The sequence below is a fragment of the Halotalea alkalilenta DSM 17697 genome (assembly GCF_000621205.1).
Classification (GTDB): Bacteria; Pseudomonadota; Gammaproteobacteria; order Pseudomonadales; family Halomonadaceae; genus Halotalea; species Halotalea alkalilenta.
The window spans coordinates 54,609-112,279 of sequence record NZ_KK211232.1; the positions used below are offsets into that span (position 1 = coordinate 54,609).

Below are 57,671 nucleotides of genomic sequence, written 5' to 3' on the forward strand. Positions count from 1 at the left end.
GCAGTGCGCTTCTTCGACCTGGCAGGAGCAGCGCTCTCGGTCTTGGCCGCTTCAGTCGTCTTGGCAGTCCGCGTCTTCGTCCGGGCTGGAGCTGCGCTCTCGGCCTTGGGCGCTTCCGCCTTGGCAGTGCGCTTCTTCGTCCGGGCGGGAGCGGCACTCTCGGTCTTGGCCGCTTCAGCCTTGGCAGTGCGCTTCTTCGGCCTGGCGGGAGCGGCACTCTCTGCGGATTTGGTCGCCGCGGCCTTGGTCGCCTCAGCCTTGGCCATGTGCGACCGCTGCGCGGCCTTGGCTTCGCTCTGTCCTTCGGACGACTGTCCACTGCGCTTGCGTCGCCGCGGCGTGCCCTGCTCGGTGACGGCGTCGCCGCGCGGGGCCTCGATCGCGGCGGGCTGCTCGTCATGCTGGCGCTTGCGACGCATCCGCTCACGCCGCCCCATCCGCCCTTTGCGTTTACGCTTGCCGCCCACCTCCTCGGCCGGAGCCGGCGGATTCTCGACTCGCGTCTGCCGCGCGCGGGTCGGCGCCGGAGCGACCTTCTCGGCGATCAAAAAGTCGATCTTGCGACTGTCGAGGTCGACCCGGGCGACCTGCACGGTCACGCTGTCACCCAGCCGATAGGTGGTGCCGCTGCGATCGCCGCGCAGCTGGTGGCGCTCGGGCTGGAACTGGTAGTAGTCCGAGGGCAACGCGCTGATGTGCACCAACCCTTCGATGAAATAGTCGTCCAGGCGTACGAAGATGCCGAACTGAGTCACCGAGGCGATCTTGCCACCGAGCACCTCGCCGACCTTGTCAGCCATGAACTCGCACTTCAGCCAGTCCTCGACGTCACGGGTCGCCTCATCGGCGCGGCGCTCGGTCATCGAACAGTGCTCGCCGAGCTCGACCATCTGTACGTCGGTGTAGGGGCACCAGCGCTGCGCCGGCTCGACCGGCGTATCTTCGACCCGCTCGACGTTGCCGCTCTTCTGCCCGCTGCGAATCACCGAGCGGATGGCGCGGTGCACGATCAGATCGGGGTAGCGACGGATCGGCGAGGTGAAGTGGGCATAGGCGGCATAGGCGAGGCCGAAGTGGCCTTCGTTGTGCGGCGAATAGACCGCCTGCATCATGCTGCGCAGCATCACCGTCTGGATGATGTCCGCATCGGGGCGCTGGCTGATCGCTTCACGCAGCACCTGGTAGTCGCTCGGGTTCGGCTCGTCGCCGCCGCCCAGGCTCAAACCGAGCTCGGCGAGGAACACGCGCAGATTGGCCAGCCGCTCCGCGGAGGGGCGCTGGTGGACGCGGTACAGCGCCGGCAGCTTGTGCTTGTCGAGGAAGCGCGCGGTGGCGACGTTGGCCGCCAGCATGCACTCCTCGATGATCTTGTGGGCGACGTTGCGCGAGCGCGGAACGATCTTCTCGATCTTGCGCTCGTCGTTGAAGATGATCTGGGTTTCGGTGGTCTCGAAGTCGATCGCACCCCGCTCGGTGCGCGCCGTGCGAAGCACCTGGTAGAGCCCGTGGAGATCCTCGACCGCCGGCAGCACCGCGGCGTATTCGCGGCGCAGGCGACGCCCCTCCTCGCTTTCGGGCGCCTCGAGCATCGCGCCGACCTTAGTGTAGGTCAGCCGGGCGTGGGAGCGCATCAGCCCCTCGTAGAACTTGTAGCGGCTGATCTCGCCTTTCTTCGAGATGTTCATCTCGCAGACCATGCAGAGGCGATCGACGTCGGGGTTGATCGAACAGAGGCCGTTGGAGAGCAGCTCCGGAAGCATCGGCAGCACCTGCCCCGGGAAATAGACCGAATTACCCCGGCTGCGCGCTTCGACGTCGAGCGGCGTATCGACGCCGACGTAATAGGAGACGTCGGCGATTGCGACGATCAGCTTCCAGCTGCCCGACTTGGTGCGATAGGCATGCACCGCGTCGTCGAAGTCCTTCGCATCCTCGCCATCGATGGTGACCAGCGGCAGGTCGCGCAGGTCGACACGTCCATGCTTGTCCTGCTCCAGCACTTCAGCGGAGATGCCTCGAATCTGCGCTTCGACCTCGTCGGGGAAATCCGAGGGCAGGTCGTGTTCGCGGATCGCGATCTCGATCTCCATCCCCGGGTCCATCCGCTCACCGAGGACTTCGATCACTTCACCCTGGGGCCGTGCCCGAAGCGCGGGCTGCTGGGTGATGCGAACCGCCACTACCTGGCCGTCCCGAGCACCGTTGGTGGCGGTCGGCGGTACCAGCACCTCATGAGCGATGCGGGAGTTTTCCGGTATCAGCGCCGCGAATCCCGTCTCGCTCGAGTGTTCGCGGAAAATACCGATCAGCGTCTGGGTGTTGGCGGCGGTGACCTCGACGATGGTCGCCTCGGGGCGGCCGCGGCGATCACGACCGCTGACCCGCGCCACCACGAGGTCACCGTCGAAGACGCGGCGCATCTGCCGCGGCGGCAGGATGAGGTCGGGTTTTTCTCCATCCTTGCGCGAGAGGAAGCCGATACCGTCGCGATGACCGATCACCCGCCCCTCGATCAGCTCAGAGGGATCGATGGTCTGGTAGGCGCCATCGCGGGTCTTGAGGATCTGCCCGTCGCGTTCCATGGCGATCATCCGCCGCCGCACCGCTTCTCGCTGTTCCTCGTCCTCGAGGCCCAAAAGCCGGCTCATGTTCTCGTGAGTCAAAGGCTTGCCATGGGCAGCGAGACGCTCGAGCAGAAATTCACGGCTGGGAATGGGCTTATCGTAATTATTGGCTTCGCGCTCGGCGTTGGGGTCTTCGCTCAACGTCCACTGCTTCATGAATACGTCCCTGACTGATTGGATACCGACCGGCTGGATGCGGCGAAAGAATGAGGGCGCGGCATGGGGGACTTCGCTGTGACAAAGACGAACGCGCGCTCGGAAGATGTGAGGGTAACGGAGGTATTGCCGTGGAACCCGATCACGGATTCATATGGAGTGGTTGACATGCGACGAGTATAGCCGCCACTTAGGTACGAACCCAAGCGACGTTTCCGTCTCGCGGTGCTTTTCATCCCGCCCCTCTTGCAACGAAGAAAAAAAAAGGTATTATCTGCGGCCACTTGCCCGAGGCATCCCAAGCATATGGGGTCAGCCGAACTGCAGGCCCAGGTGGCGGAATTGGTAGACGCGCTAGCTTCAGGTGCTAGTGTCCTTACGGACGTGAAGGTTCAAGTCCTTTCCTGGGCACCACTGTTCTTTTCGGCCAGCTTGATATAGGCAAGGGCAAGACTGCAAGGCCCGGATGGCGGAATTGGTAGACGCGCTAGCTTCAGGTGCTAGTGTCCTTATGGACGTGAAGGTTCAAGTCCTTTTCCGGGCACCATATTGTTGGATCCACTTGTCAGACCCACCATGTCGGACCCCGCGGAAGAGCGGTGGTTCGGACAAGCCCAGGTGGCGGAATTGGTAGACGCGCTAGCTTCAGGTGCTAGTGTCCTTACGGACGTGAAGGTTCAAGTCCTTTCCTGGGCACCAAGATCATTCGAGAACCGGCCCCTGGCCGGTTCTTTCGTTTCCGCACGCCCCAATGCCATCCCACGCCGCCATCCCATCCAGCTCCCCACGCCTACCGTTCGGCGCGCTTCGCGGTCATCGGGCGGGAGGTCTGGGCGGCTCCCGCCGCGGCAATGATGATCGAAAGAACCGCCAGCCACTGCAGCGGTGTGAGCCGCTCGCTCAGGAAGATCAACCCCGACATGGCGGCAACTGCAGGCTCGAGGCTCATCAGCATGCTGAAGGTGCGCGACGGCATCCGTCGCAGGGCGACCATCTCGAGCGAATAGGGCAAGGCCGTGGAAAGCACGGCCACCGCCAACGCGACCGGCAGAAAGGCCGGCACGAACAGTTCGCCGCCGAGCCGGGCGATGCCGATCGGCATCGCCATCAGCGCCGCTACTACGGTACCCAGCGCCACGGTACGGCTGCCATGGTCGGTGCCCGCCTTGCGCCCATAGATGATGTAGAGCGCCCAACAGCCTCCGGCCGCAAGCGCGAATGCAGCGCCCAGCGGGTCGATCGGCGCCTGGGTCGCGCCTACCGGCAGCAGCAGCCAAAGCCCCAGCGCGACAAGGGCCACCCAAACGACGTCGAGCACCCGGCGCGAGGAGCACAGCGCTACGGCAAGCGGGCCGGTGAACTCCAGCGCTACCGCGATACCCAGCGGCACACGCTCGAGCGCTTGGTAGAACAGCATGTTCATCCCACCGAGCGCGAGACCATAGACCAGCAGCGAACGGCAGGAGTGCAGTCCAGGCCATCCACCCCGCCAAGGACGCATGATCGCGCAGAGCAGTAGCGCGGCGAGTCCCAGGCGAAGGGCTGAGACGCCCACCGCTCCAAGCGCGGGGAACAGGGTCTTGGCAAGCGCCGCCCCGGTCTGGATCGAGACCATCGCCACCAGCAGCAGCACGACGGGAAACCAGATGGAGCGAGAGGCGGTCAGGAGCGGCATGAGCAGTCAGCGGTCAGGCGCCGTAGCGACGGCAAGTGAATAAGGGGGCGCAAGGCTATCACGGCTGCCCAATGAGCGCGCCATGCTGGTGCACCCTTTCGCCTAGCCTCAGCCCCTTCGCTCGCTCAGTAGCGCGAAGGCCTGCGGGCATAGCGTTCGAGCTGCCAGCCGCTGGTATCGATCTGAGATTCCAACTGCGACTGGCCGTTCGCCGGCAGCCCAGGGAAGAAATCGAGTCCGGTACGGGCTTCGATCTCATCGATGCTGACCAGGTAGCGGTCGAGCGGTTCGTCGCCGCGCACGCGCTGGGGCATGATGAAGGCCAGCGCCCGGGGCCTCTGCCCCGCTGCTCCAGGCGCGACGACGATCTTGTAGAAAGCCTCGGGGATCGAGACGCAGGTCGGAAGCTCCAGCTCGATCAAACGCGCCAGCGAACGTTGGCATGAGGGGAGCCATTCGAAGCTCTCGCCGTAGATCGGTCCGCTGACCACCCAGAGCGTGCCGAAGCGAGGCAGCATGTCGTCCATCACCGCGGCCTCGAGGCGCTGCCATAGCTTGCGGTTGAGATCAGGGCGCTGCGGGGCGATGTTGGTCATCAGGAAGGTCTGCCGCTGGGCTTCTCGCCCATAGACGCTGGCGATCGCGTAGTTCGGCGCCATATGGCCGCGATCGTAACCGCTGCCGGTGTAGGCATCCGACGACAGCGGCAGCCCCGACCGCCAGTCGCGCTCGAATCCGTCGGGGCGTGGCAGGCGATAGGCGGGATGATCGGCATCGAGCCGGTAGAGCACCCAGAGCGGAGTCATCCGCAGGTCAGACCAGCCGACCAGGAAGCCCTCGTTGCGCAGGATACGATGGAAAGTGCGCCAGTCCAACGAGCGCTGCACCGCGGGCGGTCCTTCCCAGCTCATCCGCTCGCGATGTTCCTGCTCGCTGTAGTACCAGAGCCCGCCGATCACCACGGCGAACACCAGCCCCAAGAGCCCACCGCGCGCCAGCTTGCGAATCCAGCCGAACGGCCAGGGCAGCGACGCCGAACGCGCCTTGCGACGTCGCGCCATCAGCCTTCACCCCGGCCGGACTTCATCCTCGGGCAGCACGCGATGCACAACCCCTCGATCAACGACTCAAAAAAGAATCCAGCCTTCACGTCTTGCTCTTGTCATGCGTAGAACGGCCCAGGGCTACGCCCGGGTGGAAGAACACGGTGCCTAGAGGCCAACGGAGAACATCGTCTCCAGGTCATGACGGGAATGCACCTTGAGCGCTGACAGCGTCTCGGTGTCATGAATGCCCTCGATCTCATTGAGCCGCACGGTCACCAGCTGCGACAGGGCTTCGAAGTCGGCGACCCGGGCGACCGCGACGAGATCGACGCGCCCGCAGGTCGAGTAGACCTCGCTGATGCCCGGCACCTCGGCGAGACGCTCGGCAAGCGGCTGGATCGCGCCTTTTTCGGCGTTGATCAGGATGATGGCATTGATCATAGCGACTCTCACTGAGGTGACTGATCTGACACGACCGCGGCAGTATACCTGGATGCACCGTTACCTGCCCGCCTCGGCCGCGAGGAAAGAAGAAGGCCCGCGCGAGGCGGGCCCGGTGATGACGGGAAGCGGAGTCAGTGCAGCTCGGTGTCGCTGCTCGGCCACTGATAGCGCTGGACCAGCTCATCCCCTTCACGCGACTCGAGCCGCACCGGGAATCCCCACAATTGATGCAGATAGCGCAGTACCGAATGCACCGACCGCTCCATCGGACGACGGTCGCTACGCTGGTGGCGCAGGGTCAGCGAGCGGTCGCCATAGACGTCGGCCTCCCAGACCTGGATGTCAGGCTCGCGGTGGCCGAGCGCGTACTGGGACGAAAGCGCCTCGCGGAGCTGGCGATAGCCATCGTCGTCATGGATGGCGCCTATCTCGAGGGTCTCCTCGCGATCATCGTCGAGCAGCGCGAAGAGGCGCAGGTCACGCATCACCTTGGGTGAGAGGAACTGCTGGATGAACGACTCGTCTTTGAAGTTCTGCATCGCGAAATGCAGCGTCGGCAGCCACTCCGAGCCGGCGAGCTCGGGGAACCAGCGGCGGTCCTCGTCCGTCGGCGCCTCGCAGATCCGCTTGATGTCGGTGAACATCGCAAAACCGAGCGCATAGGGGTTGATGCCGTTGTAGTAGGGGCTATCGAAACCCGGCTGGGCCACCACCGAGGTATGCGACTGGAGGAACTCGAGCATGATCCCCTCGTCGATCAGCCTCTCGTCGTAGAGCTGGTGCATGATGGTGTAATGCCAGAAGGTCGCCCATCCCTCGTTCATCACCTGGGTCTGGCGCTGGGGATAGAAGTACTGCGCCATCTTGCGTACGATGCGCACCACTTCGCGCTGCCACGGTGCGAGCAGCGGCGCGTTCTTTTCCAGGAAGTAGAGCAGGTTCTCCTGCGGCTCCGCCGGATAGCGCCCGCGCCGATGCAGCCGCAGCGGATCGTTGCTGTCGTCCTCCTGCTCGCCCCCGGCCTGGAGCGGATGCGGAATGGTGCTCCATAGCATGTTGACCTGCGACTGCAAATAGGCCTCGCGCTCGGACTGGCGCTTCGCCTCCTCGGCGGCGGAGATCGGTGACGGACGCTTGTAGCGGTCGACGCCGTAGTTCTGCAGCGCATGGCAGGCGTCGAGCAGCTGCTCCACCGCATCGACCCCATGGCGCTCCTCGCATTCGGCGATGTAGCGCCGGGCGAACACCAGGTAGTCGACGATCGCCGACGCATCGGTCCAGGTACGAAACAGGTAGTTGCCCTTGAAGAACGAATTGTGCCCATAGCAGGCATGCGCGATGACCAGGATCTGCATCATCAGCGTGTTCTCTTCCATCAGATAGGCGATGCAGGGGTCCGAATTGATCACCAGCTCGTAGGCCAGCCCCATCTGCCCGCGGCGATAAGCCTGCTCGACCGACAGGAACTGCTTGCCGAACGACCAGTGGTGGTACCCGACCGGCATGCCGACGCTGGCATAGGCATCCATCATCTGTTCGGAGGTGATCACCTCGATCTGGTTGGGGTAGGTATCGAGCCGGTACTGCGCGGCTACCCGTGCGATCTCCCGCTCGAAACGCTCGAGATCGGAGAAGCTCCAGTCCGACCCTTTGCTCGGCTGGCGCTCATCGAGCCCTTCGCGCACATGGACTTCAGCCATCTTCTGCCTCCTCGAATCGAGAGCTTGGGCGCCGTTCAGGCAGCCTGGCGGCGCTTGAACAGTTCGCGGAAGACCGGATAGATATCGCTTGCCTCGACGATCTGCTGCATCGCGAACCGCTTGCCGTGCCGCTCGGCGACCCGGGTGTACTCCTCCCACAGCGCCTGGTGGGCATGGGGCGTGATCTCGACGTAGGCGAAGTAGCGCAAGAGCGGCATCAGCTTGTCGTCGAGCAGTCGCCGGCAGCTGACCGAGTCGTCGTCCCAGTTGTCGCCGTCCGAGGCCTGGGCGACGTAGAGATTCCAGTCACCCGGCGGATAGCGCTCCTCGATCACCTCGTGGAGCAGCCCGAGGGCGCTCGAGACGATGGTCCCGCCGGTCTCACGAGAGTAGAAGAACTCCTCCTCGTCCACCTCCTTGGCCGCGGTGTGGTGGCGAATGAACACCAGCTCGACCCGTTCGTAGTTCCGCTCGAGGAACAGGTAGAGCAGCAGGAAGAAACGCTTGGCGATGTCCTTGTGCGCCTGGGTCATCGAGCCGGAAACGTCCATGATGCAGAACATCACCGCCCGATTGGATGGCTGGGGCTGGTCGGCGAGCTGGTTGTAGCGCAGGTCGTAGGTATCGATGAACGGCACCGCCTCGAGCCGCTTCTCGAGCGCCTCGATTTCCCCCTTGAGCTCACGGATCCGTGACGGGTTGCGCAGCACCGGGTCCTTGCGCTCCTCCTCGTCGAGCGCCTCCTGGGCCTCGCGCAGCGCGCGACGGATCGGCGCACGCATCGCGATGCGCCGGGCATAGGCCTCGCGCATCGAACGCACTACGTTCATCCGCGCGGGCACTCCGTCTCGCCCGACCCCTGCGCGTACCGGGCGCACCTCGCGCATGTCGACCAGCTGCTTGCGCTCTAGATGCGGCAGCTCCAGCCCGTCGAAGACGAAATCGAGAAACTCCTCGCGCGAAAGAGAGAAGGCGAACTCGTCCATCCCTTCGCCCTGATTCGACGCCCGGCCATCGCCGCTGCCGTTTCCCCCACCGCCGCCGCTGGGCCGGCGCAGGCGGTCACCGGTGACGAACTCCTTGTTGCCGGGGCTGACGATGGTGCGATTGCCGCCCTGCCCATGACGGAACACCGGCTCGGAGATATCGCGGGCGGGTATGCTGACCTTCTCGCCGCGCTCCATGTCGGTGATCGAGCGCCGGTTGATCGACTCCTCCACCGCCCGCTTGATGTGACTGCGATAGCGACGCAGGAACCGCTGCCGGTTGACTGCGCTCTTGTTGCGGGCATTAGCCCGCCGATCGATGAAGTAACTCATGCACATCCACCTCCCTTGCAGAGACCAGCGCGCCTTCGTTGACCTCGAGGCGCGGCGGCGAAGGGTGCCGGAGGGGCCGCCGGTCCCGCCATAGCTCGGGACCGGCGGCACGCAGGCCGGGGCCACCCCCGCGTCGGCGCCGCCGCTACTGCGACTTGCGCACTCGCAGGTACCATTCCGAAAGCAGGCGTACCTGCTTCTCGGTGTAGCCTCGCTCGACCATTCGCGCGACGAAGTCCTCATGCTTCTTGCGATCGGAGTTGGAAGCCTTGGCATTGAAGGAGATCACCGGGAGCAGCTCCTCGGTGTTGGCGAACATCTTGTGCTCGATCACCCCTTTGAGTTTCTCATACGACTGCCAGCTCGGATTGCGGCCGTTGTTCTGCGCCCGGGCACGAAGCACGAAATTGACCACTTCATGGCGGAAGTCCTTGGGATTCGAGATGCCTGCCGGCTTCTCGATCTTCTCGAGCTCCTCGTTGAGCGATTGCCGGTTGAACAGCTCGCCGGTCTCGGGCTCGCGAAACTCCTGATCCTGGATCCAGAAGTCGGCGTAGGTGACATAGCGGTCGAAGATGTTCTGCCCATACTCGCTGTAGGACTCGAGGTAGGCGGTCTGGATCTCCTTGCCGATGAAATCGACGTAGCGCGGCGCCAGGTACTCCTTGATGAAGCGCAGGTAGCGCTCGTGGGTCTCCTTGGGCAGCTGCTCCTGCTCGATGCGCTGCTCGAGCACGTAGAGCAGGTGCACCGGGTTGGCCGCCACTTCATGTGTGTCGAAGTTGAACACCCTGGAGAGGATCTTGAAGGCGAAGCGGGTCGAGAGCCCCTCCATCCCCTCATCGACCCCGGCGGCGTCGCGATACTCCTGTATCGACTTGGCGCGAGGATCGGTATCCTTCAGGTTCTCCCCGTCGTAGACCCGCATCTTCGAGTAGACGTTGGAGTTCTCCGGCTCCTTGAGCCGCGAGAGCACCGAGAACTGCGCCAGCATGCGCAGCGTGTCCGGCGCGCAAGGCGCCTTGGAGAGCGAGGAGTGCTCGAGCAGCTTCTCGTAGATCTTCATCTCCTCAGTGACACGCAGCGTATAGGGCACCTTGACGATGTAGACGCGGTCGAGAAACGCCTCGTTGTTGCGATTGTTGCGGAACTGCTGCCATTCCGACTCGTTGGAGTGCGCCAGCACCACCCCGTCGAACGGGATCGCCCCCATGCCTTCGGTCGGGTTGTAGTTACCCTCCTGAGTCGCGGTCAGCAGCGGATGGAGCACCTTGATCGGTGCCTTGAACATCTCGACGAACTCGAGCAGCCCCTGGTTGGCGCGGCACAGCCCGCCTGAGTAGCTGTAAGCATCGGGGTCGTCCTGGGAGAACATCTCGAGCTTCCTGATGTCGATCTTGCCGACCAGCGCCGAGATGTCCTGGTTGTTGTCATCGCCCGGCTCGGTCTTGGCGATCGCCACCTGGTTGAGCCGCGAGGGCATCAGCTTGACCACCCTGAAGCGGGTCAGGTCGCCGCCGTACTCCTTGAGCCGTTTGGCGGCCCAGGGCGACATCAGCGAGCGCAGGTAGCGCTTCGGAATGCCGTACTCCTTCTGCAGCAGCTCGGCATCCTCCGGGCCGAACAAACCGAGCGGGGATTCGTAGACGGGGGAATCCTTGATCGCATAGAAGGGCACTTTTTCCATCAGCGCCTTGAGACGCTCGGCGAGCGACGACTTGCCACCGCCGACGGGACCGAGCAGATAGAGGATCTGTTTGCGCTCCTCGAGCCCCTGAGCGGCGTGGCGGAAGTAGGAAACGATCTGTTCGATCGCCTCTTCCATACCGTAGAACTCTTCGAAGGCCGGATAACGGCGAATCAACTTGTTCGAGAAAATGCGCGAGAGGCGCGAATCCCTGGACGTATCGATCACCTCCGGCTCCCCGATCGACATCAGCATCCGTTCGGCCGCGCTGGCGTAGGCCCCGGGCTCCTGCCGGCAAAGCTCCAGGTACTCCTGAAGGCTCATCTCTTCCTGCTGAGCCCGCTGATAGCGATTCTGCACATGATCGAAGATGCTCATCGAAGCCTCCCGGGCTTACCGTCCCTTCCCAAAGGCGGCGAACCGCCCGGACGGTGATTACAGTGGTTTACCGCACAAGCCACACTCCTACCTACGTTTCATCGATGCCTCCCGGCAGAAACGATCGGGAGTCTAGGGGGCGATCCCTCCGCCCCAAGGAGCACGACCTTGGCCGTACTCACATAATCACTACAGCACAATGACGGCGAATGCCAAGGGCAGAAACGTCGGTCTCGACAAGCGCCTATCTAACCAGGTGCAAAAAGAGTGCCCAATGCACTGCGACGGGAAGCACTTTTCTTCCCTTTGCGCCATCGTCGTGCGTCAACCGGCGCTTTGCATCCCGACCCCGGCCAATCCCACGCGAACGTCCTCGAGCAGCGCATCTATCGCTTCCCTGCTGGTATCCCAAGCGCATACGAAGCGTGCCCCGCCGTCACCGATGAAGGTATAGAACGTCCAGCCTCGGTCCTTCAGGTAGCGCTGCGCTTTCGCTGGCAGATCAACGAATACCGCGTTGGCTTGAACTGGAAACATCGGCGCGAGGCCAAGTCGCTCCAGACCGGTTCCGAGATGGCGTGCCATAGCATTAGCATGCACCGCATTGGTGCGCCAAGCACCCGTTTCGATCAGTCCGAGCCAAGGTGCAGCGATGAAGCGCATCTTGGACGCCAGCTGCCCCGCCTGCTTGCAGCGGTATTCGAAGCCCCGGGCCAGCTCATGATCGAAGAAGATCACCGCTTCACCGACCGCAGTACCGTTCTTGGTACCCGAAAAGCACAGCACATCGACCCCGGCTTCCCAGCTCAGCGCCCGAGGCGGCAGATCGAGCGCGGCGCAGGCGTTGGCGAAACGCGCACCATCCATGTGCACCTTGAGTCCGTGCCGGTCCGCCATCTCACGCAGCGCTGCGAGCTCATCGGGGCGGTAGAGAGTGCCCACCTCGGTGGACTGGGTAATCGACAGCGCTCGCGGCTGTGGATAATGGATGTCCCGGCGACGCACCACCATGCGTTCGACGTCCAAAGGCGCCACCTTACCTTCGTCACCGGGCACGCTGAGCAGCTTGGCGCCATTGGAGAAGAACTCCGGCCCGCCACACTCATCGGTTTCGATGTGGGCGAGCTGATGGCAGATGACCGACTGGTAAGGCTGGCAGAGCGTCGCCAAGGCCAGCGAATTCGCCGCAGTGCCATTGAACACGAAGAAGACTTCGCAATCGGTCTCGAACAGCTCACGGAAGCGGTCCGAAGCGCGCGCGGTCCACCCGTCGTTACCATAGGCGGGCACATCGCCTCGATTGGCTGCGAGCAGGTATTCGAGCGCCTGGGGGCATATCCCCGATGTGTTGTCGCTGGCGAGAAAGCGAGGCGAGGCAGCCTGATCCGGCAATTCGTGCAGTGTCCGCCGACAGCCGGTTGGATCCTTCGTCATGACGGTTCGACCTCTCGACTATCCGTAAATTCCCCGCCCTGACGCCATCGCCGCCGATCGCGCCACGGCGTTTCGATGCAGGCGGCCAAGGCCACCATAGACCCAAGTTACGCCTGTCATGATTCGAATGACATCCCCCCGCAGCGCCTGAAACCCACCGACACAGGTCACCTTGATGCATGCCGTCGAGCAAGATGGGCCAAGCGCAGCCACTGCGGCATGGCGGAGGATGACGTAGCACGAGCGCGGGCAGGGCCGGCGCCTGGTTCTTCGCCACCGGATGGAATCGGTCCCTCGAGATCCACCTCGACATACGCGGATACTGGCGTGTCTTCGCCGATGGTCGAATTCCGCCGCTTCGAAGCGCTGGACTAGAGTGTCAGCCAACCTCGGGATTGGAACGCCCGCGATCTGAAATCGTTACCAGGAAGGCCTTCGCCATGGATAGAGCCAGAGGCGCGCTCGCGCAGCGCAGCAAGCGCATCACCATCCACGAAGTCGCCGAGGACGCAGGAGTTTCCAAGACCAGCGTCTCGCGCTATCTCGGCGAGGAACGCAAGCTGCTCTCCGAGACGCTGCAGACACGCATCGAAGCCTCCATCGCGCGCCTCGGCTTCCGACCCGATCGCATCGCCAGCAGCCTGCGCGGCAGGCGTACCCGGCTGATCGGCATGGTCGTGGCCGACATCACCAACCCTTACACGGTGATGATGATGCACGGCGTCGAAACCGCCTGCCGCCGACTCGGCTATACGCTGGTGGTATGCAATACCGACCGGGACACCGAGCTCGAACGCAAGCATCTGGAAGTGCTGCGCGCCTACAGCGTCGAAGGGCTGGTGATCAATACCCTCGGCCAGGAGCGCGAGACCCTGCAGCAGTTGGTCGAAGAAGGCCTGCCGATCGTGCTGGTCGACCGCCAGGTGGAAGGCATCGATGTGCTCACGGTCGGCCTGGACAATCGCCAAGCGATCCGGCTCGGCCTCGACCACTTGGCCGAGTGCGGTTTCGAGGAGGTGCTCTACGTTACCGAACCCCTGGCGGGAATCAGTTCACGCCGCGAGCGGGTCGAAGCCTTCGAAACGCAGATCCAGGCACGCTCGGGCCAGCTCACCGGCGCGCTGCTGACGCTGGATGGGGATCATCAGGATCAGGCGCTGATCTCGAGACTCGAGCGGCTGCTGCGCGAGTCGACGGCGCCGGCGGTGTTCTGCGCCAACGCCCCGGTGACGCTACGGGTCTGCCAGGCGCTCGATCGTCTCGGCGCATTGAAAGACATCGGGCTGATCGCGATCGACGAGCAGGACTGGTCTGCGCTGGTCGCAGGCGGGATCACCACGCTCGCCCAGCCCACCGACGCGATCGGTGAAGCGGCGATGACAGCCCTGGTCCAAGGCGGACACGATGGTGGTGGCGAGCCATCCCATCGCGTGTTTCCAGCCACGCTCAAGCCTCGCGGTTCGACCACCGCCCGCGCCAAACCGATGCACTCCAACGCTTGATCCATGCGGCTGGCGGGCGCCGGAAGCGCCCGCCAGCCCCCTAAATGACCGACCAGGATAGATATCGATGAGTACACCCGTCTTCGTCTGCACTTCTTCTTTCGGCGCCCGCTACGTGCGCCAGCATGGGCAGGCCCATGCGGCCCGACTGATGCGCGACGCCGGCGCAAGTGGCGTGGAGATCCGCCAGGAGCTGATCGATCTGCGCGACCAGCCCTTGTCCCGACTCGGTGCCGATATCGCCGAACTGGGGCTGGATTGCCACTACTCGAGCACCGATCTGCTCTGGCTCGGCGAGCATCTCAACGATCGCATCGAAGAGTCGATCGAGGTCGCGCAGACGCTGGGCGCCAAGCTGTTGAAGGTGGCGATAGGCAATCTGCCGGAGCGCGAGGAGATACGCGACGAGACGCTGGCCAGGCTCGGCCGGATGCTCGAAGGCCGCTCGCTCGAGCTTGCGCTCGAAAACGACCAGACCCCGCGCGGTGGTACGCCTGAGGCGCTGCTCGGGGCGCTCGACGCATTCGATCGCGCAGGCATTCATGACGTCGGCATCACCTTCGATATCGGCAACTGGCGCTGGCTCGGCATCAATGCCAACGATGCGGCGCAGATGCTCGGCGAGCGCGTGATCTATGTGCACTGCAAGGGCGTGGTCCAGCGCCAGCAGACGCTTCATGCTGCGCCCCCAAGCGCACTGGAACTCTCCGAATGGTCGGCCTACTGGCATCAATTCCCGGCGCGCGTGGCGCGCAGCATCGAGTTTCCGCTGGTCAGCAGCGATGACATCGATCATCCCGATGAGACCCTGGTCGCCGCCGCGCGCCCGTGGATCGAGCGCCTCGCGCACTTCTGAAACGAAGCCGATCCACGGCGGAGGGACGAGCGCCAGCGCCTCTCCCTCGCCTTCCCGGGTCACCTTGAACTGGCACAGGAACCGTTACCATGACTCCATCGCATCGCCACTCCCCCAGCGCAGCCGAGGGCGACTTCGACTACGATGTCGCCGGCTTCGGCGAAAGCATGGCGCTGTTCACCGCCCAGCAAATGGGCGATCTGGCCCAGGCGACGCAGTTCGAGAAAAGCGTCTCCGGCGCCGACAGCAACGTCGCCACGGGCCTGGCCCGACTCGGGTTCAAGGTGCTCTGGCACTCTCGCGTCGGCGCCGACAGCTTCGGGCGTTTCATCATCGACGCCCTGCAGCGGGAAGGCATCGATTGCTCACCGGTGAGCACCGACGACGGCGCCCCCACCGGTTTCCAGATCAAGTCTCGGCGCGAGGACGGTGGGGACCCCGAGGTCGAGTCGTTTCGTCGGGACACCGCGGCGAGTCGGATGTCGATCGACGATATCGACCACCGCCTGCTCCGCGCTCGTCACCTGCACTGTACCGGGATTCCTCCCGCGCTGGGCCCGCACGCCCGTGAGCTGAGCCGGGAAGCGATGCGCCGCATGCGCGCGGCGGGGCGGAGCATCTCCTTCGATACCAACCTGCGCCCGGGGCTCTGGCCCGATCGCGCGACCATGGTGGCAGAAGTCAATGCCCTCGCCTGCCTCGCCGACTGGGTGCTGCCCGGCATCGAGGAAGGGCAGCTCTTGACCGGCCACCACGCCCCCGACGCGATCGCCGACTTCTATCTCTCGCGCGGCGTGAAGCAGGTGGTCATCAAGCTCGGCGCCGATGGTGCCTTCTACAAGGATGCCGGCGGCGAGCGCTTCCACCAGCCACCGATTCCAGTCGCCCAGGTGGTCGACACCGTGGGCGCCGGGGACGGCTTTGCCGTCGGCTTCATCAGCGCCCGCCTCGACGGGTTGGATGCCGCCGCCGCGGTGCTGCGCGGGGCGCTGATCGGTGCGCGCCAGGTGCAGGTACTCGGCGACAGCGCCGGCCTGCCGGATCGCACAGCACTTGAGCGGCTGCTAGCCAGCCGTCCGGTAACCACCCCGGCCTGAATCGCCTCTAACCCACTCGGTGTCGCCCGGATGGCGATGCCGGCACTCAGCGACCATAGCGGTCGCCCCAGCAGGACCGGCGACGGCGCCCGAAGATACCGCATAGCAGCGTAGCGAGCGCCTTCTCGACTCTCATCCGCGTGATGGCACGGAGACTATTTCCATGGCCACGATGTCCACTACCAGCCACGGTGCCCAACAGGCCCAGGCAAAGATAGACAACAAGGATCTCAGACGCGCCGCCTGGGCCTGCTCCCTCGGCAGCGCCCTGGAGTACTACGACTTCGCCCTCTACAGCCTCGCCTCGGCGCTGATCTTCGGGCCGCTGTTCTTCCCCGAGCAGACCGTGGCGATGCAGCTGATCCTGAGCTTCGGTACCTACTTTCTCGGCTTCGCCGTACGTCCGATCGGCGGCATCGTATTCGGTGCCCTGGGTGATCGGCTCGGGCGCAAGTTCGTGCTGACCACCACGGTCATGCTGATGGGGGTCTCGAGCACCCTGATCGGCCTGCTGCCGACCTTCCATTCGGCCGGCTACCTGGCGCCCGCGCTGCTGGTGCTGCTGCGTATCTGCCAGGGGCTCGGCGCCGGCGCCGAGCAGGCGGGCGCCGCGGTGCTGATGACCGAGTATGCGCCGAAGGGCAAACGGGGCTTCTATGCCGCGCTGCCGTTCACAGGCGTGCAGGCCGGCACGGTACTTGCCGCCGGGGTCTATTTCCTGATGCTCTACGGCGTCGAGGACATTGCCGCGAGCTGGCTCTGGCGCGTGCCGTTCCTCTGCAGCGCGGTGATCGTCGGCGTCGCGCTCTACATGCGACTGCATATGAAGGAGTCACCGACCTTCACCAAGCTCGCCGCCCGCGAACAGGTCGCCGAGAATCCCCTGCGCCAAGTGATTCGCCACTCCAAGCGCAACGTGCTGACCGGCATCGGCCTGCGCATGGCGGAAAACGGCGGCTCGTCGATCTACCAGGCGCTGGCGGTCAGCTACATCGCAGGCGTGGTCGGCGTGCAGGGGCCGATCGGTGCGCTCTCGCTGGTGAGCGCTGCCACCATCGGCGCATTCACCGTGCTGTTCGCCGGCATCGCCAGCGATCACTTCGGCCGGCGGGCGGTCTACCGCTTCTTCGCCATCTTCCAGCTGGTGATCGCCTTCCCGGTCTGGTGGGTGCTGAGCCAGGGCGAGATCTTCTCGACCATCGCCGCGATCACCGTCGCACTGGGCATCGGCACCTGGGGGATGTTCGGCACCCAAGGCTCACTGATGCCGGAGCTGTTCGGCGCCCGCTATCGCTACATGGGCGTGTCGATCTCACGCGAGATATCCTCAGTGCTCGCCGGCGGTATCGCACCACTGATCGGCGCCGCGCTGATCGCCGCCACCGCGGCCTGGATGGGCGGTGACCCGGCGATGCGCATCCATGCATGGATACCGATCGCCACCTACCTGTCGCTGCTCACCTTGATTACCGTGGTGGTCTCCTTCCGCATGCCGGAGACGCTCAATCGCGATCTCGACGCCCACGAGGACGCCAAGTGAGCCTGAACCCGGGCTTAGGTGGACCACCAGCAAACGTGGCATGCTGTGACGACCTCCCGGCCAAGACGCCGCAGCCACTCCAACGTCCAACTCCGCGAGGGCCTTCCGCCCTCGCGCTTCGACAAGGAAACGATCGATGAGCAAAACCGTGGTGGTATTCAATCGCCCTCTCGAAGAAGCGCTCAAGGCCAAGCTCGAGCAGCACTTCGAAGTCGCCGACTACTCCCATCTCAAGGATCCTAGCGAGGACCCCGGCTTTCTCGAAGTGCTAGGGCGCGCCGAGGGCGCGATCGGCTCGAGCCTCAAGTTCGGCCAGGAGCTGATCGACCGCGCGCCCAATCTCAAGGTGGTCTCGAGCATCTCGGTAGGCGTCGACAACTTCGATGTCGAAGCGCTGAGCCGACGCGGCATCCTGCTCTGCCATACGCCCGACGTACTGACCGAAACCACCGCCGACACCGGCTTCGCCCTGATCATGGCCACCGCCCGCCGCGTCGTCGAGCTGGCCGACTGGGTACGCGATGGCCAGTGGAAGGAGAGCCTCACCCCGGCGTACTTCGGCGTCGACGTCCAGGGTGCGACCCTTGGGGTGGTCGGCATGGGCCGGATCGGCGCGGCAATCGCCCGGCGCGGCAAGTTCGGCTTCAACATGCGGGTGCTCTACCACAACCGTTCGCGCAACCAGGAGTACGAGCGCGAGATCGGCGTCGAGTACCGTGAGCTAGATGCGCTGCTCGAACAGTCCGACTTCGTCTGCGTCACCGTGCCGTTCTCGAAGCAGACCGAAAAGATGTTCGGCAAGCGCGAGTTCGAGCTGATGGGACCGAAGACGATCTTCGTCAACATCGCCCGCGGCGGCGTGGTGGACGAACCAGCGCTGATCGAGGCACTGGAGCAGGGTACAATCCGCGCAGCCGGCCTCGACGTGTTCGTCAAGGAGCCAATCCCCGCGGACAACCCGCTGCCGCGAATGCGCAACGTCGTCGCCCTCCCCCATATCGGCTCGGCGACCGATGCGACTCGCTACGCGATGGCGGAACTGGCGGTCGACAACCTGGTTCGCGGCCTCGCCGGAGAGCGCCCGAAGGCCCCTTACAACTGGAAGGATCTGGATCGGGATTGAGCGTTGCCGCACTGGGACCAACCCGAGCTGCAAGTGTTGTAATATGACGAACACGAACGACGCAGGCGCGCCCGAACGCCTGCGTCGGCGCTCATTCCCCCGTTGCGAAGAAGCTTCCGGTTCATCCCCCCATCAACGGAGCATGTGTAATGTCCAAGCAGCAGATCGGCGTCATCGGCATGGCAGTCATGGGGCGCAACCTAGCGCTCAACATCGAAAGCCGTGGCTATAGCGTCTCGATCTTCAACCGCTCGCGCGAGAAGACCGATGAAGTGATGGCAGAGCATCCCGACAAACGCCTGGTGCCCAGCTACAGCATCGAGGAGTTCGTCGACTCGCTCGAAAAGCCGCGCCGCATCCTGCTGATGGTCCAGGCAGGTGAAGCTACCGACAAGACCATCGAAGCGTTGAAACCGCATCTCGACACGGGCGACATCCTGATCGACGGCGGCAACACGCTCTATACCGATACGATCCGCCGCAACAAGGAGCTTTCCGACGAAGGCTTCAACTTCATCGGCACCGGCGTCTCCGGCGGCGAGGAAGGCGCACTGAAGGGTCCGTCGATCATGCCCGGCGGACAGCGCGAAGCCTACGAGCTGGTCGCGCCGATTCTCGAGAAGATCGCCGCCCGCGCGCCGGACGGTGAACCCTGCGTGACCTACATCGGCCCAGACGGCGCCGGCCACTACGTGAAGATGGTGCACAACGGCATCGAGTACGGCGACATGCAGCTGATCGCCGAAGCCTACGCGCTGCTCAAGCACAGCCTGGGGCTCTCCAACGCGGAACTCGCCGAGATCTTCACCGAGTGGAACAAAGGCGAACTCGACAGCTACCTGATCGAGATCACCGCGCAGATCTTCACCAAGCGCGACGCCGACACCGACGCAGACGTACTCGATGTGATCCTCGACTCCGCCGGGCAGAAAGGCACCGGCAAGTGGACCAGCAAGAGCGCGCTGGACTTCGGCGTACCGCTGCCGCTGATCACCGAGTCGGTGTTCGCTCGTTTCATCTCCTCGCTGAAGGAAGAGCGGGTCAAGGCCTCCAAGCTGCTCAGCGGTCCCAAGCCGAAGCCTTTCACCGGCGACCGCGAAGCGTTCATCGAGAACGTGCGCCGGGCCCTGTACCTGAGCAAGATCACTTCCTACGCCCAGGGCTTCGCCCAGTTCAAATCGGCTTCCGAGAGCTTCGGCTGGGATCTCAAGTACGGCGAGATCGCCAAGATCTTCCGCGCCGGCTGCATCATCCGCGCGGGCTTCCTGCAGAAGATCACCGACGCCTACGAGCAACAGCCAGACATCGCCAACCTGCTGCTCGCCCCCTACTTCAAGGGCATCGCCGACGAGTACCAGGCGGCGCTGCGCGACGTGGTGGCCTATGCGGTCCAGCAGGGCATTCCGGCGCCGACCTTCTCCTCGGCGATCGCCTACTACGACAGCTATCGCTCCGAAACGCTGCCGGCCAACCTGATCCAGGCCCAGCGCGACTTCTTCGGTGCCCACACCTACAAGCGGCTCGACCGCGAAGGTGTGTTCCACACCGAATGGCTGGAAAAGTGATCCATCGCTGAGCGGCGTACCTCGCCGCCGAGAGCAAAGGGCTCGCCGCCAGGCGGGCCCTTTCGCTTTTTGGTGAATCGCCGCGAGCTCGTCCAGCTGCGTCGAGAACAATCGGTCGAATTTCGCAGGCAACTCCGAATATGGGTCGCCGATGCAACGTGCTTTCTCCAGCGCAGTGAATTTCCAATCTGGAAAATTCCGCTTACGAAGCCCTAGCCGCGGCCCAGATTTTCCCGCGCCCATTGCTCTGCACCGATGACATCCATTCCGTGCTGGGTGTTGTAAGCCTTGGCCACATCCCACGCCACTCCTCGGCCCATGGCGAAAACCGCCCGATACTTGCATAGGGTGTCATCCGGCTTTGCCGTCAGTTCGGCCTGCAGCTGCTGCACGCTCCACTCTCGCCGTTCAATCGATCGCCCGGTGACGCGCTCGACCACATCGGCTAACTCGGCATACGTTAGCGTGTCGCCGGCGGTGTATATCACCTGGTTCGCGATACGCGGTGCTTGCAATACGATGGCGGCGGTCAAGTTACCGATATCCTCGGGCGTGGTGACCGTCACAGCCGTATCCAGGCTGCCAAGCGCATTGACCCGCCCGGCCTGGAGGTCGACGACGCCGAACGACGGTTCGAACAAGAAGCTTGTGAACATCCCGGTCGACACGATCACCCATTCGGTCTGGTGTTGGGAACGCAGCATATCCCGCACATCCAGCTGTTCATCGAATAAATCCTGCGGGCTGCCTCGGCCGATGAGATCGTAATCGACGCCGAACTGCCACGGGAAATAGCGCTTCACTCCCGCTACCAGCGCCGCTTCGGTCAACTTGCGCTGAGTGCCTCGACCGGCGGCAAAGCCCACGCAGCTTATCACTGTGTCATAGCGCGCCATGACAGCGGCGAGTTCCGCCACTGTGGCACCGACCAAATCGGCAAGTTCGATCGCGATACCCAATGCGCGAATCTCTTCGATTTTCCCTCCCTTGCGCGATTCCCGGCCATTCAGGGATTCATGACGCAAAAGCACGCTGATACTCACGTCTTGCGACATGCGCCGAGCAGCCAGCCCCCGCAGCAAAGATAATCCCAGTTCTCCAGCACCCAGTACCAGAATACGTTGTTTGACGTTTGCAATATCGACTTGCATGGTTAGCTCCCGTGCAAAGCATTTCGACTTCGGACTGGAGATCTTGTCATGGTCATCGATACGCAAAAAGTAGGTACATCGGTGATACCTAGCGGTCTCGACGCGCAGGAAATAGTACGACGCTCTCAAGCGGCCTGCGCTGCGCTGAGCGACGATGAAGATGGTCTCAAGCGGGATATCCTGAGCCATTCGGGCAATCGGTGGTCGCTAGGAGTGGTCCACGCGCTTGGAGTGAGCAGCCCCCTGCGTCATGCCGAGTTACGAAGGCGGCTAGATGGAGTAACCCAACGCATGCTCACCCATACGCTGCGCCAGCTCGAGCGGGATGGGTTAATCACGCGCCACGACTTCCACGAGAAGCCCCTTCGCGTAGAGTACGCTTTGACTGACCTAGGGATGGGGCTGCTGGTGCAGATGATTCCGCTGTGGACTTGGGTAATGGAGAACGCCGATGGTTTTACCGCAGCGCGCCAACGCTATCACCGGCAGGCCAACGCTGTGCCATCGTCCAGATAGCGCCTCGGCGCTATCCAGCCGTGAGGCTGCATCATAGGCGATGATCGGCCCGGCGTAGGCGGATCAGACAGATAGAGGCTGAAAGAGCGCGAACCGCCGGCTCTTCAGCCGCGTGGAGCGTCCGAGCCGTTCGGCCGTGGCGATGAGCCCAATATCGTGATCACCGCCACGGACAGGCGGACCTCAGGGCTGGCTCGAAAGCCAGCCATCGCCCAAAGCGTCAGCTCATCACGCGATCGTCGATGTAGCGACGCTCTTCGGGGGGCGGCGGGAAGTACTGGTAGAGCCAGGTCTCGCTCAGGGTATCGTCACCGGAACGCAGGAACAGTCGCATATCGATCGGGTCCACCGCGTCGCTGGTCGGATACCAGTCGAACAGGATGCGATAACCGTCGAACGGTTCGACGTAGAGCACATGGACGTCCCGAACCTCCCCACCGGAGATGGTGATCACCGGCTCGATGCCGCCACCAGAGGGATTCTTCAGGCTGTCGCCGACGAAGTCGACCGCGAAGCGACGCGCCCATACCTCGGGGAAATGCTCGCCCGGCGCCCATCCTTCGATGAACCCCCCCATCCCGGTGCGGGTCGCGTAGACGTTCGCCAGCGGGCTGCTGACCGGCGGCCTGGCGCTCCAGTACAGTCGATAGCGGTAGCTGTACTCCTGCCCCGCCTCGATCGACTTCTCGGGCTGCCAGAAGCAGACGATGTTGTCGAGCGTCTCGCCGGTGGTCGGGATCTCGAGCAGGTTGAGCGAACCTTTGCCCCAGTCGCCGAGGGGCTCGACCCAAAGGCTCGGACGCTTGTTGTACCAGCCGACGATATCCTGGTAATTGTCGAAGTCGTGGTCGAGCTGGAGCAGCCCGAAGCCCTTCGGGCTGTCATCGGCGAAAGCGTTGAACTGCAGCTTCTGCGGATTGTTGAGCGGGCGGCAGACCCACTCGCCATTGCCGCGCCACATCGCCAGGCGGTCGGAATCATGGATCTGCGGGTGGATGGTGTCGCACATCCGCCGTTCGTTGTTGCCGCAGCTGAACATGCTGGTCATCGGGGTGATCCCCAGCTGCTCGATCGCTGCCCGGGCATGGATGTGCTTGTCGATCTCCATCACCACCCGCTCCGCTTCGCAGTGGATGACGAAGCGATAGGCGCCGGTGGCGCTGGGTCCATCGAGCAGCGCATAGACGGTGAACGTGGTGTCGCTGGCCGATTTCGGCGTCTCGAACCAGAAGGCAACGAAGTCGGGAAACTCCTCGGTCTGGTCGGTGAAGGTGTTGATCGCCAGGCCCCGGGCGGAAAGGCCGTACTGGTAGGTGTCGTCCACCGCGCGGAAATAGCTCGCGCCGAGGAAGGAGACCACGTCGCGGCTGGTCAGCTCCGGGGCCTTGAACGCCTTGAAGCCGGCGAAGCCGAGATCGTCCTGGCCTTCCAGCTGGGAAGTATCGACACCAGCGTCGTTGTAGTTGAAAAGCTCGGGACGGAAGTGCACCTCTCGCGCCTGACGCTGCTCGGGATCCACCGAGAACATCCTCACCCGACGCTTGAAGCCCATGCCGACGTGGAAGAACTGCACGTCGAGCTGGCGCCCTTCGATGTCGTACCACAGCGAGTGCTCGGCATCGTACTGAATCGCGTTGTAGGCTTGTGGAGCGAGAGTGGCCAGCGTGCTCGGCAGCTCGCCGGGCGGGCCGCTGAAGGGCTGGCGGGAAAGGTCCAGCGCCATCTGTCGCAGCGTGTCGAAATCGAACGTGGTCGCGCTACCATCGGCGATATCCACATCGGCGGCGATCGCCGAACGCGAAATCGCCGCCATCGAGGGGACGCCAAAGTAGGCGGCGAAGGCCAACGAGGCCTTGAGAACAGCTCTACGATCCATACCGAAAATCGTCCTGTGTGGGCGATGGGTTGTTCGCTGGGAGCAAAGCTTAGGCCGCGGGCCAAGCTCCAGAGGGTTCGACGGTATACGACAAACGTAAAGCCGTATAGTGCCCTACGACTTGTCTGAAAAGTGACTGAACACGACGATCGCTTGTTGAAAAGCGCCTCGAGGCAGTCCTGCCGCAGTAAGCCTACGCCGCTTGCTCGCTGCGCTCGTCGACTTTTCGGGCGAACCTGGCCCGACCTTCAACGTATCGGCAATTCGACACCGTCGAATACCGATTCCTCGTGATTGACTCCTGCGGCCATCGCCGCCTCGACCCGGTCGCGGTCCAGGTGCGGCGCAAGCCGCTCGAGGAAATCGAACATGTAGCGGCGCAGGAAGGTACCTCGCCGGATGCCGACATTGGTGGTCGAGAACTCGAACAGATGAGAAGCATCGACCGCCACCAGCCCCTGCTCGTCGGCCTCGACCGCCATGTGCGCGACGATGCCGATGCCCATTCCCAGGCGCACGTAGGTCTTGATCACATCCGCATCGGCGGCGGTGAGCACCACGTTGGGGGTCAGGCCGCGCGCACGAAAAGCCTCGTCGAGCTGCGAGCGCCCGGTGAAGCCGACGGTGTAGGTGATCAGCGGCAGTTCGGCGAGCTGCTCGAGCGTCAGCTCGCCAGGTTTGATGCCGGCGAGCGGGTGCCCTTCAGGCACCAGCACGCAGCGATTCCAGCGGTAACAGGGCAGCACCACCAGGTCGTTGTAGAGCGCGAGCGCCTCGGTGCAGATGGCGAAGTCCGCCTTGCCATCGCAGACCAGCTGGGCGATCTGACGAGGATCGCTCTGGTGCATGTGCAGTGCGATACCGGGATAGCGCTCACCGAAAGCCTGGATCACCGAGGGCAACGCATAGCGCGCCTGGGTATGAGTAGTCGCGATGGTCAGCGCCCCGCGCTTCTCGTCGCTGTGCTCCTGCGCCACCTGCTTGATGTTCTCGACCGTACGCAGCACTTGGCCGGCGAGCTCTATCACCGCCCTGCCGGCCGGCGTCACCCGGGTCAGATGCTTGCCGCTGCGGGCGAAGATCTCGACACCGAGCTCGCCCTCGAGCAGGCGAATCTGCTTGGAGATCCCGGGCTGGGACGTATAGAGGCTCTGCGCGGTGGCGGAGACGTTGAGATTGTGGCGGGAAACCTCCCAAACGTAGCGTAGCTGCTGCAGTTTCAACGCTAGTGCCCTCTAGAGGATCGCGGATTTGCTAATGCTATCAAGGAATAAAATCATGAACAAATGTTCCTTTTGGCTATAAATCATAGGCATTAGGTTGCACGCACTGCGCCGCGCGGCCACCCAGGAATCCACGAGGGTTTCGCTGTTCGCGTCCCGCCGGCGACTTCACCTCGACCCGAGTCACTCGCATGGAACTGAGTCAATTTCTCTTTTACGTCGTCGCTGGCGCCGGCGTCGGCCTCGCCATGGGCTGCACCGGCATCGGCGGAGGCTCGCTGATGACGCCGATCCTGCTCGCCGTCGGCATCCCGCCCCAGGTCGCGATCGGCACCGACCTGCTCTACGCCTCGGTCACCAAGGTCAGCGGGCTGATCAGTCACCAGCGACGCGGCAACATCGACTGGCGGGTCATGGGACTGATGAGCCTCGGCAGCGTGCCCGCCGCCTTCCTTACCGTGATCGCCCTCGACCGCTTCTTCACCGACTCCCAGGACTACGCGGCACTGCTCACCGATGTGCTCGGCGTGATGCTGATCGTCACCGCAGTGATCCTGATCCTGCGTGGACCGCTGGTTCGCCTGGCGCTGCGCCACGACGCCTGGGTCAGCCGGCGCGCGCCCGCCCTGACGGTGATCTCGGGCATCCTCCTCGGCATCTGCGTGACGCTCTCCTCAGTGGGTGCCGGGGTATTCGGCACTGCGGTACTGATGCTGCTGTACGCGCGCTTCGCACCGCGCAAGATCGTCGGTACCGACATCGCCCACGCGGTGCCGCTCACCTTCGTCGCCGGCACCGGGCATCTGTTCCTGGGCAACATCGATTTCGCCCTGCTCGCGGCGCTTCTGGTCGGTTCGATCCCGGCGATCCACTTCGGCGCGGTGCTGGCCCAGCGGATGCCAGAGGCGCTGCTGCGCTGGATCCTCACCCTGCTGCTGCTGGGACTCGGCCTGCGCTACGCGCTGCTATGATCCTTCTCCCGCGGATGAACGAGCGGCGAAGCCACGGGCGCGGGCAGGGATAGCAAGCCTGTATGGGGGCGATCGTCGGTGGGTATTTGCCCCCCGCACGCGCAGCCGCTACCATCTGCTCATTCGATCGTACCCACCTCGATGGGAGCGGTCCCCCAACTGACTGGAGATTCAGGATGGCCAACAACGTGGACGTCACCGGCAGCAACTTCGATCAGGAAGTGCTGCAGTCCGACAAACCCGTACTGCTCAAGTTCTGGGCCCCGTGGTGCGGCCCTTGCAAGATGATGGCACCGGTGGTCGAAGAGGTCGCCGAAGAGCGGGCCGAGGGCCTCAAGGTCGTCAGCATCAACGTCGATGACGCGGCCGAGATCGCCGCTGAACAAGGCGTGCGCGGTGTACCCACCGTGATCATGTTCAAGAATGGGCAGAAGATCGCGTCGCTGGTCGGCGCCCAGTCGAAGTCCCAGCTGACCCAGTTCATCGATCAGAACGGCTGAGTCGATGACGCTGCGGGCCCGATGCAGCGAGCATGATGAAATGGGCATGAAAAGGAAAAGTCCCGTCTGACAGCAGGCGGGACTTTTCTTTGGCTGCTCGGGGCGAGCGCCCTGCCCTAACGGCGGCTGCGCCGCCGTCGCTCCTCGGTGGGGCCGATCAGAACCGACAGCCAGCGCGTGTCGGGGTGGCTGTCGAGCAGGATCTTCAGCGACATGGTCAAGGGCACCGAGAGCAAGAGCCCTACCGGACCGAGCACCCAGCCCCATACCACCAGCGACATGAACGCCATCAGCGTCGACATGCCCAAGGCATGCCCCATCAAACGCGGCTCGATGATGTTACCGGTGATGAAGTGGACCGAGCCAAGCACCCCGCCGAGCACGATCGCCAGCAGCACGCCGCCATCGGGCATCACCAGCGCCAGCAGCACCGGCGGGATGGCCGACAGGAAGGCGCCGATGTTGGGGATGAAGTTGAGCAGGAAGGCAAGCACGCCCCAGATCAGCGCGAACTCGACGCCCAGCGCCCAGCAGGTCAGGGTGGTGAGGACGCCACAGGCAACGCCGATCTCGCTCTTGACGATCAGATAGCGCTGCAGGCTCTCGGAAAACTGCTTGAACCGGGTCAGGCTCTTCTGCGGATTCTCGAAGGCGATCTTGAGCTTCTGCGGCAGATCGAGGATCTCGTAGATCATGAACACCACCATGATCACGATGATCACCGTCTGCGACAGCGTATCCCCCACCCCGCTGAGCAGCGTCGGCATGTACTGCACCAGCTGCGAGGGATCGAAACTGCCCGCGATCGCGCCGCGATCGATCGGCACGCCGAAGTCCTCGATCCAGTTCAGTCCCTGGCCGTAGAGCGCGCTGAGCCGGTCGGAGATCATCGGCATCTGATCGCTGAACTCGCCGAACTGGCTGCCGATCAGCAGGGTGAAAAGACCGATGATCAGGCTTACCAGCGCGAGCACGACGCATACCGCTAGAGTCACGTTCCAGCCACGCTCGACCAGCCATTTCACCGGCCGGGCACAGAGGATCGCGATGAACAGGCTCATCAGGATCGGAATCACCAGCGTGCTGCCGAGCCGGAGCCCACCGATGACGATGAAAAGCGCCGCAGCGACGATCACCAGGGTGAAGGGAATCGTACTGACGTTTTCCGTGCCCTTCTGCTCGTTGTCGTCCAACGGACGCTCGGGATCCACCATGGCAGCTATCGCTCCGAATCAGGAATCTTTCGACGGCGCGTCCAGCGCCGCCCTGGCGAGCATGCGCCGCTCAGAGAGCCAGCGCAGCAGCAGGTTGGCCCCAAGCGTACTGAGCAGCATCATCAGTACCATCGGCCATACCCCTGGAATTCCGATCGCACTGATCAATCCCCCCGAGAGCGCGCCCGCAGTGAACTGCACGCAGCCGAGCACGGCGTTGGCGGTCGCGCTCATCTGCGGAAAGTAGTCGAGCATCGAGGAGACCGCATTGGGGTTGATCAGTCCGCTCATACCGACGAAACACATCACCAGCACGGCGATGAGCGGCACCGAATCGAGACCGAGCGCCACCGTCGCCGCCAGGGCGATGCCCGCGCATAGCTGGATGCCGAGACCGATCTTGAGCAGCCTGCGCGGCGAGTGGCGGGACAGCAGCCGGATGTTGACGCGATTGGACCCCGCCATCACCAGGATGTTGATCCCGAACAGCAGCGGATAGGCCGCCGGCGAAACGCCATAGTAGTCGAGATAGACATAGGGCGAGCTGGTGATGAACGCGAACATCCCAGCGAACGACAGCGCCACGGCGAAAATGTAGCCCATCGCCGCCCGATGGGTGACGATCTGGCGGTAATGGCCGAGCACTTGCCTTGCAGAGGCCGGGCGCTCGGGCCGCACCGACGTCTCCGGCAGCAGCCACAGCACCGACCCCAGCACGCCCAGGCCGTAGACCGCGAGGAAGGCGAAGATCAGCTGCCAGCCACCGATGTAGAGCAGCGCGCTGCCCAGCGCCGGCGCCAGCAGCGGCGCCAGCAGCAGGATCATCACCATGGTCGAGAGCACCTTGGCCGCCTCTCGACCGGAAAAGCAGTCGCGTACGATAGCCGGCGAGTTGACCACGCAGGCGCCGCCGCCGAGCGCCTGGATGAAGCGCCAGAACCATAGCGCATGGAGACTGTCGATCATCGTCAGCGCCAGGCTCGACACGATGAACGTCAGCACCCCACCGATCAGCACCGGGCGGCGGCCGAGGCGATCGGAGAGCGGACCGAACAGCAGCTGGCCGAATGCAAAGCCGAAGAGGAAGATGCTGATCGAAATCGAGGTGTGGTGGACGCTCGCGCCGACGTGCTCGGCGAGCATCGGCATCGCCGGCAGATAGGCATCGATAGCGAATGGCGCCAGCGCGGTGTTGGCCGCAACCAGCAGCGCCAGGCGCCTGGCACTGATCGGTTTCAAGGGTCGCTCCTACGTACCGCGGAAGGACATGGAGCGCCGGCCGGCGCTCCATGGGATGGCTCACTGCGATGGGGTATCGGGTGCCGGCTCGGGCTCCTGGTAGTCGAAATCGCCGCTGGCGAACGGATCCGCTCCCTGTCCACCATCGATCTCGAACTGCCGGCGCTGCATCCAGGCATCACGGATGAAGGTGTAGCGATCGCCGTGGATCAGCTGCTCCTGGTCGAGATAGCCTGCCCGGGTATTGACCACGTCGATGAAGCGCAGGCCCCAGCGCACGTAGTTGTCCTCGATGTGGCGGGTGACCGAAACGTACCAGTCGCCCGGCAGGCCGGCGGTGTCGCGCACAGTGCTCGGACCGAGCAGCGGCAGCATCACGAAGGGACCCGAGTTGGCACCCCAGGCGGCGAAGGTCTTGCCGAAGTCCTCGTCACGCTGCTCGATCCCAAGGCCCGTGGCCGGGTCGAGGAAGCCGCCGAGGCCGAGCGTGGTATTGATCAGGAAGCGACCGAGCGAAGCACCGAAGATCGCCGGATTGCCCTGGAGCACCCCGTTGGCCATGTTGCCGACTTCGGAAAGGTTGCTGAAGAAGTTACCGACGCCGTCCTGGACCGGCTGCGGCGTGACCGCGTCATAGCCCTGGGCGACAGGACGCAGCGCGTAGCGATCGAGCGTGTCGTTGAAACGGAACACACCCCGGTTGAACCCTTCCCAAGGATCGTTCGGGGTGCCGTCCTGCGTATACATCCCAGCGCAACCGCTCAGCGCCGCCGTTGCCGCCGCGGCGAGCGCGAGTCTGCTCCATCCATTCATACCGTTGGTTCCCTTGTATTCAGACGCCGCGGGTCTTTCCCCTCGCCATCGCCTCGTTCCGCGCGACCTCTGGCGAGAATCCTTGGAAAAAAACGTCCCGGCATCGTTGGTTAGCCACGCTCGGGCTCAATCGCACCATCATAGCAGGACCAAGCCCTCCGGCAATCGAGCATCTCGATCACCGATCGCTATCCGCCATCGCTCGCCTCGCGCCAGCGCTTCTCGAGCCGCTTCGCCGATACCGCCTCCAGCGTGCCGAGCTGCTGGGCGAAGAGCGAGACGCGAAACTCCTCGAGCCACCAGCCGAACTCCCTGAGCCAAGGCTCCACCAGGCCGCTTTTCTCGCCGCGCGCGACCCGCTCGTCCAGCCGGCGCTGGAACGTATTGACCTCTTCCATCGCCAACTGATCTCGGCGCACCTCGCGTGGCGCCTTTTCGAGCCGGATCAGCGCAGCCTGCATGTAACGTGGGTAGTGGGCGAGCCACTCTCCCGCCTGCTGGGCGAAACCTTTGTGTACCAAGCGCGCCATCTGCGCCTTGAGGTCGGCATAGGTCAAGGCGAGCTCGAAACCGATCCGTCCTTTCTTCAGCGCCCGCATCACCTCGAGATGCCCCTTGAGTGCAGCCTCGAGCTGATCGAGCAGACGCTCGGCGAGCTCGCCGAGTTCACCGCGCCGCTGGTCGAGCCGCTCGCGCATCTCGCCGGCGGACCGCGGCAGCGGGTCGAACGAGAAAGCACGCAGAAACAGCGTATCGATGAAATCATCGATCAGTTCACGCTTGGAGCCGACCTGGGCATAGAGCAGGGCGATGCGCTCGAGCCGGGAGAGCCTGGCGAAATAGCGCGCTTGGTCGGGCAGCGCTCGCATCGCCGCGCGCTTGACCCCATGGCGATGCCGCTCGTAGGCCTTCCCGGGATGATCGAACAGCTGGATCCCAAGGGTCTCGCCCTCGTCGACCAGCGCCGGGAACAGCTCGACCCGGATGCCAGCCTGCTGGCGCTGCTCGCGCTCGGGAATCGGCGTCTCGGGCCAGTGGGAAAGCCCGCTTCGCCCGGCCTCCCGGCCCGCACCGGCGAGCGCCGCGGCACCCTCGCTCGCAGCACCGCGAAAGCGCGCGATCAGCGCATCCAGCTCACGCCCCTCGCCAAGAGTGCGTCCATCGTGGTCGATCACCCGAACATTGAAGCGCAGGTGGTCGGGCAGCTCGATGTCCTCCCAAACGCCGGCTTCGAGTCGCGTGCCGGTCTTCCTGCGCAGGAACTCCCCGAGCGCCTCCCCCATCGGTTCCCTTCCCGGGGTGATCGCCTCGAGCGCCGCATCGACCCAATCCGGAATCGGCACCACCTGGCGACGATACTGTTTGGGCAGCCCCTTCATCAGCGCGATCGCCTTTTCCCGGCGCAGTCCCGGCACCAGCCAATCGAGCCGCTCGCCGGGCAGGGTGCTGAGCATCAGCGCCGGCACCGTCACGGTCACACCGTCATCCGCCGCGCCCGGAGCGAAGTGGTAAGAGAGCGGCAGCTGGACGCCGGCGAGCTCGAGGGTATCGGGGTACTGGACCTCGGTCACCTCTTCGGCCGCGCGCGCCATCAGCGCCTGTTTGTCGAGAAACAGCACCCGGGGATCGACGCGCTCGGCCTGCTTGCGCCAGTGCTCGAACGAACGGCCATCGTAGACCTCCGCGGGGAGGCGCCGGTGGTAGAAATCGTAGAGCGTCTCTTCATCGACCAGGATGTCGCGACGCCGCGCCCGGTCCTCGAGCGATTCGACCTCGTCGATCAGCGCGCGATTGTGGGCGAAGAAGGCTCCCTGGGTACGCAGCTGCCCCTCGACCAGCGCAGAGCGGATGAAAATCTCACGTGCCTCGACCGGCGCGATCGCACCGAACGCCACCTTGCGCTGGTTGACCACCGGCAGGCCGAACAGGGTCGCCTGCTCGAACGCGACCACCTGGGCACGCTTGGCCTCCCAGTGCGGCTCGCTGTAGCTGCGCTTGAGCAACCGCCCGGCCGCTGCCTCGACCCATTCGGGCCTGATCATCGCAAGCTCTCGGGCGAACAGGCGCGAAGTCTCGAGCAGCTCGAACGCCATCACCCACTTGGGCGGCTTCTTGCCCAGCGGCGAGGCCGGATGGATCATGAACTTGCGGTTGCGTGCGCCGAGATACTCCCGCCCCTCGAGCTTGAGCCCCAGGTTCGACAGCAGACCGCTGAGCAGCGCCCGGTGGAGGCGTTCGTAATCGATCTCCCGCTCGCCCTGGCCCGCTTCCGCCTCGCCGAGCTCCAGCTCACGGGCGAGCTGGCGCAGCTGACGAAAGGTGTCATGCCACTCGCGAAGGCGCATGTAGTTGAGATAGCGGCTGCGGCACCAGCGTCTGAGCGCCGCCGCGGACAGCTCCTCGCGGGCGGCCTCGAAGCCATGCCAGAGGTTGATCCAGGCGGCGAAATCGGAGGCCGGGTCGCTCCATTCACGGTGCGCCTGGTCGGCCGCCTCGCGCTTGTCGCCTGGCCGCTCGCGCGGGTCCTGCACCGCCAGTGCACTGACCACGATCAGCGTCTCGCGCAGGCAGCCCAGCTGGCCGCCCGCGAGCACCATCCGCGCAAGCCTCGGGTCGATCGGCAGTCGCGCCAGCTTGCGTCCGAGCGGGGTGATCCTGGCCTCCTCCACCGCGCCGAGCTCGTCGAGCAGGCGAAAGCCATCGCGGACGAAACGCGGGTCGGGCGGATCGATGAATGGAAAATCGGCCACGTCGCCGAGCTTCAGTGCCAGCATAGAGAGAATCACCGAGGCGAGGTTGGTTCGCTGGATCTCGGGCTCGGTGAAAGGCGCCCGGGAGAGGAAATCCTCCTCGCTGTAGAGGCGAATGCACAGCCCCTCGGCGACGCGCCCGCAGCGCCCCTTGCGCTGTTCGGCGCTGGCCTGGCTGACCGCCTCGATCGGCAGTCGCTGGATCTTCGAGCGATAGCTGTAGCGGCTGATCCTGACCAGCCCCGGGTCGATCACGTAGCGGATCCCAGGGACCGTCAGGGAGGTCTCGGCGACATTGGTGGCGAGCACGATGCGCCGGCCGGTGTGGGGCGCGAAGACGCGATTCTGCTCGGCATTGGAGAGCCGCGCGTAGAGCGGCAGCACCTCAGTGTCCCTGAGCCCCGCGCGGCGCAGAGTGTCGGCGGTCTCGCGGATCTCGCGCTCGCCGGGGAGGAACACCAGCACATCGCGGGGCCCGGTGCCCCAGCGCTGCTGCCGTTCGACCGCCTGAATCTCCTCGACTGCATGGAGTATTCCCTCCTGCAGGCTGAGGTCCTCTTCGTCGTCACCATCGCGTACCAGCGGCCGATAGCGGGTCTCCACCGCGAAGGTACGTCCCGAGACTTCGATGATCGGCGCGGGCACCAGCCGCCCTTCCCGTTCACGGCCGAAGTGCCGGGCGAAGCGCTCGAGGTCGATGGTCGCCGAGGTGATCACCAGTTTCAGATCATCCCTGCGCGCCAGCAGCCGCTTGAGATAGCCGAGCAGGAAGTCGATGTTGAGACTGCGCTCGTGGGCCTCGTCGATGATGATCGTGTCGTAGCGCAGGAGATCCGGGTCGTGCTGGGTCTCGGCGAGCAGGATCCCGTCGGTCATCAGCTTGACCCGGGTGTTGGGCCCGGTGTTGTCGGCGAAGCGCATCTGGTAGCCGACCGCCTCGCCGAGCGGCGTATCGAGCTCCTCGGCGAGCCGCGCCGCCACCGAACGCGCGGCCAGCCGCCTGGGCTGGGTGTGGCCGATCAAGCCACGCGCGCCGAGGCCGAGCTCGAGGCAGAGCTTCGGCAGCTGGGTGGTCTTGCCCGAGCCGGTCTCACCGGCGATCACCACCACCTGGTGATCGGCGAGCGCCTCGAGGATGGCCTCGCGCTTGCCGCTGACCGGCAGCGCCGCGGGGTAGTCGAGCTTGAGTGGCTGGGCCCGGCGCGCGGCCACCCTAGCGCAGCTCGCCTCGAGACGAACGGCAAGCTCGGCCGCGGCGCGATCGATGGGTTTGCCCTGCGCGGCGCGGCGCTCGAGCCCAGCGAGCCTTGCGGCGATCGCGCGGGCATCGGCGAGCGTGGCGCCGGCAAGGCTCGAACGCAGGGCGGCTAACGAAGGTGAAGCGGGATGGGATGGCGCGAAATCGCTCAAGGCGGCCTCTTGATCGAACCTGACTGACCTGACGGACATGGCGCCCGCGTCGGCGGCAATGGTAATCCTCCATTCTAGCGCCGAGGTCGCCGATCCCCAAACTTGCGCCAGCTTTGTCAAGCGAGGGTGAATCGGCCTAATCTGGACCCCACTCGGCGCATCTCGCGCCGCCTCTCCCGCCATTGAAAGGACAGGTCATCAGATGGGCAAGATCTTCTCCGACAACTCCGAGACCATCGGCAACACGCCGCTGGTGAAGCTCAACCACGTCACCTCCCACCCGCGTCTCTACGCCAAGATCGAGGCCCGCAACCCGGCGCTCTCGGTGAAATGCCGGATCGGCGCCAACATGATCTGGGATGCGGAGAAGCGCGGTGTGCTCAAGCCCGGGATGGAAATCATCGAGCCGACCTCGGGCAATACCGGCATCGCACTCGCCTACGTAGGCGCCGCGCGCGGCTACAAGGTGACCCTGACCATGCCCGCGTCGATGAGCTTGGAGCGCCGCAAGGTGCTCAAGGCGCTCGGCGCCGAGCTGGTGCTCACCGAACCAGCCAAGGGCATGAAGGGCGCGGTCGACAAGGCCACCGAAATGCGCGACCAGGCGCCCGAGCGCTACTTCATGCCGCAGCAGTTCGACAACCCGGCCAACCCCGAGATCCACGAGCGCACCACCGGACCGGAACTCTGGGACGCCACCGATGGCGAGCTCGACGTGCTGGTCGCCGGTGTCGGCACCGGCGGCACGCTGACCGGGATTTCGCGCTACTTCGAGCAGGTCAGGGGCAAGCCGCTCTATTCGGTGGCCGTCGAGCCGGCGGAGTCACCGATCATCTCGCAGCGGCTCAACGACCAGCCGCTGACGCCCGGACCGCACAAGATCCAGGGGATCGGCGCCAATTTCATCCCCTCGAACCTCGATCTTTCGCTGGTCGACCGGGTCGAGCCGGTCGCCGCCGAGGAGGCGATCGAGATGGCGCGCCGGCTGATGAGCGAGGAAGGCATTCTCTGCGGTATCTCCTGCGGTGCGGCGGTGGTCGCGGCGCTGCGACTCGCGGGCGAAGCTGAATTCGCCGATCGCTCCATCGCAGTGATTCTCCCCGACAGCGGCGAACGTTACCTCTCGAGCCCGCTGTTCGAGGGACTGTTCACCGAAAAAGAGCTCGGCTGAGCAGCGCTATTCGTCCAAGTAGCAGGCCCGGCATTCGCCGGGCCCGCTGTTCTTCCGCCTCGGATCCGATACCGGCTGCATCTAGAGCCTCGGTTCACGCCCGTCGGGACCGACGCTGGGCTCCGCGCGGCGGCGGCGTCTGATTCGCCTGCGCCGCTCGCGCCAGGCGAACAGCGCCCACAGCAGCACGATCAGCGCCGCCAATAGCCATGTCCAGGGCTCGAGCACCAGCCGTTGCGCCTGCGCGCTCCACTGCGGCGCACGACGCTCGAGCTCGCTCCAGATCGCCTGAGGAGTCCAGTCGAACGGCTCGGCGGCCTCGACTTCCGCTCGCGGCTGCTGCTCCATTCGCTCGGCCTCCACCGGCGCGTCGTCGAGCCGGGCACCTGCGAGCCCGATCGCCGAGTCTGGATTGATCACCACTGGCGGCAGGGTGATCTCGCGCGGCGTGCCATCGGCGTCGAAACGCGCGTGGATCTCCACCTCGACACGCTGGCTCGGCAGCGACTCCGGCGGCGGCAGCACCACCTGCCAGCGGCCGTTGTGCTCGCGCACCTCCAGCGGCTCGCCAAGCAGCGTCGCCTCGATCTGCGTCGAGCCGGGGTCGAGCCGTGGATCCATCGGCCGCAGCTCGATACTGCGCTGGTCCGGCGCCAGATTGGCCTCGATCGCCGGTGCGATCGCAACGCTCCACTCCCGCTCGCGAGAGAAACCATCGCCCTCGGCGCTGATCACCACCCTCGCGTCGCCACGCCGGCCGGCATCGAGCGCCGAACCAGGCAGCACCGCGCGATAGCGGCCGTCGCCTTCAGCATTCAGCGGCCGCTGGACGATCAGCCGATCATCACCGTCGATCAGCCTCGCCTGCAGCCGGGGCGCTTGCTCGCTGGAGGGTACGGCCCCCTCGAGCCAAGCCTCGATCGGTACATCGGCGTATTGATAGAGCGTCGCCGGCGGCGCGACCCCACTCAGCCGCAGTCCGCCATCGGCGAACACCCGGCTACCTGGGTCGAGATCGCCATCGATACGCCACTCTCCCGCGGCCGGCTGCTCGATGGTGACCAGATCGAAGAAGCGATCGACCACCCAGCGCGAGATCGGCGCCTCCTCGCCCACGTCACCGCTGCCGAAGCGGCGACCGTCAGGCGTCACCAGCACCGGGGAAACCGCGACGCCGCTGCGGCCGTGGAACACCAGCACGGTGATCCGCTCGATCCCGGGATCGACGTTGAAGCGATCCCCCTCGAACGGCAGCTGGTCACGATCGACCACCCGGCCGAGCACACCGAGGAACGAGCGCATCAGTTCGCGCGACCCTTCGGCCTCGGAGGCGAGCCCGCCGGTAGGCTGGGCAAGCTGGCGCAGTAGCGCGGTATCGGCCAGGTCGGTGAGACCTATGGTATCGATGGTCACGTCTTGCGCCGCGAGCGACGGCGCCTGCTCGACCAGCCGCTGGCGCGACTCGGCATCGCGCCGCACCTTGTCGCCGCCCGCCGGCAGGTCGACCCGGCCATCGGTGAACAGCACCACCCTGCGCGAAGGATCACCCTCGGGCGCGAGGGCCGCGTCGAGAGCGGATTCGAGATCGGTATGCTGCTGGTAGTCGAGCAGCCTCGGCAAAAGATCCAGCGCCCGCGAGCGCCAGGCCGGGTCGATCGGCGCCAGCGGCAGCGGATTGGCAACCTCGGTGCCGAAGGTCCAGATGCCGGCACGCTCGGACGCAGGGAGCAGTTCGATCAGCAGCTTGAGCGCGCTGGAGCGCACGTTGTCGGGGTCGCTCTGATGCATGCTGCCGGAAACGTCGACCACCATGCGCACGTCCGCCCCGGCCAGCGGAGTGGTCAGCGCCCCGAGTGCGGCGATCCCGGCCCCCAGTGCCCAGCGTCGCCAGCTCACCGCGCAGGCGAGGCTCACACCGAAGGCTCCTGGCGTGCACCACGACCGTCGTAAGCCTCGCGGGCGGTACGATGGCCTGGGCGTCGTCCGCCGGCACGCGGCGGTGTACGGCGGATGGAGATCAGCACCCCCACGGCCGCGCCCACCAGCGCGCCGATCGACAGCACCAGCAGCGCCGACCCAGGACCGCGGTTGAGCAGATCGAGCGCGGTGATCATCACCGCCGGCGCAAAACCCCCGAATCCAGGATCGTCGGTGGTCGCCGGGATGGCGTAGTACCAGGGCGTCCACAAAAGCCCCGCCACCAGCCCCACCAGTGGCCAGCGTATCCGACGGGGCAAAAATCCGATCGCGAAGTAGCCCGCGCCGAGCACCACCAGTGACAAGATCGCGTAGGCGAGCCACAGTAGCGGCAGAGAATCGGTCATCAACACGCGTTCATCTCCAAAATGATTCGCTTCATGTTACCCACGAGCCTATGAAAACACAGTCATCCCCGGGTTCCCTCCCCGCCGACCACGCACCACTTTCTCCGAGTCGCCGTTTCCATCGCGACGATGACCCACTGTGGCATTGGCTCGAGGATCGCGATAGACCCGAGGTGAAGGCCTTCCTCGAGGCGGCCAACGCAGAGAGCGAGGCCTGGATGGCACCGCTTCAACCGCTGGTGGAACGACTCTACCAGGGTCATCTGGCCCGCCGCGAGTTGGCGGTCGAGGGACTGCGCACCGCACTGGATCGCTACGTCTACTGGAGCGATACCGCAGTCGACGCCGACCATCCGGTATGGCGCCGACATCCGATCGGCGCGGAGGACCAGGTGGAGGTGATCCTCGACCTGCAGTCGCTGTCCCAGCGCCAGTCCTACGTCGAACTCGGCGACATCGCGCTCTCCCCCGACGAACAATGGCTGGCCTGGACCATCGATACGCAGGGCGACGAATACTTCGAACTCTATCTGCGCCACCTGCCGGCGGGAGAACCAGTATGCATCGCCCAAGGCATCGGTGCGGAGCTGGTCTGGGCGGAGGACGACCGCACCCTGCTGTTCACCCGCTTCGACGCCACCCAGCGACCGGCCACCGTATGGCGGCTCGACCGCGAGGCCGGCGAGGAGCAGCTGGTGTTCGAGGAGCCGGACGTCGAGTTCTGGGTCGGGCTCGGCAAGACCCGCTCGCGGCGCTGGCTGATCATCGAGACGGCGTCCAAGGATACTTCAGAGACCCATCTGCTGCCCGCCGACCGCGCTGGCGCATCGCTGCTTTGCCCACGGGAGCGCGAGCCAGGGGTCGAATACAGCCTCGAACACCGCCCTGGGACTTTCTACGTCCTACATAACCGCGTTTCGAGCCACTTCCAGCTCGACATCGCCGCCGAGCTGACGCCCGGCGACTGGCAGCCGTGGATCGCGCCGCGCGAGGAGACCACCCTGGAGGGCGTCGACGCCTTCTCCTGGGGCGTGGTGCTGACCGAGCGTGACCACCAGGAAGCCCAGATGCACCTCAGGGTGATCGACCTGGCGCCGAGCGATCCAGCGACCTCGCTGAGATCCGCGCTCGAGGGCCACGCCCCCGAGCAGATCAGGCTCGACGACTGGGTCACCCTGGCCGAAACGCCGTCGAGCCTGTCGCTCGAGGACGTACCGGACTTCGACGCCCGGGTGCTCAGGCTGCGCGAGGAGTCGTTCGTCACCCCGCCTCGCTGGGTAGCGCTCAATCTGGACAGCACCGAGCGCACCCTGCTCAAGCAGCAGCGGGTGCATGGCGACCTGCGCCCCGAGCAGCTGCTCTGCCGCCGGCTGTGGGCGACCTCCTTCGATGGCGAACGCGTCCCGGTGTCGGTGGTCATGCGCCGCGATCTCGCCGAGCGGGGCGAGCGACTTCCGACCCTGCTCTACGGCTATGGGGCCTACGGCACGGTACTGGATCCGTGGTTCTCGATCTCCCGGCTCGAGCTGCTCGACCGCGGAATCGCCTTCGCCGTCGCCCACGTGCGTGGCGGCGGGGATCGCGGCGAGCCCTGGTATCTCGCCGGCAAGCTCGAGCACAAGCAGAACAGCTTTCGCGACTTCCTCGCCGCCCGTAACGCGCTGGTCGAGGCCGGGATCAGCGACCCCGAGCGGATCGCCGCCTACGGCGCCAGCGCAGGCGGGCTGCTGGTCGGCGCAAGCCTGAACCTGGACCCGCAGGCGTTCTGCGCCGCGATCCTCGACGTGCCGTTCGTCGACGTGCTGCGCACCATGGAGAATCCCGACCTGCCGCTGACCACCGCCGAGTACCTCGAATGGGGCAACCCGTTCGATCCCGACGTACGCCGTCGCCTGCAAGCCTACTCACCGCTCGACAACCTCGATGCCCTGCCCTACCCGCCGATGTTGCTCCAGGGCAGCTGGCACGACTCGCGGGTGCCCTATTGGGAACCGGCCAAGCTCTACGCGCGCCTCTCGGAGTTCGGCACCGCACGGGGCCCTGTGCTGCTGCGCACCGACATGGCCGCCGGCCACGGCGGCGCTTCGGGGCGTTTCGACGCCTGGCGGGACAGCGCCCGCCAGGATGCCTTCCTGCTCTGGGCGTTCGGCCTCGCCGACGCCGAGCCGCTGCCCCCGCCCGCCGACGCCTGAAAGGCGCTCAGCTCTCGAGCGGCTCGACGTCGACGGCGACGGTGAGCCGCTGCTCTCCACCGCCGCTCATCACCCCCTTGAGCGGCGCCACGTCGGCATAGTCGCGGCCCCAGGCATTGATCAAGTGCTGCTCGGAGGGCAGGCTGCCGTTGGTCGGGTCGAGCTCGAGCCAGCCACTGCCGGGGAGATGCACCGCAAGCCAGGCGTGCGAGGCGTCGGCGCCGATCAGGCGCGGCTCCCCCGGAGGGGGCACGGTCTCGAGATAGCCGCTGACGTAGCGGGCGGCGAAGCCGAGCGAACGCAGACAGCCGATCATCAGATGGGCGAAGTCCTGGCAGACACCGCGGCGGCTGCGCAGCACTTCATCGAGCGGGGTGGCCACGGTAGTGAAGCCGGGATCATAAGTGAACTCCTCGAATACCCGGCGATTGAGATCGAGCACCCCCTCGAGCGCGCTCCCTCCCTCGCGAAAGCTCGGCCGCGCATAGTCGGCCAGCGCCCGCGAGCGGCGCACGAAGGCCGAGTCCAGCGTCATCATCCGCACCGCCAGCGCTTCCGGATCGCTGAGCGGCGGCAGGATCCGTGACTCCCGCCAGCCCAGGCGGTCCTCCACCGGTGCCGGGCGGGGGCCGCTCTCCAGCCGCGTCGCGACCGAGACTTCGAGCGCCACGTGGGGCTCTTCGAGTGAGAAGTAGAGCAGCTGGTTGCCGAAGGGGTCCTCTCGCTGCACCCGAGTGGCCGGAGTCGGCACGATCGATATCTCGGAGGGCTCGCAATGCTGCCAGGGCAGCGCGCGGGGCAGCATCCGGGCTTCGCTGTGGCACAGCGTGACGGTGGCGGCGTAGTCGTAGCGCGTGGTGTGGCGAAGCTGGTAGATCATGGCTGCACCTGCATCTCGAGCAGCTGCCGAGGGGTTTCGACATGGGCGAAGTGGCTGTTGCTGACCGCTTCGGAGAGCTCGCCGAGCGGATCGAGCAGCGCGTCCAGCAGCGCGCTGAGCGCCTCTCGCGCGCTCGGCGAATGCGGCAGCCCCGCCAGCGCTGCCACATCGGCGAGTTGCAGGGTGGTGGAGGCACGGATCACCAGGCGCTGTTCGCTGGATCTGTAGGGCGCACTCGACGGCTGCGGCAGATGGTCGATCTGGCGGCGCAGCCGTTTGAGCATGTAGCCCACCGAGCGCGGGTTGCCCTCGTCGAACAGCAGCAGGTCGAGGATCGCACTGGGGTGCAGCTCGCTGCGATAGCGTCGCCGGTAGGCGGTGAAATTGTCGGTGGTCGCGAGCACCATCTCCCAGGCCGCGGCCCCGTTGTGCTCGGTATCCACCAGCGCAAGGCGCAGCAGCGCCAGGGTGTTCTGGCAGCGTTCGATGAAGCGGCCGATGTCCATCAATCGCCAGCCATAGTGGTGCGGCATGGTCTCGTTGCACAGGCCGAAGAAAGCGGCAAGTTCCGGGACCGTGCGCTCGCAGGCGCGGCGGCCGACACTCGCGCTGGTGCAGCGCTCGAACTCCTCGCCGACGTTGTTGAGCACCCGCCAGGCGTCGTCGCCAAGGTGGTCGCGCACCGCCTGGGAGTTGCGATGCACCGCTCTGGCCAGCGTCGTCAGTCCGTCGGGCGCGTCGGGGGAGAAGAGGCTCAACAAGCGTGCGCGAATCAGGCCGAAACGCTGCTCGCCTTCGGCCTGGGCCTCGAGCGGCTCGAGCTCGAGCGCCTCCAGCAGGCCGTCGAGGCTGGGATCGGCGACGCTCGACTGATCCTGCTCGAGCAGCCTCACCAGCGCCTCGCGCAGGAGCCTCGCGCGATTGTCCAGGCGCTCGCCATAGCGGCCGAGCCAGAACAGGCTGTCGGCGACCCGGCTGGGCAGGTCGATGCCATCGCGGGTCACCAGCAGCGGCTCGCTGGCCTGGCGCAGCTGGCTGACGTGGGGCTGCGGCGAATCGGCCAGCACCCAGACGTCCTTGACCACCTCGCTGTTCACCGAGGGATGGCCGGGCTCGCCCACCCAGGCGAGACCGCCAGGCATCACTCGATAGGCGACCTCCTCGAGGCTGCCGTCGGCGGTGCTGGAGTCCAACGAACAGAACATCCGCAGCGACAGCGGTTTCGGCACCAGCCGTTGCCGTTCGGCGTCGAACACCGGTCCACTGGCGGCGGCCAGCGGACGCTGGGCGACGAATTCATCGGGGTGGGCGACGATTCGCTGGCGCAGCCGCGCAAGCCCCTGGGCGTCGAGCCGAGCGGCGTGCACCGGCGCAGCGCCAGGTTCGAAGCTGCGCAGGATCAGCCCGGGCAGCTCGTCCAGGGTGCGCTCGAGCGCATCCGGCGCACCGCACCACCAGCCCTCGGGCCCCTCCAGCAGCAGCGGCTCACCGAGCAGCCGCTCGCAAAGCGCCTGCCAGTAGGGTTCGAGCACCGGATGCTCGAGCACGCAGCTGCCGATCGGATTGGCGAGGCGCACGTTGCCCGCCCGCGCCGCCTGGGCAAGCCCAGCGACGCCGATCACCGAGTCGGCGCGAAGCTCCAGCGGATCGCACCAGACGTCGGACATCCGGCGCAGGATCACATCGACCGGCTTGAGCCCGCCGAGGGTGCGCATCCACACCCGCTGGTCGCGTACCACCAGATCGAGGCTCTCGACCAGCGGCAGGTTCAGATAGCTGGCGAGGTAGGCGTGCTCGAGATAGCCATCGCTGCCGGGCCCCGCGGTGAGCAGCACCACGTTGGGATGTTCGCGATGCTGGGGCGCGAGCGAGACCAGCGCACGGTGCTCGTCGGCGAGCGCCCCGGCGAGCCGGCGCAGCGGCGCATCGCGGTAGAGATTCGGCATCGAGCGGGCGAGCACGATACGGTTTTCCAGCGCATAGCCGCTACCGGCCTGCGATTGCACACGGTCGGCGATCACCCGCCAGCGGCCTTCGCTGTCGCGGACCAGGTCGACCCCGAGCGAGAACAGCGCGGCGCGCTCGGTATCGAAGGAGTGCTGGCAGGGCGGCAGCCACCAGCCCTGCTGGAACAGCGCCTCGGCGGGGATCAGCCCCTCGCGCAGCGTGCGCTGCTCGCCGTAGAGATCACGCAGCAGCGCATCGAGCAGCCGGGCACGCTGGGCAAGCCCCGCCTCGAGCAGCGGCCACTCGTGGCTGTCTATCACCAGCGGCAGCGGGTCTACGCGCCAGCTGCGCGCGGCGCTCCCGAGCGCGCGACCGTTGAAGGTCACGCCGTTCTCGTGCAGCAGCCGCTGCGCCTCGAGACCGCGCTGGGAGATGCCGTCGAGGCCGAGACGAGCGAAGTTCTCCAGCAGCGCGTGCCAGTGCGGGCGCAGCTCGCCGTCGTCGCCGAGCAGGCTGTCGAAGCCACCGACGCTGCGATAGCCGGCCAGCAGCGCTGAGAGCACACCGCTCGGCATGGGGGTCAAAGTGATCGTTTCCTGGTTCATGAAGGCATCGATCGCGCCCGGCCTGCCTGACGAACGAGGCAGACAGGGCGCTGGTGGGTAACGGGCACCGCAGGGGCACAGTGGAGGCGTCGCGACCGGCTCAGCCGCGGCGACGCAGATCCAGCGTCAGCGGCAGCTCGAGACTCGGCGTCTCGGCGGGCACGGTGATTTTGCCCTGAGTATGCCCTTGCCGCTCGAAACGTGCCAGCCTGCGGGCCTGTGCCTCATTGGCATTGATCGGGAACCGCTCGTAGTTGCGCCCCGCCGGATCGATGACGTGATAGGTGCAAGCACCCACCGAGCGCCCGTTCCAGGTATCGACCAGGTCGAACACCAGCGGCGCATGGACGGGAATACGCGGATGCAGCGCCGAGGGTGGCTGCCAGGCCCGATAGCGCACCCCTGCGACCGCTTCGCCGCTGCGCGAGGTCGGCGCCAGCGGTACCCGCCGGCCATTGCAGGTGAGCACGTAGCGGCCATCGACGAAGCCCTGGATCTTGACCTGCAGGCGCTCGACCGATGAGTCGACGTAGCGCGCCGTGCCGCCGGAGCTCGCCTCTTCGCCGAGCACGTGCCAGGGCTCCAGCGCCTGGCGCAGCTCGACGCTCAGAGTGTCGGTGCTGAATTCACCATGCAGCGGGAAGCGGAACTCGAGGAAGCTCTCGAACCAGCTCGGGTCGAAGTCGAAGCCGTGGCGGCGCAGGTCGCCGAGCACCTCGAGCAGATCGTTCCAGAGGAAATGCGGCAGCATCCAGCGATCGTTCAGCGCACTGCCCCAGCGTACCAGCGGTCCGCCATAGGGCTCGCGCCAGAAGCGCGCGACCAGCGCGCGTACCAGCAGCGCCTGCAGCAGCGACATCCGCGGATGCGGCGGCATCTCGAAGGCGCGCAGTTCGAGCAGTCCGAGTCGACCGGTATCGCTGTCGGGGGAGTAGAGCTTGTCGATGCAGAATTCGGCGCGGTGGGTATTGCCGGTCAGGTCGGTGAGCAGGTGGCGGAACAGCCGGTCGACCAGCCAGGGCTGGGCCACTTCGTCGTCCGGCACCTGGGAGAGCGCGACTTCGAGCTCGTAGAGCGAATCGTGGCGCGCCTCGTCCACCCTCGGCGCCTGGCTGGTCGGTCCGATGAACAGGCCGGAGAAGAGATACGAAAGGCACGGGTGATGCTGCCAGAAGGTGATCATGCTGGAGAGCAGCGAAGGACGGCGCAGGAACGGAGAGTCCGCGGGCGTCGCGCCGCCCAGGGTGATGTGATGGCCGCCACCGGTACCGGAGTGACGCCCATCGAGCATGAACTTCTCGGCACCGAGCCGGCACTGACGGGCTTCGTCGAACAGTGCGGTCGTGGTGTCGACGAGTTCGGGCCAGCTCGCCGACGGCATGATGTTGACCTCGATCACACCGGGGTCGGGGGTGATCATGAATTTCGCCAGCCGCGGGTCGGAGGGCGGCGGGTAGCCCTCGACGAATACCGGCATGCCGAGTTCGGCGCAGGTACGCTCGACCGCGGCGACCAGTCCGAGATAGGCCTCGAGCGACTCGAGCGGCGGCAGGAAGACGTAGAGATGGCCATCACGCGGCTCGATGCAGAGGCTGGTTGGTATCGACTCCGCCGCGGCGCGGTTGAGGTCCTGCACCGCGTCGAGCAGCGCGCCGGTGTCAGTGCCCTCGCCCTTCATCCCGGCGCGGGCGGTGACCGGCCTGCCGGCCCCGCCGCGCAGCGCATCGCTCGCCGGCTGCTGCTGGCCGCGCGCCAGCGCCGCCAGGCGTGCGACGATCTCTTGGTGCGGGTCCGGCAGCGGTCCGCGCGGGGCGAAACTGGCCACCGGCTGGCGCGGATCCTCCCAGCTCTTCAACGGCAGCGCATCGAGCGGCAAGCGCAGCCCCATCGGCGAGTCACCCGGCACCAGCAGCAGATGATCGCGGCGCAGCAGCCAGGCGCCGCTGCGCCATCCTCGGCCTTCGGCGCGCAGCGGCAAGGCATAGCCGACCACCTCGCCAAGGCCGCGCTCGAGCAGCCGGCCGAGGCGGCGACGCTCGGCGTCATCGTCGAGATCGACGTCGCGCGGATCGAAGTCCACCGGCAGGGTACGTTCACGCCACAGGTAGTAATAAACGTCTTCGTAGGCGGGAATCAGGTGCGCTGCCTCGATGTCGAGCTGCGCGCACAGGGTGTCGGCGAACTCGCGCGCTTGCTGCGGCCCATAGCCGCGCTCGACCGCATCGTCGTCGAGCAGCGCGGGGTCGCGCCACACCGGTACGCCATCGCGGCGCCAGTAGCAGGCCAAGGCCCAGCGCGGCAGCGGCTCGCTGGGATACCACTTGCCCTGCTGGTAATGGAACAATCCGCCCGGGGAGAAGCGCTCGCGCAGCCGCTTGAGCAGCGACACCGAGAACCTGCGCTTGGTCGGTCCCAGCGCCGCCGTGTTCCACTCATCGCCATCCATGTCGTCGATCGAGACGAAGGTCGGCTCGCCGCCCATGGTCAAGCGTACGTCGCCCGCCTTCAACGCCGCGTCGACCCGCCTGCCGAGCTGGTCGACCGCCTGCCACTGATCCTCATCGAACGGTTTGGTGACCCTGGGGCGCTCCTCGATCCGCTCGACGCGCATGGAGAAGTCGAATTCGACCTCGCACGGCTCGCTCAGCCCGGTTATCGGCGCCGCGCTGCTCGGCTCCGGCGTCGCCGCCAGCGGGATGTGTCCTTCGCCGGCGAGCAGCCCCGAGGTCGGGTCAAGCCCGATCCAGCCGGCACCGGGCACGAACACCTCGGTCCAGGCGTGAAGATCGGTGAAATCGTGGGTCGTACCGGAGGGCCCGTCGAGCGCCTCGAGATCGGCGACCAGCTGGACCAGGTAGCCCGAGACGAAGCGCGAAGCCAGCCCCAGCCGGCGAAAGATCTGCACCAGCAGCCAAGCGCTGTCGCGGCATGAGCCGCTGCCTTTCTCGAGGGTCTCCTCGGCGGCCTGGACCCCGGGCTCCATCCGTACCAGATAAGCGATGTCCTGGCTCAAGCGCTGGTTGAGCGCGACCAGGAAATTGACCGATGAATCGGCCTCCTTCGCCACCTCGGCGAGCCAGGCATCGAGCCTCGCCCCGCCTTCGTCGAGTTCGAGATAGGGCGCCAGCTCCTTGGCCAACCCCGCCGAATACTCGAACGGAAAACGCTCCGCGTAGGGTTCGACGAAGAAGTCGAATGGATTGATCACGGTCATCGGGGCGATCACTTCGACCGCCACTGCAAGCCGCGAGAGCGGTTCGGGGAACACCACCCGTGCCACCAGGTTGCCGAAGGGGTCCTGCTGCCAGTTGATGAAGTGCTCTCCACCTTCGATCTTGAGCGAGAACGCTTCTATCGGCGTGCGACAGTGCGGCGCCGGGCGCAGCCGGATCAGGTGGGGAGAGAGCGCGACCGGGCGATCGAAGCGATATTCGGTGGCGTGGTGCACAGCGACGCGTATGGACATCGGAGCCTCGGAGCCGGCGACTGAGATGTCGCAAATATCACCGTGATGCCTACAGGATTACAACGACTATCTTGCTCGCGAGGCGCTTCTCTTTGCTTCGCCACGATGCTATAGCTTAGCGGGACGGACCTTCTGCATGACCCGCGCGGGCCTCTAGCCCGCGACGACAAGATCAAGATAGAGATCGATCCGTGGCGATCGATGACAAGAGGGTTCGGACCATGACTCGGATAGACTGGAACGACTATCACTGCGACGCGCATTACGACGAACTACTGGCCCGGGCTGGCGTGCCCCGAAACGCATCCAAGGCGCTCTGCGACTACCTCGCGAGCCTGGATGCCAGCGAACTAGCCGAACGCAAGACCGCAGCCGAGGCGGCGATCCGGACGATGGGGATCACTTTCACTGTCTACTCGGAAGGCACCATGATCGACCGCGCCTGGCCGTTCGACATCGTGCCGAGGATCATCCCCGCCGCAGAGTGGCGACGCACCGAGGCAGGGCTCAAACAGCGCGTCGAAGCGCTCAACCTGTTCATCGACGATCTCTACCACGACCAGCGCATCATCAAAGACGGCGTGTTTCCCGCCGAAGTCCTCGCCCAGTCGGTCAACTTCCGTCCGCAGTGCATCGGCATCGACCCGCCCCACCGGGTGTGGGCCCACATCTGCGGCTCCGACCTGGTCCGCGACGGCGACGGTACGCTCTACGTACTGGAGGACAACCTCCGCGTGCCCTCGGGCGTCTCCTACATGCTCGAGAACCGCAACGTCACCAAGCGGGTATTGCCGGAGCTGTTCGCCACCGGCCGCATCCTGCCGGTCGACGACTACGCCGCCCAGCTCTACGACATGCTCGCCAGCATGTCTCCGCGCCCCCAGGATGAGCCGCAGGTGGTGGTGCTGACCCCGGGGATCTACAACTCCGCCTACTACGAGCACGCCTATCTCGCCCAGCAGATGGGCGTCGAACTGGTTCAGGGCGACGACCTGATGGTCGACGATGACGACGTGGTCTACATGCGCACGGTCAGCGGCCCGACCCGGGTAGACGTGATCTACCGGCGGATCGACGACCTGTTCCTCGACCCCGAGGCGTTCAACCCCGACTCGATGCTCGGCGTACCCGGGCTGATGCGCGCCTGGCGCGCGGGCAAGGTGGCGCTGGCCAACGCGCCGGGCGCTGGGGTCGCCGACGACAAGGTGGTCTACGCCTTCGTGCCGCAGATCATCGACTATTACCTCGACGCCGAACCGATCCTGCCCAACGTACCGAGCTACCTGTGCATGTTCGACGACCAGCGCGACTATGTCCTCGATCACCTCGACGAGCTGGTGGTCAAGCCGGCCAACGAATCCGGTGGCTACGGCATGCTGATCGGGCCGCGCTCGACGGCCGAGGAGCGTGCGCTGTTCGCCGAGCGGATCAAGGCCGACCCACGCAACTACATCGCCCAGCCGACGCTGAACCTATCCACTACGCCTACGCTCTGCAGCGACGTGGAGGTCAAGCCTCGCCACGTCGACCTGCGGCCCTTCATTCTCTCCGGCGCCGAGATCCACGTCACCACCGGCGGACTGACCCGAGTCGCGCTGGTCGAGGGCTCGCTGGTGGTCAACTCCTCCCAAGGCGGTGGCAGCAAGGACACCTGGATCGTCGAAACCGAGGAGAACGACTGATGGGCATGCTCTCCCGCGTCGCTGAAAATCTCTACTGGGTGGCCCGCTATCTCGAACGCGCCGAGGACACCGCGCGCCTGGTCAACGTCAATACCCACCTGCTGCTCGATTTCCCGCAGGCCGCCAATCTCGGCTGGGCGACGCTGATCGAAATCACCGGTAGCCTGGACTCGTTCAACGAGCGCTACGACGAGTTCAGCGAGCGCAACGTGCTCGCCTTCCTCTGCACCGATCGAAGCTATTCGAGCTCGCTGCTCTCCTCGCTGGCCGCCGCCCGCGAGAACCTGCGCACCACCCGGGACATCGTCCCGCGCGAGATCTGGGAGCAGGTCAACAGCCTCTACATGGAGGCGGTCGCACACGCCTCGAGCAGCCTGGCCCTGGCCCGGCGCGAGGAGTTCCTCAAGCGGATCATCCGCGGCTGCCAGACCGTCACCGGACTGTTCGAGGGCACCCTCAGCCGCACCCAGGCCTTCACCTTCGTCGAGCTCGGCCGCCAGCTCGAACGCGCCGACATGACCACCCGTATCGTCGACGTACGCTCGGGCAACCTGCTGCCGCGCAACCCGGAGGAGCTTACCCCGTTCGAGAACCTGCAGTGGATGAGCGTGCTCAAGTCGCTGACCGGCTACCAGATGTATCGCCAGCAGGTGAGACTTCGCGTACGCGGACCGGACGTGCTCGAGTTCCTGCTCAAGGAGCCGACCTTTCCCCGCGCGGTCGCCTACTGCCTCGACAGCATCTCCGACAACCTGCGCACCCTGCCCCGCTACGACCGTCCTCTGGCCGCCTCCACCCTGGTCCGTGCGGAGGTCGCCGAGGCCGACGTGCGCTCGCTGGCGCGCTCCCCGGACGACCTGCGCCTGGCCATCGACAAGCTGCAGATCGGCTTCAACACGCTCCACGACTCGATCGCTGCGACCTACTTCTCGCGCGATTTGGCCAGTGCGCCGCCGCATCAAAGCCAGAGCCAGACCCAGCGCGACGACATGCTCGACGAAGACTGAGCCCCGCGCGATGACCTCCGAGCGCTCCGCCGTCCCAACGTCGGAGCGCTTCGGTTATGCTGGGCGGCGACCCTGACATTTCGATGAGGAATTCCTCCCCATGACCCAATCCGGTATTGGGCTGCCCGAGCTGCTGGCGCTCGAACCGCTCGAGGTGAACCTCTTTCGCGGTGTGAGCCTGGATCTCGGCCTGCCGCAGCTGTTCGGCGGGCACGTCCTCGCCCAGGCGCTGGCCGCCGCGGCTAAAACGGTGCCGAGCGAGCGCGCAGTGCACTCTCTGCACGGTTACTTTCTGCGCCCAGGCGACGCCAGCCGCCCGGTGGTCTACCAGGTCGACCCGACCCGCGATGGGGGCAGCTTCACCACCCGGCGCGTTACCGCAATCCAGTACGGCCAGCCGATCTTCTTCTGCAGCGCCTCTTTCCACCTGGAAGAGCCAGGCTTCGAACACCATAGCTCGGCACCAGCGCCGGACACCGCCTCCCCCGAGGCGCTGCTCGAGCGCGGTGTGCGAACAGAGCGGCTGCCCAACCTGCCGGTCGAGATCCTGCGCTGCGATCTCTCCCGCGATCCACCCCGCCAAAGCGTCTGGATCAGGCTGCTCGGCGAAGCGCCGGCCGACCCCGCCCTGCACCGCCAGATGCTGGCCTACGCCTCGGATCTTTGTCTGCTCGCCACCGCACTGCTGGCCCACGATAAACGTCCCCACGAGCCGGGGCTTCGAATCGCGAGTCTCGATCACGCCATCTGGTTCCACCGCGACCTCGACCTTCACGACTGGCATCTCTACCAGATGGACAGCCCCTGGGCCGGCGGCGCACGTGGCCTGAGCCATGGAGAGATCTTCGATCGCGGTGGCGCACTGGTCGCCACGACCATGCAGGAAGGATTGGTCCGCTTCTCGCCTCAATCATCCGGATAGCGAGATCCTGCCGGCTTCAGACTGCTAACAAATTATTTGAAAATGCTACGATGGCTTCCAGCCGCCTCCGAGAGCGCGCTGGACGGCAATCGATTGCACCGGGGTTTGCGACATGGATGTCGCAAAAGGCGCGCCCGGACAGGGACGTCCATGCGCGCCGACCCGAGGGCAATCGATTGATCGGCCAGGGTTTCGCGATCTCGTGGCGGCGCGTCCCCCTAAAGGGGGAGCGCGAGGGGACCGCCCCTCGCATCTAAGCGAGCATGAGGTGCGTTAGGACCCAAACGGTTCTCGACTCGCCAGGATCGAGAGCGTCGCTGGGTCAAAAGGGGTTTGTCATTAATCTGAAGCCGGCGACCGGATCGTCCGGTCGCCGGCCTTCTCGCCGCCTTGCTGGGGAATACGACCGCTCAGCCCGCGTAGGCGTTGGCGCACGCTCTCTTCACCAGCCCATCGATGTAGCGCAGCTTCTCGACCACGCTGTCGTTGAGCACCACCGGCACCAAGTCGAGCAGTCCCATGTCGCGGTTGAGCTCGTTGATCGAGAGCCCTACCCTCTGCCAGGCGATCAGCATCTGATCGAGGCTGCGATCATGGTCGACCCGGGTGAAGCCCAGGCCCTTGGCGGTGTCGAGCACCGAGACGATGTCGAGATAGAGCGCGAAGGTCTCGGCGAAGTCCTCCCAGGGATGCATGGTGGCGTACGCGGAGACGTAGTGGAGTTCCCAGCCGGCGGGCGGTCCCTGGTGGTAGTGGCGCTCGAGCGCCTCGGCATAGGTCGGCGAGTTGTGATCGCCGAACACTGCGATGCAGGCGGCTTCGTCGCGATTCTGGACCAGCAGGTCCCAATAATAGTGACCGATCTCGTGGCGAAAATGGCCGATCAGGGTGCGATGCGCCTCCCCCATGTCGACCCTGAGCCGCTCGCGCTCGGCGTCGTCCGCCTCGCGCACGTTGATGGTGATGTGACCGTTGGCATGGCCGGTATAGACCGTCTGGTCACCGACCTGGCGCCACAGCCCGTCATTGGGCAGCGCATCCGCCATGAACGAGAACGATAGCGGCAGCGGCGCACCCTCGACGTGCTTGTCCGGATGCGGCAGCTCGACCAGATCGAGGGTGTAGAACAGCCTGCGCTTGGCGCTTTCGAGCGCGGCCCAGCGTGTCAGCGCCCCATCCACGGAAAGATCGGGAATCATCTCATTGCAGCGGCAGCAGTCACAGAGCTCGGGCGCGCCCCCTTGGCCGTCGAGCTCGACCATCCGGTTGCACACCCCATAGTCGCGGTAGTTGGCGCATTTCAAAAGACTCGCACCGCATTCGGGGTTGGTGCAGCGATAGCCGCCCGCATCCAAGGGCTCTAGCGCATGGATACCATCGCAGGCCGGGCACCAGCCCACTTCGCGACCACAGGAGAGACATTGGCTGTTGTCGAAGAACAGGCGAGTGGAGCAGACACATTCGAAGACGCGCATGGAGATACTCTCGTGAGGCGACCGATCGTGGAACTGCTAAAGGATAGACGGTTGCGACGACAGCGCTACATCGACGAGCGAACAGGCTCAGCAGGGCAGGATGGCGATGATGTGGGATTCGAGATCGTCCGCGTCGACATCGCGTTCGGAGACCGCAATGGCACGCACGCTGATCCCCTTGCGATGCATCCGGCGGTCGGAGCCGGCGACCAGCGGATGCCAGCCGGCCAGCCTGCGACCTTCGCCGAGCCTGCGGTAGGCGCAGGTAGAAGGCAGCCAGTCGAACTCATAGAGGTTTTCGCGCGTAAGCTTGGTGCACTCGGCGACTTCGGTGAAACGGTTGGCATAGTCGCTGCAGCGGCAGCTGTCGATATCGAGCAGCTTGCAGGCGACATCGAGCAGCGCCAGGTCACCGCTCTCCTCGTCTTCGATCTTGACCAGGCAGCAGCGTCCGCAGCCGTCGCAGAGCGCCTCCCACTCGGCATCGTTCAATGCATCGAGCGGATAGCGCTCCCAGAACCGCTCGCGCAGCGCGACATCCGGCATCTCAGTAGCGTCCCTCGGTCGGCGCGCGATAGAGATCGAGCATCGAAGGATCGCGCGGCGGCGGCATCTGCAGATAGAAACCCTGCTCGCGCACCAGCCGGATCACCTCGCTCGCCTCGACCCGCGCCATCCGCCGCTCGGGCGTCAGCACCAGCACCATCGACGGCTCCGGCTTGCCGAATCGCTCGAGCAGCGCCTCGGGCACCCGGGCGAGCCCCTCGCCCCGATCGACGTAGAGATAGGTCTCATCGCGGCGCGGACTGCGATAGACCTGACAGATCAACCGATCGCTCATCCCCGTGTACCTCCCTCGAGCCGAGGCTCCTCGTCTTCCGCAGGGCCGCGACCAACCTTGAGCGCATCGCGCAGCGCGTCGTCGAGCAGCGCGCCACGCCAGCCTTCGAGCGAACAATCGTCGAGCCGTCCCCGCAGGTCCGCCTGCACCCAGGCGTCGAGATCGCGCCGCCGGGCGAGCAGCTCGGCGGCGAGTCCAAGGCGCTCGGCCTGCTTCTCGACCACCCGCTTCAGCACTTTCAGCCGCCTGCGGTAATCGTTGCTCACCGGCGAAGGCAGCGCACGGGGCAGTTGCGATGCATCGATCGCCTGGGCGGCCTTGACCAGCCCGAGCAGCGTATCGCTTTCACGCTTGATCAGCGCCGGCTTGATCTCCGGTACCTCGGCGAGCTCGAAGCGATTCTTCGGCATCCTCTCCGCGACGGCGAACAAAAGCCCATCGTTGGCCAACCACCCACGCGGCACATCTCGAGCCCGCACCGCCTCCTCACGCCAGGCGCAAAGTGCCGCATAGGCGGCGAGACTGCGCGGTGACAGCCGCCAGGCATTGCGATTGCGCAGGTGGTAGGCGTCGAGCGCTTTACCGGCCTTCGCCGTATCGATCATCGCCTGGCAGTCCGACTCGACCCACTCGAGGCGCTCGAGGTGTTCGAGCGCCGCCCGCTGGGCACGCCAGAGCTGCGGCAGGTAGAGGACGTCGAGCATGGCGTAGCGGCGCTGCTGCTCGGAGAGCGGACGCGCCAGCCAGTCGGAGCGAGTGGCATCCTTAGGGATCTCGATACCGAGCCGGCGCTCCACCAGGCGCTGATAGCTGATCGCCGTATCCCCGCCGCAGAACCCCTCGGCGACCTGGGTATCGATCAAAGGCTCGGGCAGGCACCCCGCCCAGGCGGCGAGCACTTCCAAGTCCTCGCTGCAAGCGTGAATCAGCTTGAGCGGTCCCTGGGGACCAAGCAGCGCGCGCAGCGCATCGCTTGCCTCGACCGCGCAAGGGTCGATCAACCACACCCGTTCTCCGTCGCTGAGCTGGATCAGCGCAGGGATGGCGTGGAAGGTGGTCTCGCGCATGAACTCGGTGTCGAGACCGACCGCTTCGCAGTTCGAAAGCGCGGCGCAGGCTTCGTCGAGCGCCTCGGTAGTGGCTACCCAGTAGCCCTGGGACGTGTTCATTTCGACTCTCTTGACTGAAGCGTGTTGAGAATAAGCCAGCGATCGCGCTGCTGGCGCAATGCTTGCCTGGCGCGGCAGGCCCGCCACGCATCGTTTGCCACCTCTGGCGCGACGAGTGCTGCACGCTCAACACGCCCCGGGGTTTATCGCATTTTTCCACCCGCGCCGCATGCGTCGGCAAGGGCGGCGGGACGGGCTGCTAACGGCATGGCATGGCAGAGGCGCTAGCGTGCAGACGTACGCACCGCTTACCTCGATAATGCCTGCAAACGGGAAACCGGGATGCGCTCGGCGCGACGCAGCGACCCGTAGCGCTCAGGACGTGAATGGCAGGCGTCCGCTGAACGCGCGCGAGAGCGTGCCGCCGTCGACGTACTCGAGCTCACCGCCGAGCGGTACGCCATAGGCCAGCCGCGTACAGCGCACCTCATAGGGACGCAGCTGCTCGGAGATGTAGTGGGCGCTGGCCTCCCCTTCGACGGTGGGATTGGTCGCCAGCACCACTTCCTCATAGTCGTGCCCGGCCACCTCCGCCTCCAGGCGCTCGAGTCCAAGCTCTTCCGGACCGATGCCATCGAGCGGCGAGAGGTGGCCGTGGAGGACGAAGTAGCGGCCGCGATAGCCACCGGCCTCCTCGATCGCCAGCAGGTCGGCGGGCGATTCGACTACGCAGAGCATGCGCTCGTCGCGCCTGGGATCCTCGCAGAGCGCGCAGAGATCGTGCTCGGTCAGGTTGCGACAGCGCTGGCAATAGCCGATCCGCGCCAGGGCTTCACCCAGCGCAGCGACGATCCGCTCGCCGCCGGCGCGATCGCGTTCGAGCAAATGCAGCGCCATGCGCTGAGCGCTCTTGGGGCCGACCCCCGGCAGGATGCGGAAGGCCTCGACCAAGCGCTCGAAGAGGGGTGAGAAGCTCATCAGAACGGCAGCTTGAACCCAGCCGGCAGATTGAGCCCGGCGGTCGCTTCCTCCATCTTGCTGCGCGAGTTGGCCTCGACCTTGCGCACCGCGTCGTTGACCGCGGCGGCGAGCAGATCCTCGAGGAACTCCTTGTCCTCTTCCATCACGCTGGGATCGAGAGCGATACGGATCACGTCATGGCGACCATTCATCGTGACCTTGACCATTCCGGCGCCGGCCTCACCCTCGACCTGCTGCTGGGCGATCTCTTCCTGCACCTGCTGCATCTTTTCCTGCATCTGCTGGGCCTGCTTCATCAGGCCGCCCATACCACCCTTGAACATGGCCACTCTCCTTAAGCTAACGATGATCTGCTCGGTGAATCGAGGGATACCAGTGGAGGCATGACGCCGTTCGTTCAGGCGTCGTTCTCGAGCGAACGCACGCTCGCTTCGAGCAGCCGCGCGCCGAACTGCTCCTCCAGCGCTCTTATATGCGGGTCGCGCCTGAGCGCTTCAACCGCCCGTGCCTGGCGTTCAGCCCTGAGTCGCTCCCGCTGGGCGTGAGGCGTCTCGATGCCGGGGTCGATCTCGCCCGGTTCGATGGTCACTCTTCTCGCTGCCCCGAGCTTGGCCAGTCCCGCCTCCAGCCTGCGCACGTGGATCTCGGCATTCATCGCCGCCTGGGAGGGATCGAGGCGCAGCGCGAGAACGCCGTCCCGATCCTCGATCACCGCGCAGTGGGCGAGCAGGTTACCGGTGATTCCACCGAGACCGAGATTGGGAAAGATCCCAAGCCAGGCGACTTGGTCGATCGTCGCGCCGGTGGGTAGCGAGAACCCCTCCACGGCGTCATCGTCATCGGTCTCCTGCTCCGCCGGCACCGCCTCGCTGGTCGACGAAGCGAGCGCATCGGTGAACGCCTCGCTCAGCTGTGACGCCGCATTGGGAGAAGCGTACTCGGCATAGGCGCGCTCGTCGTCATCGTCTTCGTCGTCGAGCGGCTGCGCCTCGTAGCTTGCGAACTCGCCGGCGGCGCTGGACGAAGGCCCAGGAGCGGGGCTGCGCTCAGGCTCCGCTGCAGGCTCGGGCTCGGGCGGCGATTCAGGTTCGGGCTCGGGCTCGATGGGAGATCCTGCCGCCGCCGGCGCCACCTGCTGCGGCGCTACCTGCTGCGGCGGCGCTTCTGCAGCGGAGCTGGCGGCTATCGCGCGCTCCTCCGGCACCGATGCGGTGCTCCAGGGCGGTTCGGCCGCGGGGCCGGCGGCTGGCGGAGGTTCGTCGGCGGCCTGCGCCGGCGCCGGGGCCGCCTGCTGGCCATCGCGCGCCTCGCGCTGGCCGCCGTCACCGCGCAGCGGCAGCGGCGTCTGGGCGGGTCGCGGTACGCCCTGGGGGCGGAAGGCGAGCATCCGCAGCAGGGTCATCTCGAGCGCGGTGCGAGGCTCGGGCGCGTTCTCCATGTCGGCGCGACCGGAAAGCGCGATCTGGTAGTAGAGCTGTACGTCCTCGGCGGTGAAGCCATTGGCCAGCGCGAGCAAGGCGTCGCGGTCACCGAAGCCGTTGTCGAGCGCCTGCGGCACCATCTGGGCGATCGCCAGCCGGTGGAACAGCCCCGCCAGCTCATCGAGCACCGCGCCGAAATCCGGCGCATGCTCGGCGAGCGCCGCGACCTCGGCGAGCACCTTGGCGGCGTCGATCTCGCCGAGCGCTTCGGCCAGCTTGAGGATGTGGCGGTGATCGAGGGTGCCGAGCATCGCCGCGACATCGGCTTCGCTGACCGTTCCCTGGCCGAAGGCGATCGCCTGGTCGGTGAGCGAGAGCGCATCGCGCATCGAGCCGTCCGCGGCGCGCCCCAGCAGCCACAGCGCGCGCTCGTCGAAGCTCACCCCCTCCTCGCCGAGGACGCGGGAAAGATGCCCGACCACGCGCTCCGGCGGCATCATCTTGAGCGCGAACTGCAGGCAGCGTGACAGCACCGTGATCGGCAGCTTCTGCGGATCGGTGGTGGCGAGCAGGAACTTGACGTGGGGCGGCGGCTCTTCGAGCGTCTTGAGCAGCGCATTGAAGCTGTGCGACGAGAGCATGTGCACTTCGTCGATCAGATAGACCTTGTAGCGTCCCTGGGTCGGCGCGTACTGCACGTTGTCGAGCAGTTCGCGGGTGTCCTCGACCTTGGTCCTGGAGGCGGCGTCGACCTCGATCAGATCGACGAAGCGCCCCTCGTCGATCGCCCGGCAGGCCTGGCATTCGCCGCAGGGATTCGAAGTCACTCCGCGTTCGCAATTGAGGCACTTGGCCAGGATACGGGCGATGGTGGTCTTGCCGACCCCGCGGGTGCCGGTGAACAGGTAGGCGTGGTGCAGGCGCTCCTGGTCGAGCGCATTGATCAGCGCCCGGGAGACGTGCTCCTGGCCGACGAGCTCATGGAAAGTGCGTGGCCGCCATTTGCGGGCCAATACCTGGTAGCTCATGTAGGCGAACGGTATCCTTGACGGCTAGAACCTGCGCCGACCGCCGTAGGGACGGCTGGTAACGATCGGGGGCAGCGAAGTGCTGGCGAGGCGCCATCTTAGCGCGTCGCATGGGCCGCGCGCGAGCCGGCCTGGGCAAGTCGAAGGAAGAGCTGAAATGGAGGCGGCCCCCGCCAGCCACATCCCGGCACACGACTCCATCACTACCGTTGCTCCCTTCCGGGCCTGGCGGGGTTCGCGATTTCACGTTGCGGGAGGACCGATGGGGGCCACCATAACCGACTCGACCAAAAATCTTTTCAAATCATTGAGTTGAAAGAACAGCACTGGTCGATCGAGGCGCCATCTTAGCAACTGCGCCGGCCCCCGGCAAGCGCATCGAGACACCTCCCGGGACACCACTGCGCGACCAGGCCCGTTATACTCTGCGCGCCCTCTACGCCGCTGGACCCTGGTCATGAACGATGCCACGAACGACGCCCACTCCCCTTTGCGACTCGACCAGCTGCTGGTCGAGCTTGGCCTGGCCCGCTCGCGCACCCGCGCCCAGCGGCTGATCAAGCATGGCCGCGTGAGCCTGCTCGGCCCGGGCGGCGAACGGGTGGTGAAACGACCAGGCGAGAAACTGCCGCGAGACAGCCGGTTCAGGCTCGAGGAAGACCCGCAGGAGCGCTATGTGTCCCGGGCGGGGCTCAAGCTCGAGGGGCTGCTCGACGGCCTGGGGATCGATCTCGAAGGCCAGATCCTGCTTGATGTCGGCCAGTCGACCGGCGGCTTCAGCGACTGCGCGCTGCGTTTCGGCGCGGCCCGA

At 65.6% G+C, this 57,671-nt stretch carries 42 protein-coding genes, 3 tRNA genes and 1 other RNA gene (1 of these 46 only partly in view); 18 read left to right on the forward strand and 28 right to left on the reverse strand.

Going from position 1 to position 57,671, the window contains the following annotated elements:
- A partial coding sequence (gene rnr / locus Q376_RS23385) for a ribonuclease R (protein WP_081803642.1) occupies positions 1–2,780 on the reverse strand: 2,780 nt, incomplete at its 3' end.
- Between the two features lie 327 nt (positions 2,781–3,107).
- Here rnr and Q376_RS0117930 point away from each other — a divergent pair.
- The 3 genes from Q376_RS0117930 to Q376_RS0117940 all read left to right on the forward strand — a co-directional run bounded on the left by Q376_RS0117930 (position 3,108) and on the right by Q376_RS0117940 (position 3,479).
- Positions 3,108–3,194, forward strand: a tRNA-Leu gene (locus Q376_RS0117930).
- A 46-nt stretch (positions 3,195–3,240) separates the two neighbouring features.
- Positions 3,241–3,327: transfer RNA gene (locus Q376_RS0117935), tRNA-Leu, on the forward strand.
- Positions 3,328–3,392: 65 nt separating this feature from the next.
- Positions 3,393–3,479, forward strand: a tRNA-Leu gene (locus Q376_RS0117940).
- A gap of 91 nt (positions 3,480–3,570) precedes the next feature.
- Here the strand turns inward: Q376_RS0117940 and rhtA are convergent.
- From rhtA to Q376_RS0117975, 7 genes are all read right to left on the reverse strand, one after another.
- Positions 3,571–4,455, reverse strand: a complete 885-nt coding sequence (rhtA, locus tag Q376_RS0117945) for a threonine/homoserine exporter RhtA (RefSeq protein WP_052365499.1) — start codon at positions 4,453–4,455, stop codon at positions 3,571–3,573.
- A 125-nt stretch (positions 4,456–4,580) separates the two neighbouring features.
- Positions 4,581–5,516: a DNA/RNA non-specific endonuclease gene (locus Q376_RS0117950; protein WP_052365500.1), complete on the reverse strand. Its 936-nt coding sequence runs from the start codon at positions 5,514–5,516 to the stop codon at positions 4,581–4,583.
- A 150-nt stretch (positions 5,517–5,666) separates the two neighbouring features.
- Positions 5,667–5,942, reverse strand: coding sequence for an Lrp/AsnC family transcriptional regulator (locus Q376_RS0117955; protein ID WP_027351472.1), 276 nt, complete (start codon positions 5,940–5,942; stop codon positions 5,667–5,669).
- 134 nt (positions 5,943–6,076) lie between these two features.
- A complete protein-coding gene (locus Q376_RS0117960; RefSeq protein ID WP_043448652.1) occupies positions 6,077–7,645 on the reverse strand; it encodes a SpoVR family protein in 1,569 nt (522 codons plus the stop codon).
- Between the two features lie 35 nt (positions 7,646–7,680).
- The gene (locus Q376_RS0117965) at positions 7,681–8,964 is read right to left on the reverse strand and encodes a YeaH/YhbH family protein (protein ID WP_027351474.1); all 1,284 of its coding nucleotides are present in this window, start codon (positions 8,962–8,964) and stop codon (positions 7,681–7,683) included.
- Positions 8,965–9,109: 145 nt separating this feature from the next.
- Positions 9,110–11,029: a PrkA family serine protein kinase gene (locus Q376_RS0117970; protein ID WP_027351475.1), complete on the reverse strand. Its 1,920-nt coding sequence runs from the start codon at positions 11,027–11,029 to the stop codon at positions 9,110–9,112.
- 324 nt (positions 11,030–11,353) lie between these two features.
- Positions 11,354–12,463 (reverse strand): threonine aldolase family protein, encoded by a 1,110-nt coding sequence (locus tag Q376_RS0117975; protein ID WP_052365501.1) that lies wholly within the window; start codon positions 12,461–12,463, stop codon positions 11,354–11,356.
- Between the two features lie 440 nt (positions 12,464–12,903).
- Between Q376_RS0117975 and Q376_RS0117980 the strand changes: the two genes are divergently transcribed.
- The 6 genes from Q376_RS0117980 to gndA all read left to right on the forward strand — a co-directional run bounded on the left by Q376_RS0117980 (position 12,904) and on the right by gndA (position 20,146).
- Entirely contained in the window at positions 12,904–13,965 is a 1,062-nt protein-coding gene (locus Q376_RS0117980) for a LacI family DNA-binding transcriptional regulator (protein ID WP_027351477.1), read from the forward strand.
- Positions 13,966–14,032: 67 nt separating this feature from the next.
- Positions 14,033–14,821: a sugar phosphate isomerase/epimerase family protein gene (locus tag Q376_RS23390; RefSeq protein ID WP_052365502.1), complete on the forward strand. Its 789-nt coding sequence runs from the start codon at positions 14,033–14,035 to the stop codon at positions 14,819–14,821.
- Positions 14,822–14,910: 89 nt separating this feature from the next.
- Complete coding sequence (locus Q376_RS23395; RefSeq protein WP_052365503.1) at positions 14,911–15,918, forward strand: sugar kinase; 1,008 nt, start codon at positions 14,911–14,913, stop codon at positions 15,916–15,918.
- 163 nt (positions 15,919–16,081) lie between these two features.
- On the forward strand, positions 16,082–17,458 hold the full coding sequence (locus Q376_RS0117995) for an MFS transporter (protein ID WP_027351478.1): 1,377 nt from the start codon (positions 16,082–16,084) through the stop codon (positions 17,456–17,458).
- A gap of 136 nt (positions 17,459–17,594) precedes the next feature.
- Positions 17,595–18,581 carry a 2-hydroxyacid dehydrogenase gene (locus tag Q376_RS0118000; protein WP_027351479.1) on the forward strand — a complete coding sequence of 329 codons (987 nt, stop codon included), beginning with the start codon at positions 17,595–17,597 and terminating at the stop codon, positions 18,579–18,581.
- A gap of 149 nt (positions 18,582–18,730) precedes the next feature.
- Positions 18,731–20,146, forward strand: a complete 1,416-nt coding sequence (gene gndA / locus Q376_RS0118005; RefSeq protein WP_027351480.1) for an NADP-dependent phosphogluconate dehydrogenase — start codon at positions 18,731–18,733, stop codon at positions 20,144–20,146.
- Positions 20,147–20,358: 212 nt separating this feature from the next.
- Here gndA and Q376_RS0118010 read toward each other — a convergent pair whose 3' ends face one another.
- A complete protein-coding gene (locus tag Q376_RS0118010) occupies positions 20,359–21,486 on the reverse strand; it encodes an aromatic alcohol reductase (RefSeq protein WP_245598991.1) in 1,128 nt (375 codons plus the stop codon).
- Here Q376_RS0118010 and Q376_RS0118015 point away from each other — a divergent pair.
- Positions 21,379–21,813 carry a winged helix-turn-helix transcriptional regulator gene (locus Q376_RS0118015; RefSeq protein ID WP_043448741.1) on the forward strand — a complete coding sequence of 145 codons (435 nt, stop codon included), beginning with the start codon at positions 21,379–21,381 and terminating at the stop codon, positions 21,811–21,813. The two genes, Q376_RS0118010 and Q376_RS0118015, sit on opposite strands and share 108 nt — an antisense overlap.
- A 220-nt stretch (positions 21,814–22,033) precedes the next feature.
- Here Q376_RS0118015 and Q376_RS0118020 read toward each other — a convergent pair whose 3' ends face one another.
- Together Q376_RS0118020 and cysB are read right to left on the reverse strand one after the other, a co-directional pair.
- A complete protein-coding gene (locus Q376_RS0118020; protein ID WP_027351483.1) occupies positions 22,034–23,689 on the reverse strand; it encodes a glucan biosynthesis protein D in 1,656 nt (551 codons plus the stop codon).
- A 248-nt stretch (positions 23,690–23,937) separates the two neighbouring features.
- Positions 23,938–24,912, reverse strand: a complete 975-nt coding sequence (cysB, locus tag Q376_RS0118025) for an HTH-type transcriptional regulator CysB (protein ID WP_027351484.1) — start codon at positions 24,910–24,912, stop codon at positions 23,938–23,940.
- Positions 24,913–25,103: 191 nt separating this feature from the next.
- On the opposite strand from cysB, the gene Q376_RS0118030 reads away from it, so the two are divergent.
- The gene (locus tag Q376_RS0118030; protein ID WP_027351485.1) at positions 25,104–25,883 is read left to right on the forward strand and encodes a sulfite exporter TauE/SafE family protein; all 780 of its coding nucleotides are present in this window, start codon (positions 25,104–25,106) and stop codon (positions 25,881–25,883) included.
- A 176-nt stretch (positions 25,884–26,059) separates the two neighbouring features.
- A complete protein-coding gene (trxA, locus tag Q376_RS0118035) occupies positions 26,060–26,383 on the forward strand; it encodes a thioredoxin (RefSeq protein ID WP_027351486.1) in 324 nt (107 codons plus the stop codon).
- 116 nt (positions 26,384–26,499) lie between these two features.
- Here the strand turns inward: trxA and Q376_RS0118040 are convergent, their stop codons facing one another.
- From Q376_RS0118040 to hrpA, 4 genes are all read right to left on the reverse strand, one after another.
- Entirely contained in the window at positions 26,500–27,597 is a 1,098-nt protein-coding gene (locus Q376_RS0118040; RefSeq protein ID WP_052365504.1) for an AI-2E family transporter, read from the reverse strand.
- A gap of 18 nt (positions 27,598–27,615) precedes the next feature.
- Positions 27,616–28,836 (reverse strand): Bcr/CflA family multidrug efflux MFS transporter, encoded by a 1,221-nt coding sequence (locus tag Q376_RS0118045; RefSeq protein ID WP_043448658.1) that lies wholly within the window; start codon positions 28,834–28,836, stop codon positions 27,616–27,618.
- A gap of 60 nt (positions 28,837–28,896) precedes the next feature.
- Complete coding sequence (locus Q376_RS0118050; protein ID WP_027351489.1) at positions 28,897–29,649, reverse strand: MlaA family lipoprotein; 753 nt, start codon at positions 29,647–29,649, stop codon at positions 28,897–28,899.
- Between the two features lie 188 nt (positions 29,650–29,837).
- Complete coding sequence (gene hrpA, locus Q376_RS0118055) at positions 29,838–33,848, reverse strand: ATP-dependent RNA helicase HrpA (RefSeq protein WP_043448663.1); 4,011 nt, start codon at positions 33,846–33,848, stop codon at positions 29,838–29,840.
- A gap of 163 nt (positions 33,849–34,011) precedes the next feature.
- On the opposite strand from hrpA, the gene cysK reads away from it, so the two are divergent.
- Complete coding sequence (cysK, locus tag Q376_RS0118060) at positions 34,012–34,980, forward strand: cysteine synthase A (RefSeq protein WP_027351491.1); 969 nt, start codon at positions 34,012–34,014, stop codon at positions 34,978–34,980.
- Positions 34,981–35,061: 81 nt separating this feature from the next.
- On the opposite strand, the gene Q376_RS23400 is transcribed toward cysK, so the two are convergent.
- Positions 35,062–36,894: a vWA domain-containing protein gene (locus tag Q376_RS23400; protein ID WP_052365505.1), complete on the reverse strand. Its 1,833-nt coding sequence runs from the start codon at positions 36,892–36,894 to the stop codon at positions 35,062–35,064.
- Entirely contained in the window at positions 36,891–37,304 is a 414-nt protein-coding gene (locus tag Q376_RS23405; protein WP_052365506.1) for a hypothetical protein, read from the reverse strand. Before Q376_RS23405 ends, Q376_RS23400 begins: the two co-directional genes overlap by 4 nt.
- A 50-nt stretch (positions 37,305–37,354) precedes the next feature.
- On the opposite strand from Q376_RS23405, the gene Q376_RS23410 reads away from it, so the two are divergent.
- Positions 37,355–39,496, forward strand: a complete 2,142-nt coding sequence (locus Q376_RS23410) for a S9 family peptidase (RefSeq protein WP_043448667.1) — start codon at positions 37,355–37,357, stop codon at positions 39,494–39,496.
- Between the two features lie 7 nt (positions 39,497–39,503).
- Here the strand turns inward: Q376_RS23410 and Q376_RS0118080 are convergent, their stop codons facing one another.
- The 3 genes from Q376_RS0118080 to Q376_RS0118090 form a co-directional block, all read right to left on the reverse strand.
- Positions 39,504–40,376 (reverse strand): transglutaminase family protein, encoded by an 873-nt coding sequence (locus Q376_RS0118080; protein ID WP_027351492.1) that lies wholly within the window; start codon positions 40,374–40,376, stop codon positions 39,504–39,506.
- A complete protein-coding gene (locus Q376_RS0118085; RefSeq protein ID WP_027351493.1) occupies positions 40,373–42,928 on the reverse strand; it encodes a circularly permuted type 2 ATP-grasp protein in 2,556 nt (851 codons plus the stop codon). The genes Q376_RS0118080 and Q376_RS0118085 overlap by 4 nt, the downstream gene beginning before the upstream one ends.
- Before the next feature lie 100 nt (positions 42,929–43,028).
- The gene (locus tag Q376_RS0118090; protein ID WP_027351494.1) at positions 43,029–46,394 is read right to left on the reverse strand and encodes a transglutaminase family protein; all 3,366 of its coding nucleotides are present in this window, start codon (positions 46,392–46,394) and stop codon (positions 43,029–43,031) included.
- A gap of 221 nt (positions 46,395–46,615) precedes the next feature.
- On the opposite strand from Q376_RS0118090, the gene Q376_RS0118095 reads away from it, so the two are divergent.
- The 3 genes from Q376_RS0118095 (at position 46,616) to Q376_RS0118105 (ending at position 50,005) form a co-directional block, all read left to right on the forward strand.
- On the forward strand, positions 46,616–48,076 hold the full coding sequence (locus Q376_RS0118095; RefSeq protein WP_043448752.1) for a circularly permuted type 2 ATP-grasp protein: 1,461 nt from the start codon (positions 46,616–46,618) through the stop codon (positions 48,074–48,076).
- Positions 48,076–49,083 carry an alpha-E domain-containing protein gene (locus Q376_RS0118100; protein WP_245598993.1) on the forward strand — a complete coding sequence of 336 codons (1,008 nt, stop codon included), beginning with the start codon at positions 48,076–48,078 and terminating at the stop codon, positions 49,081–49,083. Before Q376_RS0118095 ends, Q376_RS0118100 begins: the two co-directional genes overlap by 1 nt.
- 100 nt (positions 49,084–49,183) lie before the next feature.
- Positions 49,184–50,005 (forward strand): acyl-CoA thioesterase, encoded by an 822-nt coding sequence (locus Q376_RS0118105; RefSeq protein ID WP_027351497.1) that lies wholly within the window; start codon positions 49,184–49,186, stop codon positions 50,003–50,005.
- Positions 50,006–50,415: 410 nt separating this feature from the next.
- Here the strand turns inward: Q376_RS0118105 and Q376_RS0118110 are convergent, their stop codons facing one another.
- The 8 genes from Q376_RS0118110 to ffs form a co-directional block, all read right to left on the reverse strand.
- Positions 50,416–51,480, reverse strand: coding sequence for a zinc-binding metallopeptidase family protein (locus tag Q376_RS0118110; RefSeq protein ID WP_027351498.1), 1,065 nt, complete (start codon positions 51,478–51,480; stop codon positions 50,416–50,418).
- An 87-nt stretch (positions 51,481–51,567) separates the two neighbouring features.
- Positions 51,568–52,026, reverse strand: coding sequence for a YcgN family cysteine cluster protein (locus Q376_RS0118115; RefSeq protein WP_043448672.1), 459 nt, complete (start codon positions 52,024–52,026; stop codon positions 51,568–51,570).
- A 1-nt stretch (position 52,027) separates the two neighbouring features.
- Positions 52,028–52,321, reverse strand: a complete 294-nt coding sequence (locus Q376_RS0118120; RefSeq protein WP_027351500.1) for a YcgL domain-containing protein — start codon at positions 52,319–52,321, stop codon at positions 52,028–52,030.
- Entirely contained in the window at positions 52,318–53,490 is a 1,173-nt protein-coding gene (gene rnd, locus Q376_RS23415; protein WP_052365507.1) for a ribonuclease D, read from the reverse strand. The genes Q376_RS0118120 and rnd overlap by 4 nt, the downstream gene beginning before the upstream one ends.
- A 315-nt stretch (positions 53,491–53,805) precedes the next feature.
- Positions 53,806–54,408, reverse strand: coding sequence for a recombination mediator RecR (gene recR, locus Q376_RS0118130; protein WP_027351501.1), 603 nt, complete (start codon positions 54,406–54,408; stop codon positions 53,806–53,808).
- A complete protein-coding gene (locus Q376_RS0118135; protein WP_027351502.1) occupies positions 54,408–54,734 on the reverse strand; it encodes a YbaB/EbfC family nucleoid-associated protein in 327 nt (108 codons plus the stop codon). The genes recR and Q376_RS0118135 overlap by 1 nt, the downstream gene beginning before the upstream one ends.
- A 74-nt stretch (positions 54,735–54,808) precedes the next feature.
- The gene (dnaX, locus tag Q376_RS0118140; RefSeq protein ID WP_027351503.1) at positions 54,809–56,860 is read right to left on the reverse strand and encodes a DNA polymerase III subunit gamma/tau; all 2,052 of its coding nucleotides are present in this window, start codon (positions 56,858–56,860) and stop codon (positions 54,809–54,811) included.
- A 168-nt stretch (positions 56,861–57,028) separates the two neighbouring features.
- Positions 57,029–57,125, reverse strand: an RNA gene (gene ffs, locus Q376_RS24525) — signal recognition particle sRNA small type.
- Positions 57,126–57,317: 192 nt separating this feature from the next.
- On the opposite strand from ffs, the gene Q376_RS0118145 reads away from it, so the two are divergent.
- Positions 57,318–57,671, forward strand: the start of a protein-coding gene (locus Q376_RS0118145; RefSeq protein ID WP_052365508.1) for a TlyA family RNA methyltransferase. The gene runs 450 nt beyond the window's last position; the window shows 354 of its 804 coding nt (coding positions 1–354); the start codon lies at positions 57,318–57,320; the stop codon falls past the right edge of the window.

What these genes read in the sequence shown, in the direction of transcription:
- rhtA (WP_052365499.1), bottom strand. Translation starts at nt 4,455, where the DNA reads ATGCCGCTCCTGACCGCCTCTCGCTCCATCTGGTTTCCCGTCGTGCTG.
- Q376_RS0117950 (WP_052365500.1), bottom strand. Translation starts at nt 5,516, where the DNA reads ATGGCGCGACGTCGCAAGGCGCGTTCGGCGTCGCTGCCCTGGCCGTTC.
- Q376_RS0117955 (WP_027351472.1), bottom strand. Translation starts at nt 5,942, where the DNA reads ATGATCAATGCCATCATCCTGATCAACGCCGAAAAAGGCGCGATCCAG.
- Q376_RS0117960 (WP_043448652.1), bottom strand. Translation starts at nt 7,645, where the DNA reads ATGGCTGAAGTCCATGTGCGCGAAGGGCTCGATGAGCGCCAGCCGAGC.
- Q376_RS0117965 (WP_027351474.1), bottom strand. Translation starts at nt 8,964, where the DNA reads ATGAGTTACTTCATCGATCGGCGGGCTAATGCCCGCAACAAGAGCGCA.
- Q376_RS0117970 (WP_027351475.1), bottom strand. Translation starts at nt 11,029, where the DNA reads ATGAGCATCTTCGATCATGTGCAGAATCGCTATCAGCGGGCTCAGCAG.
- Q376_RS0117975 (WP_052365501.1), bottom strand. Translation starts at nt 12,463, where the DNA reads ATGACGAAGGATCCAACCGGCTGTCGGCGGACACTGCACGAATTGCCG.
- Q376_RS0117980 (WP_027351477.1), top strand. Translation starts at nt 12,904, where the DNA reads ATGGATAGAGCCAGAGGCGCGCTCGCGCAGCGCAGCAAGCGCATCACC.
- Q376_RS23390 (WP_052365502.1), top strand. Translation starts at nt 14,033, where the DNA reads ATGAGTACACCCGTCTTCGTCTGCACTTCTTCTTTCGGCGCCCGCTAC.
- Q376_RS23395 (WP_052365503.1), top strand. Translation starts at nt 14,911, where the DNA reads ATGACTCCATCGCATCGCCACTCCCCCAGCGCAGCCGAGGGCGACTTC.
- Q376_RS0117995 (WP_027351478.1), top strand. Translation starts at nt 16,082, where the DNA reads ATGGCCACGATGTCCACTACCAGCCACGGTGCCCAACAGGCCCAGGCA.
- Q376_RS0118000 (WP_027351479.1), top strand. Translation starts at nt 17,595, where the DNA reads ATGAGCAAAACCGTGGTGGTATTCAATCGCCCTCTCGAAGAAGCGCTC.
- gndA (WP_027351480.1), top strand. Translation starts at nt 18,731, where the DNA reads ATGTCCAAGCAGCAGATCGGCGTCATCGGCATGGCAGTCATGGGGCGC.
- Q376_RS0118010 (WP_245598991.1), bottom strand. Translation starts at nt 21,486, where the DNA reads ATGGCTCAGGATATCCCGCTTGAGACCATCTTCATCGTCGCTCAGCGC.
- Q376_RS0118020 (WP_027351483.1), bottom strand. Translation starts at nt 23,689, where the DNA reads ATGGATCGTAGAGCTGTTCTCAAGGCCTCGTTGGCCTTCGCCGCCTAC.
- Q376_RS0118030 (WP_027351485.1), top strand. Translation starts at nt 25,104, where the DNA reads ATGGAACTGAGTCAATTTCTCTTTTACGTCGTCGCTGGCGCCGGCGTC.
- trxA (WP_027351486.1), top strand. Translation starts at nt 26,060, where the DNA reads ATGGCCAACAACGTGGACGTCACCGGCAGCAACTTCGATCAGGAAGTG.
- Q376_RS0118040 (WP_052365504.1), bottom strand. Translation starts at nt 27,597, where the DNA reads ATGGTGGATCCCGAGCGTCCGTTGGACGACAACGAGCAGAAGGGCACG.
- Q376_RS0118050 (WP_027351489.1), bottom strand. Translation starts at nt 29,649, where the DNA reads ATGAATGGATGGAGCAGACTCGCGCTCGCCGCGGCGGCAACGGCGGCG.
- hrpA (WP_043448663.1), bottom strand. Translation starts at nt 33,848, where the DNA reads ATGTCCGTCAGGTCAGTCAGGTTCGATCAAGAGGCCGCCTTGAGCGAT.
- cysK (WP_027351491.1), top strand. Translation starts at nt 34,012, where the DNA reads ATGGGCAAGATCTTCTCCGACAACTCCGAGACCATCGGCAACACGCCG.
- Q376_RS23405 (WP_052365506.1), bottom strand. Translation starts at nt 37,304, where the DNA reads ATGACCGATTCTCTGCCGCTACTGTGGCTCGCCTACGCGATCTTGTCA.
- Q376_RS23410 (WP_043448667.1), top strand. Translation starts at nt 37,355, where the DNA reads ATGAAAACACAGTCATCCCCGGGTTCCCTCCCCGCCGACCACGCACCA.
- Q376_RS0118080 (WP_027351492.1), bottom strand. Translation starts at nt 40,376, where the DNA reads ATGATCTACCAGCTTCGCCACACCACGCGCTACGACTACGCCGCCACC.
- Q376_RS0118085 (WP_027351493.1), bottom strand. Translation starts at nt 42,928, where the DNA reads ATGAACCAGGAAACGATCACTTTGACCCCCATGCCGAGCGGTGTGCTC.
- Q376_RS0118090 (WP_027351494.1), bottom strand. Translation starts at nt 46,394, where the DNA reads ATGTCCATACGCGTCGCTGTGCACCACGCCACCGAATATCGCTTCGAT.
- Q376_RS0118095 (WP_043448752.1), top strand. Translation starts at nt 46,616, where the DNA reads ATGACTCGGATAGACTGGAACGACTATCACTGCGACGCGCATTACGAC.
- Q376_RS0118100 (WP_245598993.1), top strand. Translation starts at nt 48,076, where the DNA reads ATGGGCATGCTCTCCCGCGTCGCTGAAAATCTCTACTGGGTGGCCCGC.
- Q376_RS0118105 (WP_027351497.1), top strand. Translation starts at nt 49,184, where the DNA reads ATGACCCAATCCGGTATTGGGCTGCCCGAGCTGCTGGCGCTCGAACCG.
- Q376_RS0118110 (WP_027351498.1), bottom strand. Translation starts at nt 51,480, where the DNA reads ATGCGCGTCTTCGAATGTGTCTGCTCCACTCGCCTGTTCTTCGACAAC.
- Q376_RS0118115 (WP_043448672.1), bottom strand. Translation starts at nt 52,026, where the DNA reads ATGCCGGATGTCGCGCTGCGCGAGCGGTTCTGGGAGCGCTATCCGCTC.
- Q376_RS0118120 (WP_027351500.1), bottom strand. Translation starts at nt 52,321, where the DNA reads ATGAGCGATCGGTTGATCTGTCAGGTCTATCGCAGTCCGCGCCGCGAT.
- rnd (WP_052365507.1), bottom strand. Translation starts at nt 53,490, where the DNA reads ATGAACACGTCCCAGGGCTACTGGGTAGCCACTACCGAGGCGCTCGAC.
- recR (WP_027351501.1), bottom strand. Translation starts at nt 54,408, where the DNA reads ATGAGCTTCTCACCCCTCTTCGAGCGCTTGGTCGAGGCCTTCCGCATC.
- Q376_RS0118135 (WP_027351502.1), bottom strand. Translation starts at nt 54,734, where the DNA reads ATGTTCAAGGGTGGTATGGGCGGCCTGATGAAGCAGGCCCAGCAGATG.
- dnaX (WP_027351503.1), bottom strand. Translation starts at nt 56,860, where the DNA reads ATGAGCTACCAGGTATTGGCCCGCAAATGGCGGCCACGCACTTTCCAT.